50 protein-coding genes, 1 tRNA gene and 3 pseudogenes (1 of these 54 running past the window's edge) are annotated in these 57,209 nt (G+C 54.1%); 23 read left to right on the forward strand and 31 right to left on the reverse strand.

The features are described 5' to 3' along the window. Nucleotides 1-372 precede the first annotated feature (372 nt). From JX360_RS08425 to JX360_RS08435, 3 genes are all read right to left on the reverse strand, one after another. Nucleotides 373-2,493: a CHASE2 domain-containing protein gene (locus JX360_RS08425; RefSeq protein ID WP_244350213.1), complete on the reverse strand. Its 2,121-nt coding sequence runs from the start codon at nucleotides 2,491-2,493 to the stop codon at nucleotides 373-375. A gap of 67 nt (nucleotides 2,494-2,560) precedes the next feature. Further along, nucleotides 2,561-4,699 carry a polyribonucleotide nucleotidyltransferase gene (locus tag JX360_RS08430; RefSeq protein ID WP_244350214.1) on the reverse strand — a complete coding sequence of 713 codons (2,139 nt, stop codon included), beginning with the start codon at nucleotides 4,697-4,699 and terminating at the stop codon, nucleotides 2,561-2,563. A 50-nt stretch (nucleotides 4,700-4,749) separates the two neighbouring features. Next, a complete protein-coding gene (locus tag JX360_RS08435) occupies nucleotides 4,750-5,025 on the reverse strand; it encodes a MoaD/ThiS family protein (RefSeq protein WP_244350215.1) in 276 nt (91 codons plus the stop codon). An 86-nt stretch (nucleotides 5,026-5,111) separates the two neighbouring features. Between JX360_RS08435 and JX360_RS08440 the strand changes: the two genes are divergently transcribed. From JX360_RS08440 to JX360_RS08450, 3 genes are all read left to right on the forward strand, one after another. Beyond that, entirely contained in the window at nucleotides 5,112-6,212 is a 1,101-nt protein-coding gene (locus JX360_RS08440; RefSeq protein ID WP_244350216.1) for a DMT family transporter, read from the forward strand. A gap of 94 nt (nucleotides 6,213-6,306) precedes the next feature. Next, entirely contained in the window at nucleotides 6,307-7,170 is an 864-nt protein-coding gene (locus JX360_RS08445) for an arylamine N-acetyltransferase family protein (RefSeq protein ID WP_244350217.1), read from the forward strand. A gap of 97 nt (nucleotides 7,171-7,267) precedes the next feature. Next, entirely contained in the window at nucleotides 7,268-8,908 is a 1,641-nt protein-coding gene (locus tag JX360_RS08450) for a 2-isopropylmalate synthase (protein ID WP_244350218.1), read from the forward strand. Nucleotides 8,909-9,006: 98 nt separating this feature from the next. Here JX360_RS08450 and JX360_RS08455 read toward each other — a convergent pair whose 3' ends face one another. The 4 genes from JX360_RS08455 to apcA form a co-directional block, all read right to left on the reverse strand. Then, entirely contained in the window at nucleotides 9,007-10,062 is a 1,056-nt protein-coding gene (locus tag JX360_RS08455; protein ID WP_244350219.1) for an ABC transporter ATP-binding protein, read from the reverse strand. A 135-nt stretch (nucleotides 10,063-10,197) separates the two neighbouring features. Further along, nucleotides 10,198-10,401, reverse strand: a complete 204-nt coding sequence (locus JX360_RS08460; RefSeq protein ID WP_244350220.1) for a phycobilisome linker polypeptide — start codon at nucleotides 10,399-10,401, stop codon at nucleotides 10,198-10,200. 167 nt (nucleotides 10,402-10,568) lie between these two features. Further along, complete coding sequence (gene apcB / locus JX360_RS08465; protein WP_235278781.1) at nucleotides 10,569-11,054, reverse strand: allophycocyanin subunit beta; 486 nt, start codon at nucleotides 11,052-11,054, stop codon at nucleotides 10,569-10,571. A 63-nt stretch (nucleotides 11,055-11,117) separates the two neighbouring features. Beyond that, nucleotides 11,118-11,603, reverse strand: coding sequence for a globin family protein (apcA, locus tag JX360_RS08470; RefSeq protein WP_244350221.1), 486 nt, complete (start codon nucleotides 11,601-11,603; stop codon nucleotides 11,118-11,120). A 258-nt stretch (nucleotides 11,604-11,861) separates the two neighbouring features. Between apcA and hslO the strand changes: the two genes are divergently transcribed. Together hslO and JX360_RS08480 are read left to right on the forward strand one after the other, a co-directional pair. Further along, on the forward strand, nucleotides 11,862-12,821 hold the full coding sequence (gene hslO, locus JX360_RS08475) for an Hsp33 family molecular chaperone HslO (protein WP_244350222.1): 960 nt from the start codon (nucleotides 11,862-11,864) through the stop codon (nucleotides 12,819-12,821). Between the two features lie 80 nt (nucleotides 12,822-12,901). Next, nucleotides 12,902-13,912: a glycosyltransferase family 2 protein gene (locus JX360_RS08480; protein ID WP_244350223.1), complete on the forward strand. Its 1,011-nt coding sequence runs from the start codon at nucleotides 12,902-12,904 to the stop codon at nucleotides 13,910-13,912. 29 nt (nucleotides 13,913-13,941) lie between these two features. Here JX360_RS08480 and JX360_RS08485 read toward each other — a convergent pair whose 3' ends face one another. From JX360_RS08485 to JX360_RS17890, 3 genes and pseudogenes are all read right to left on the reverse strand, one after another. Continuing rightward, nucleotides 13,942-15,210 carry a YcjF family protein gene (locus JX360_RS08485; protein WP_244350224.1) on the reverse strand — a complete coding sequence of 423 codons (1,269 nt, stop codon included), beginning with the start codon at nucleotides 15,208-15,210 and terminating at the stop codon, nucleotides 13,942-13,944. A 106-nt stretch (nucleotides 15,211-15,316) separates the two neighbouring features. Continuing rightward, entirely contained in the window at nucleotides 15,317-17,395 is a 2,079-nt protein-coding gene (locus tag JX360_RS08490; RefSeq protein ID WP_244350225.1) for a putative bifunctional diguanylate cyclase/phosphodiesterase, read from the reverse strand. Nucleotides 17,396-17,638: 243 nt separating this feature from the next. Next, nucleotides 17,639-17,797: pseudogene (locus JX360_RS17890) on the reverse strand (RNA-guided endonuclease TnpB family protein); the annotation flags it as partial. A 794-nt stretch (nucleotides 17,798-18,591) separates the two neighbouring features. Between JX360_RS17890 and JX360_RS17895 the strand changes: the two are divergent. From JX360_RS17895 to JX360_RS08520, 7 genes and pseudogenes are all read left to right on the forward strand, one after another. Further along, nucleotides 18,592-18,717 (forward strand): annotated as a pseudogene (locus JX360_RS17895) (transposase); the annotation flags it as partial. Between the two features lie 41 nt (nucleotides 18,718-18,758). Continuing rightward, nucleotides 18,759-19,284, forward strand: a pseudogene (locus JX360_RS17900) (RNA-guided endonuclease TnpB family protein); the annotation flags it as partial. Between the two features lie 8 nt (nucleotides 19,285-19,292). Then, complete coding sequence (locus JX360_RS08500) at nucleotides 19,293-19,472, forward strand: hypothetical protein (RefSeq protein WP_244350227.1); 180 nt, start codon at nucleotides 19,293-19,295, stop codon at nucleotides 19,470-19,472. 140 nt (nucleotides 19,473-19,612) lie between these two features. Beyond that, nucleotides 19,613-20,938, forward strand: a complete 1,326-nt coding sequence (gene glyA / locus JX360_RS08505; RefSeq protein ID WP_244350228.1) for a serine hydroxymethyltransferase — start codon at nucleotides 19,613-19,615, stop codon at nucleotides 20,936-20,938. Between the two features lie 15 nt (nucleotides 20,939-20,953). Then, the gene (locus JX360_RS08510) at nucleotides 20,954-22,042 is read left to right on the forward strand and encodes a glycosyltransferase family 4 protein (RefSeq protein ID WP_244350229.1); all 1,089 of its coding nucleotides are present in this window, start codon (nucleotides 20,954-20,956) and stop codon (nucleotides 22,040-22,042) included. A gap of 105 nt (nucleotides 22,043-22,147) precedes the next feature. Beyond that, complete coding sequence (locus JX360_RS08515; RefSeq protein WP_244350230.1) at nucleotides 22,148-22,714, forward strand: hypothetical protein; 567 nt, start codon at nucleotides 22,148-22,150, stop codon at nucleotides 22,712-22,714. A 55-nt stretch (nucleotides 22,715-22,769) separates the two neighbouring features. After that, nucleotides 22,770-23,519 carry a phosphoribosyltransferase family protein gene (locus tag JX360_RS08520; protein WP_244350231.1) on the forward strand — a complete coding sequence of 250 codons (750 nt, stop codon included), beginning with the start codon at nucleotides 22,770-22,772 and terminating at the stop codon, nucleotides 23,517-23,519. Nucleotides 23,520-23,645: 126 nt separating this feature from the next. Here JX360_RS08520 and JX360_RS08525 read toward each other — a convergent pair whose 3' ends face one another. Beyond that, entirely contained in the window at nucleotides 23,646-24,074 is a 429-nt protein-coding gene (locus JX360_RS08525) for a hypothetical protein (protein WP_244350232.1), read from the reverse strand. Between the two features lie 145 nt (nucleotides 24,075-24,219). Further along, nucleotides 24,220-25,224 carry a GntR family transcriptional regulator gene (locus JX360_RS08530; protein ID WP_244350259.1) on the reverse strand — a complete coding sequence of 335 codons (1,005 nt, stop codon included), beginning with the start codon at nucleotides 25,222-25,224 and terminating at the stop codon, nucleotides 24,220-24,222. Nucleotides 25,225-25,501: 277 nt separating this feature from the next. Between JX360_RS08530 and JX360_RS08535 the strand changes: the two genes are divergently transcribed. After that, on the forward strand, nucleotides 25,502-26,410 hold the full coding sequence (locus JX360_RS08535) for a WD40 repeat domain-containing protein (protein WP_244350233.1): 909 nt from the start codon (nucleotides 25,502-25,504) through the stop codon (nucleotides 26,408-26,410). Here JX360_RS08535 and JX360_RS08540 read toward each other — a convergent pair. Then, nucleotides 26,407-28,560: an NAD(P)H-quinone oxidoreductase subunit 5 gene (locus JX360_RS08540; RefSeq protein ID WP_244350234.1), complete on the reverse strand. Its 2,154-nt coding sequence runs from the start codon at nucleotides 28,558-28,560 to the stop codon at nucleotides 26,407-26,409. The two genes, JX360_RS08535 and JX360_RS08540, sit on opposite strands and share 4 nt — an antisense overlap. Nucleotides 28,561-28,887: 327 nt before the next feature. On the opposite strand from JX360_RS08540, the gene JX360_RS08545 reads away from it, so the two are divergent. Further along, nucleotides 28,888-29,244, forward strand: a complete 357-nt coding sequence (locus JX360_RS08545) for a single-stranded DNA-binding protein (RefSeq protein WP_244350235.1) — start codon at nucleotides 28,888-28,890, stop codon at nucleotides 29,242-29,244. A 285-nt stretch (nucleotides 29,245-29,529) separates the two neighbouring features. Here JX360_RS08545 and JX360_RS08550 read toward each other — a convergent pair whose 3' ends face one another. Next, on the reverse strand, nucleotides 29,530-30,957 hold the full coding sequence (locus JX360_RS08550; RefSeq protein WP_244350236.1) for a 2-succinylbenzoate--CoA ligase: 1,428 nt from the start codon (nucleotides 30,955-30,957) through the stop codon (nucleotides 29,530-29,532). Next, nucleotides 30,944-31,225 (reverse strand): hypothetical protein, encoded by a 282-nt coding sequence (locus tag JX360_RS08555; RefSeq protein WP_244350237.1) that lies wholly within the window; start codon nucleotides 31,223-31,225, stop codon nucleotides 30,944-30,946. Before JX360_RS08555 ends, JX360_RS08550 begins: the two co-directional genes overlap by 14 nt. A gap of 174 nt (nucleotides 31,226-31,399) precedes the next feature. Here JX360_RS08555 and ald point away from each other — a divergent pair, with 174 nt between their 5' ends. After that, nucleotides 31,400-32,488 (forward strand): alanine dehydrogenase, encoded by a 1,089-nt coding sequence (ald, locus tag JX360_RS08560; protein WP_244350238.1) that lies wholly within the window; start codon nucleotides 31,400-31,402, stop codon nucleotides 32,486-32,488. A 317-nt stretch (nucleotides 32,489-32,805) separates the two neighbouring features. Next, nucleotides 32,806-35,103 (forward strand): 1,4-alpha-glucan branching protein GlgB, encoded by a 2,298-nt coding sequence (gene glgB / locus JX360_RS08565; RefSeq protein ID WP_244350239.1) that lies wholly within the window; start codon nucleotides 32,806-32,808, stop codon nucleotides 35,101-35,103. A gap of 11 nt (nucleotides 35,104-35,114) precedes the next feature. Here glgB and JX360_RS08570 read toward each other — a convergent pair whose 3' ends face one another. From JX360_RS08570 to JX360_RS17565, 6 genes are all read right to left on the reverse strand, one after another. Beyond that, nucleotides 35,115-35,603, reverse strand: coding sequence for a YqeG family HAD IIIA-type phosphatase (locus tag JX360_RS08570; protein ID WP_244350240.1), 489 nt, complete (start codon nucleotides 35,601-35,603; stop codon nucleotides 35,115-35,117). Nucleotides 35,604-35,614: 11 nt separating this feature from the next. After that, nucleotides 35,615-36,763 (reverse strand): endolytic transglycosylase MltG, encoded by a 1,149-nt coding sequence (gene mltG / locus JX360_RS08575; RefSeq protein WP_244350241.1) that lies wholly within the window; start codon nucleotides 36,761-36,763, stop codon nucleotides 35,615-35,617. Between the two features lie 126 nt (nucleotides 36,764-36,889). Further along, nucleotides 36,890-37,648 (reverse strand): UMP kinase, encoded by a 759-nt coding sequence (pyrH, locus tag JX360_RS08580; protein ID WP_244350242.1) that lies wholly within the window; start codon nucleotides 37,646-37,648, stop codon nucleotides 36,890-36,892. Between the two features lie 92 nt (nucleotides 37,649-37,740). Then, a complete protein-coding gene (locus tag JX360_RS08585) occupies nucleotides 37,741-37,887 on the reverse strand; it encodes a hypothetical protein (protein WP_235276684.1) in 147 nt (48 codons plus the stop codon). A gap of 116 nt (nucleotides 37,888-38,003) precedes the next feature. After that, nucleotides 38,004-38,333, reverse strand: coding sequence for a TMEM165/GDT1 family protein (locus JX360_RS08590; RefSeq protein ID WP_244350243.1), 330 nt, complete (start codon nucleotides 38,331-38,333; stop codon nucleotides 38,004-38,006). A 58-nt stretch (nucleotides 38,334-38,391) separates the two neighbouring features. After that, nucleotides 38,392-38,931, reverse strand: a complete 540-nt coding sequence (locus JX360_RS17565; RefSeq protein ID WP_279611360.1) for a TMEM165/GDT1 family protein — start codon at nucleotides 38,929-38,931, stop codon at nucleotides 38,392-38,394. A gap of 102 nt (nucleotides 38,932-39,033) precedes the next feature. Here JX360_RS17565 and JX360_RS08600 point away from each other — a divergent pair. From JX360_RS08600 to JX360_RS08610, 3 genes are all read left to right on the forward strand, one after another. Next, a tRNA-Ile gene (locus tag JX360_RS08600) sits at nucleotides 39,034-39,106 on the forward strand. Between the two features lie 224 nt (nucleotides 39,107-39,330). Continuing rightward, nucleotides 39,331-39,423, forward strand: coding sequence for a photosystem I reaction center subunit XII (gene psaM, locus JX360_RS08605; protein WP_244350244.1), 93 nt, complete (start codon nucleotides 39,331-39,333; stop codon nucleotides 39,421-39,423). Between the two features lie 383 nt (nucleotides 39,424-39,806). Then, nucleotides 39,807-40,322, forward strand: coding sequence for a slr1601 family putative cell division protein (locus JX360_RS08610; protein WP_244350245.1), 516 nt, complete (start codon nucleotides 39,807-39,809; stop codon nucleotides 40,320-40,322). A 15-nt stretch (nucleotides 40,323-40,337) separates the two neighbouring features. Here the strand turns inward: JX360_RS08610 and hemB are convergent, their stop codons facing one another. Both hemB and JX360_RS08620 read right to left on the reverse strand, forming a co-directional pair. Continuing rightward, nucleotides 40,338-41,321, reverse strand: a complete 984-nt coding sequence (gene hemB, locus JX360_RS08615) for a porphobilinogen synthase (RefSeq protein ID WP_244350246.1) — start codon at nucleotides 41,319-41,321, stop codon at nucleotides 40,338-40,340. Nucleotides 41,322-41,408: 87 nt separating this feature from the next. Then, the gene (locus JX360_RS08620; protein WP_244350247.1) at nucleotides 41,409-42,314 is read right to left on the reverse strand and encodes an alpha/beta hydrolase; all 906 of its coding nucleotides are present in this window, start codon (nucleotides 42,312-42,314) and stop codon (nucleotides 41,409-41,411) included. Nucleotides 42,315-42,717: 403 nt separating this feature from the next. On the opposite strand from JX360_RS08620, the gene JX360_RS08625 reads away from it, so the two are divergent. Then, the gene (locus JX360_RS08625; protein WP_011431538.1) at nucleotides 42,718-42,834 is read left to right on the forward strand and encodes a photosystem II reaction center protein I; all 117 of its coding nucleotides are present in this window, start codon (nucleotides 42,718-42,720) and stop codon (nucleotides 42,832-42,834) included. A 199-nt stretch (nucleotides 42,835-43,033) separates the two neighbouring features. Here the strand turns inward: JX360_RS08625 and JX360_RS08630 are convergent, their stop codons facing one another. Then, nucleotides 43,034-44,380 (reverse strand): 16S rRNA (cytosine(967)-C(5))-methyltransferase, encoded by a 1,347-nt coding sequence (locus JX360_RS08630; protein ID WP_244350261.1) that lies wholly within the window; start codon nucleotides 44,378-44,380, stop codon nucleotides 43,034-43,036. A 181-nt stretch (nucleotides 44,381-44,561) separates the two neighbouring features. Between JX360_RS08630 and hisA the strand changes: the two genes are divergently transcribed. After that, nucleotides 44,562-45,326, forward strand: coding sequence for a 1-(5-phosphoribosyl)-5-[(5-phosphoribosylamino)methylideneamino]imidazole-4-carboxamide isomerase (gene hisA / locus JX360_RS08635; RefSeq protein WP_244350262.1), 765 nt, complete (start codon nucleotides 44,562-44,564; stop codon nucleotides 45,324-45,326). A 134-nt stretch (nucleotides 45,327-45,460) separates the two neighbouring features. After that, nucleotides 45,461-46,660, forward strand: coding sequence for a M20 metallopeptidase family protein (locus tag JX360_RS08640; protein WP_244350248.1), 1,200 nt, complete (start codon nucleotides 45,461-45,463; stop codon nucleotides 46,658-46,660). Nucleotides 46,661-46,680: 20 nt separating this feature from the next. Here the strand turns inward: JX360_RS08640 and JX360_RS08645 are convergent, their stop codons facing one another. From JX360_RS08645 to JX360_RS08675, 7 genes are all read right to left on the reverse strand, one after another. After that, nucleotides 46,681-47,265, reverse strand: a complete 585-nt coding sequence (locus JX360_RS08645; protein ID WP_244350249.1) for a hypothetical protein — start codon at nucleotides 47,263-47,265, stop codon at nucleotides 46,681-46,683. Nucleotides 47,266-47,310: 45 nt separating this feature from the next. Next, entirely contained in the window at nucleotides 47,311-49,035 is a 1,725-nt protein-coding gene (locus JX360_RS08650; protein ID WP_244350250.1) for an ATP-binding protein, read from the reverse strand. Continuing rightward, entirely contained in the window at nucleotides 49,035-49,628 is a 594-nt protein-coding gene (locus JX360_RS08655) for a DUF8166 family protein (protein ID WP_244350251.1), read from the reverse strand. Before JX360_RS08655 ends, JX360_RS08650 begins: the two co-directional genes overlap by 1 nt. Next, on the reverse strand, nucleotides 49,625-50,818 hold the full coding sequence (locus tag JX360_RS08660; RefSeq protein ID WP_244350252.1) for a DNA double-strand break repair nuclease NurA: 1,194 nt from the start codon (nucleotides 50,816-50,818) through the stop codon (nucleotides 49,625-49,627). Before JX360_RS08660 ends, JX360_RS08655 begins: the two co-directional genes overlap by 4 nt. After that, nucleotides 50,808-54,404, reverse strand: a complete 3,597-nt coding sequence (locus JX360_RS08665) for an AAA family ATPase (protein ID WP_244350253.1) — start codon at nucleotides 54,402-54,404, stop codon at nucleotides 50,808-50,810. Before JX360_RS08665 ends, JX360_RS08660 begins: the two co-directional genes overlap by 11 nt. 1 nt (nucleotide 54,405) lies before the next feature. Beyond that, on the reverse strand, nucleotides 54,406-55,680 hold the full coding sequence (locus JX360_RS08670; RefSeq protein WP_244350254.1) for a metallophosphoesterase family protein: 1,275 nt from the start codon (nucleotides 55,678-55,680) through the stop codon (nucleotides 54,406-54,408). A gap of 165 nt (nucleotides 55,681-55,845) precedes the next feature. Next, nucleotides 55,846-56,745, reverse strand: coding sequence for a bestrophin family protein (locus tag JX360_RS08675; protein WP_244350255.1), 900 nt, complete (start codon nucleotides 56,743-56,745; stop codon nucleotides 55,846-55,848). A 436-nt stretch (nucleotides 56,746-57,181) separates the two neighbouring features. Here JX360_RS08675 and JX360_RS08680 point away from each other — a divergent pair, with 436 nt between their 5' ends. Beyond that, nucleotides 57,182-57,209: the 5' end (the start) of a helix-turn-helix domain-containing protein gene (locus tag JX360_RS08680; protein WP_244350256.1), read on the forward strand. 443 nt of this gene lie beyond the right edge of the window; only the first 28 of its 471 coding nucleotides appear in the window; its start codon is at nucleotides 57,182-57,184; its stop codon lies beyond the right edge, outside the window.

Below are 57,209 nucleotides of genomic sequence, written 5' to 3' on the forward strand. Positions count from 1 at the left end.
CGGACTGATGCGGAGCAGTTCGTTTGCCAGTTCGGTTGTCGCACAAACCGTCTGGTTAAACATCTCTGCTTTGACCGCATTGAGGTCAAGAAACTTGAGCTTGAGTGTGGTGGTGACCCGTTTCATGCAGACTATTGTATGTACTATTTCTGTTGCTGAATAAATTCAGCCTGTGCGCTTATATCCCCCGGTTGGAAACCGGGGGCTTTACGCTGCTTTTCGTAAGGATCTAGCGCAGTGGAAGTTCCGGCTTCTCTGATCTAACGAAATCCTGAGCAATAGCATTCTCTGTAAGTTCGCCCTGGTCAAAAACTGGGGCTTTTTGGTCGGATTGGTCAGATGTTGGTCATTGGCACTGGGTACAATGTCCGTTCAGAGGCTGGGCATTTCCCAGTGCAGCTCAACGTGGGTGTAGCCTTCTGGGGTATGGGTACGGTGCCAGGATCCCTTGGGCAGATAGCGGGCGATGGTGTTCATGGCTTTGCTGCCATAACCGCCACTGGGGCTGGGGGCATATTCTGCACCATCGTTGACCACCGCCAAGCAGCAGTGATGATCGGTTTGGGTCAATGACACGCTCACAAACGAGGCATCCCCTTTGGGCGGCTGCACATGGGCGATCACATTGCCGATGGCCTCCCGCAAAAACCGCAGGATATCTTCCCGCTGGTCAAACCACTCGCTGGTATTGGGTTCATTCAGGGGCTGCAGTTGCCGTTCTACCGAGAGAGTCAGACCGCCGCTTTGCACCAGTTCATCCAAGTAAGTCTCGATGCCCCGATGCAACCCTTCCCGCAAACTGGGGGAAATGTGCAACTTGGTAGCTAAGGTTCGCACATCATTGAGCTGATCTCGAATGCCACGTCCGATCCCTTCCAGTTGTTCCAGCAGGTGATCGTAAACGGCAGGACTGAGGACTTTTCCCTGCTGTTGTTGCCATTGCAAACTCTCCAAATCATCCATGACCACCTTCAGTTCTTGAAGCTCCCGATCGTGAATATCGGTGGCGACTCGGTAGAGCAATTTGCGGGCTTGATCAATGGCGGCTTCTTGTTCGGCGCGGCGCAGGCGATCCAATTCCTGCTGTTGAGCCAGTAGCCGCTCCTGGTTCTGCAAAATGATCAAAGTCAACAACAAGCTCACCCCCGTCAACCCACTGGCCAGAGCCGGAAGAGCCAGCGGCCAAATCCAGCGCCACAGCAAAAACTGCGCTACAGCCCAACCTTCGTAAACCAATAGCCCCAGTACAGGCCACAGAAGAAATCGCTGTCGTTTCCAGTCTTGACGACCCAGCCGCAAATGGGGGCGATAAAGCATCAGGAGCAAGCCCGTACCCCCTCCCATCAGCAGCACCACAAAGGCCGCCAAACCCGCAGGCACCGAGCGATACACTTCACCCGTGAGCAGGCTGGAGAGGATTTGCGCTTGCAGTTCTACTGCGGCAATCAGGGATCCATCCGCGGTTCGGACCGGAAAGGTTTCGGGATAGCCCCCCACAAAACCCACCAACACCACCTTGTCACGCAGCTGGGCCGCAATTTCTGCATCGAGGGGAGGGATCCCCTCTTGGCTGAGGCAGGCTTGGCTGGGGTTGACAATTTGTGAGGCCGATCCGGATCCCGCTTGGAGGATCACCGGCGGACAAACCTGTTCGATGGGGATGATCGGGATGCTGTGGTTGGCTCCCAGCGGGTTGAATTGCACCGGACCCAACCCCCGCTCTCGAAACCAGCGGCTAGCCCCCTCGGGGTCATATTTGGCAAAAGCGAGGCTCTCGACCGAGGCAAACATCTGCTCTTCTTGGCTATCTCGGCGCAGATACACCCCCCGCAGCTGGGCTTTGCGTAGGATCCCGGCCCCATCCACCTGATATTGCACTACCCCCTGGACATGTTCCGGCGGCACGAGGTACTCCAGCCGCAACGAGGAGAAGGGCAAGAAATGGTTGTAGATGCTGATCTCGGCACGGCGAAAACTCTCACTGCTACGGGTGGCCAAGACCAACCGATCCGGATAGCGCTGCACCACTTGCCGCAGCGGCGCATCCAAGTTTTCGTTACCCAGGTTTTGTGGCACCACAAAGCTACTGGGCAGGTTCAGAACCACCACTCTGGCCTCGGCTTCCTCCAGTAGGCGCAGGGTCAAGCCAGCATAGTTGGCCCGCTCCAAGAGAAAGTCGATGTTTTGGCTCCCATCCGTACCTTCCCCTTGAATGCGGCCATCAATACCCACGATCACCACATCCGCAGAGGGCTCCTGTGGGCCTCGCCAACCGTACAACCACTGTTGGACATCACTCTCCATGCGCACCAACAACGGGTGCTGCGCCGAAAGATTAAGCAAGGTCGCCCAACCTAAGCCCCAAGCCAAAGCCCAACCCAGTCTCCGCTGGGTTTCTCTTGAGGAAAGGGGAGTCTCAGGAACAGGGTCTTGAGTAGCAAAGGAGTGACTCACAGGGTCTGGCATTGAGTCGGACAGGGTCTCTTTTGCCATCTTGGCCCCTCACGTCGGTGGCCGAGGGGATCCCTGACCTCCAACTTGGCGGGGCGGAAGCGCAGCCTTAATGGTGATTGTTGCGCACCTGAGCCGCTTCTTCAGGACTGATACCGAGACGGGTGAGATTGATGCGGCCCTTGTGATCGATGCTGCGCACCTTCACCACCACCTCATCTTCCACAGCCAGCTCATCTTCCACCTTACCCACCCGATAGTCTGCCAGTTGCGAGATGTGGATCATGCCTTCTTTACCGGGCAAAAACTCCACAAAGGCGCCGATGGGAATGATGCGGGTTACCTTACCCAAGTACACTTGCCCCTCCTGCACGCGTCGCACCAGGTTCTCGATCATCGCCCGGGCTGCTTCTGCTTGACCGCCCACTGCCGAAGAAACTGTGACCGTGCCATCATCACTGATGTCTACTTTCGCCCCTGTCGCTTCGGTGATGCTACGTACCATCTTGCCACCGGGGCCGATGATCTTGCCGATATCTTCGGGATCCACCTTAAACGTGAGCAGACGAGGAGCAGTGCTGGCCAACTGGGGTCGGGGCGCAGAAATCGCCTCCATCATTTTGCTGAGGATAAACTCCCGTCCAGCTTTGGCCTGCTGAATTGCCTGCTCGACAATATCGACCGTAATGCCGGTAATTTTCATATCCATCTGCAGGGCAGTAATCCCCGCTTGGGTACCGGCCACCTTGAAGTCCATATCGCCGAGGAAGTCCTCAATGCCCTGAATATCAGTGAGGATGCGCACTTCATCCCCTTCTTTAATCAGGCCCATCGCCACACCACTGACCGGCGCTTTGATTGGTACCCCAGCATCCATCAGAGAAAGGGTAGAGCCACAGACGGATCCCATCGAGGTGGAGCCATTGGAGGAAAGCACCTCTGACACCACCCGCACCACGTAGGCAAACTTGTCTTTATCAGGAATCACAGGTACCAAAGCCCGCTCTGCCAACGCACCATGGCCAATTTCGCGCCGACCCGGAGAGCGGGAAGGCCGTGTTTCCCCCACTGAGAAGGCTGGGAAGTTGTAGTGGTGCATGTACCGTTTTTCGTCGCTGGGGTGGAGATCGTCCAGCTCTTGGGCATCACCAGGGGTACCGAGGGTGGTAATGGAGAGCACTTGCGTCAGACCCCGGTTAAACAGGGCACTACCATGCACTCTTGGAATCAACCCGACTCGGCAGGAAATCGGGCGAATTTCATCCAGCTTGCGGCCATCCACCCGCACCCCCTCCTGGATGATCTGCTGCCGCATCAACTTTTTGGTCAGGGCTTTGAACTGGACATCCAGCTCCTTCGGATTTTCCAGAAGATAGAGCCGCAAGGGATCCGTTTCCGGTTGGGCTTGGATCTGGGCTTCCAGCTTGGCTTTAATCTCATCCAATCGTTGATCGCGGCTGGTTTTGTCCAGGAATTGCTTCAAAATCGACTGGATTGCCTCTTGAGCCTGCTCCTTAACAAAAGCCACCAGGGCTTCATTTTCTGGAGGAGGCGGCAATTCTACGGGTTCTATCTTCAGATCTTGGAAGACTTGGTTTTGCGCCTTCAGCAGTTCTTGAATCGCTTCAAACCCAAATTCAATCGCCTCGATCACGTCTTTTTCCGGCAGTTGGTTGGCCCCGGCTTCCACCATGATCACGCCATCGGCACAGCCTGCCACCACCAAATCCAGATCCCCAGCTTCGATTTCGGCGTAGGTGGGGTTAATAATAAATTCATCTTTAAACAGCCCCACCCGCACAGCGGCAACAGGACCATTGAAGGGGATCCTTGCTCCCCGGATTGCCAGAGAAGCCCCCAAAATGCACAACACATCCGGTGGCACATTGTCATCCACCGATAGAGTAGTGGCCACCACCTGCACATCATCCCGCAGCCATTCCGGGAACAAAGGACGAATGGGACGGTCTATTAGCCGAGAGATCAGAGTAGCCCGTTCCGGTGGGCGACCTTCCCGCCGCAAATACCCGCCCGGGATCCGCCCGGCGGCGTAGAGACGCTCTTCGTAGTCCACCAACAACGGCATGAAGTCGATGCCAGGTCGTCCTGGCTGCCGGGTAGCCGTGACCAAAATGGAAGTTTCGCCCGAGGTCAACCAAACCCCACACCCTGCTTGCGGGGCCAACAAACCGATATTGATGTCAATTTCCCGTCCATAAAAGGAAATCGACTGGGTGTATTCTGCCATGTAACGTTTCGCCTTCTTTTTTTCTTGCCGCTATCGTAGCACTCTCCTCCTCAACCCCCACTGACTGGCGGGATCAACACCACTTCGTCTTCAGCAGATAGGGGGGTATCTGCAGGGACAAAATTTAAGTTGAGGCCAAACCGAGTTTGCGAACGCCAAGGGGCCAAGGTCGGGTAGCGCTGGATGAGCTGCTCACACACCTGCCCAATAGTGGTGCCAGGGATAACCTGTAGCCTCAGTTCGGCCTGACCGATCACCTCCTGATAGATGGCGAAGAGCTTCAGGGTGATGGGAAATTCTCGCTCCTCAGTAGTTTTTTCGTTCATCGGCTCAGCAACGGGTCTCGGGATGGAGGCTCTACAGCCCATCCTAAGCTCAAGATGTACAATCGGGGTATTTCCCTCTGACAAGCTTGGGAGGCACTCAAAGAGAGAGCTTCCTCTATGCAACACCTACCCTGCTTGGGAGAGATTGTGTGAGAAGCTACGCCGTTGTTTTGGTTTTAGTCGCTGCAGCTTGTTTTGGAGCCGCTACACCTGTGAGTAAGTGGCTGCTTGAGGATTTATCTCCTTTTCAGTTGGCTGGGATTCTCTACTCAGGGGCGGCAATTGGGGTGCTTCCGAGCCTCTGGAAAGAGTCTTCCCATCGCCCTCTATCTCAGGTGGATCGACAAAATGGCTGGCGGCTGGCTGCCGCTATTCTCTGTGGGGGAATTTTAGGGCCTGTTTTTCTGCTTTTGGGCTTACAACTGGCCTCTGCTGCTTCAGTGGCTCTTTGGCTAACTTTAGAGATGGCAACAACAGCGATTCTAGGTCATTTTCTATTTCGAGATCAGCTTGGAGGGTTCGGGTGGTTAGCAGCTGGGATGATGTTCTTCGCCTCAATTTTACTGTCTTGGGGAGAAGGTTTTGCTGGCATACAAGCTGGGCTATGGGTTGTCATGGCCTGCCTGTGTTGGGGGCTGGATAACCATTTAACGGCACTGATTGATGGGCTACGGCCTAGCCAGGTCACCTTTTGGAAAGGCGGGGTCGCCGGGTTCGTCAATCTGAGTATTGGGTGGGTTTTACAACCCTGGCAGGCAAGTGGATTAACGGTGATATCTGCCCTGGGAATCGGTATCTTCTCTTATGGCATTAGCCTTGTTTTATACATTACTGCTGCCCAAAACTTGGGAGCTACACGCAGCCAACTTCTCTTCTCTACTGCTCCTTATTTTGGAATTGGGCTTGCCACATTGTTTCTGGGAGAAAGTATTTCCCCTCAACAACTGATCTCGATGAGTCTATTCGCAATTTCCACAGGGCTTTTGTTTCAGGATCGACACCAACACGAACATGAACATTCAGCAATCGAGCATGAACATTGGCATCGTCATAACGACGGACATCACGAGCATGTTCATCCTGAACTGCCTGCCTCCGTGCATCATAGACACTGGCATCAGCACAGATCTCTGACCCACAGTCATACTCACATTCCTGACTTACACCATCGTCATAGCCATACCTAGTCGTAACTCAGTTGTATAAGCAACACCTCGGTGCATCGCTAGTGGAAGGACTGTTAAGGTCAACACAAGCGTTCTCAGCAGCTTCTAGGGTGATATGGATGCTCTCACTCCTTCCCAAGTCGCGGCCTACCTGGATCGGATTGGTTATACTGGCTCCCCCCAGCCCACCCTGCAAACCCTGCAACAGATCCATCTGGCCCACCTGCTGACGGTACCCTTCGAGAACCTAGACATTCATTGCGGTCGTCCAATTCGCCTCGAACGGGATCCCTTGTTTCAAAAAATCGTGCGGGAGCGGCGGGGCGGATTTTGTTTTGAGTTGAACAGCCTGCTGGCCGCTGCTTTAGCCGGCATGGGATATTCGGTGCAGCTTTTGTCGGGGCAGGTCAGTCGGGCGGATGGCAGTTTCGGCCCAGAATTTGATCATCTGGCAGTGCAAGTCACTCTGGATGGCCAAGCTTGGCTAGCCGATGTGGGCTACGGGGATTCCTTTCGGCAGCCTTTGCGACTAGGGGATCCCAAGATTCAAACCCAACAGCAGGGGCGCTACCGACTGGTTCCCTGGTCGGATCAGAAGGCTGCAGCCGCCGCGGATCCCTGGCCATCCACACCCTCTCCTCGCTACTGGCAGGTGCAACAGGAACAAGCAGATCAGACTTGGAAAACCCTGTTTCTGCTGGATCGGATCCCGCGCCAGTTGCAGGAGTTCGAGCCGATGTGCCACTTTCACCAAACTTCGCCGGAATCGATGTTTACCCGTTTGCGCCTCTGCACCCTAGCTACTCCCACAGGACGAATCACCCTCACCGCACGTGCCAATGGCTCCGCCTCTTTTAAGTGGATCGAGACCACCGCCAAGGGACGGCAGGAACGCATCCTTAAGGATGAGCAGGAGTATCATCAGCTCCTATCTCAAGCCTTCGGGATCCAGCTTCCTCCAAAGCAGAAACCGGATTAACCTCACTCACATTTGGCCCAGTTAGAAGCAACCCTAGGATGCCGAGACACGGCAATGTCACAATGAAGGATGATGTTTCGTTACCCCAGTTACGGTCATGGATGCTGCTGCGGTCTCTTCTTTTGATGGCCAAGCCCTCGATCATGTGTTGATTTTCGACACCACCCTGCGGGATGGTGAGCAGTGCCCGGGTGCTACCCTGAACACCGAAGAAAAACTGGCGATTGCCCGGCAACTGGCCCGACTGGGAGTGGACATCATCGAAGCGGGCTTTGCCTACGCCAGTCCTGGAGACTTCGAAGCCGTACAGAAGGTGGCCGAACAGGTGGGATCCGCCGATGGCCCCGTGATTTGCAGCTTGGCCCGCGCCCTCAAACCGGACATTGAAGCAGCTGCCGAGGCCCTCAAACCCGCTGCCAAACCCCGCATCCACACCTTTATCTCCACCTCCGACATTCACCTGCAATACCAGCTGCGCAAGAGCCGCGCCGAAGTGTTGCAGATTGCCGAAGAGATGGTGGCCTATGCCAAATCTTTTGTGGACGATGTGGAATTTTCCATGATGGATGCCACCCGCTCGGATCCCGAGTATCTCTACCAGGTGATCGAAGCGGCGATTCGGGCCGGAGCCAAAACGATCAATATCCCGGACACGGTTGGCTACGTCATGCCGGAGGAGTTTGGCCAATTGATCAAAGGGATCCGTGAAAACGTACCCAATATCAAGCAGGCGGTGCTTTCTGTTCATGGCCATGATGACTTGGGGGTTTCCGTCGCCAACTTCCTAGAGGCCATCAAGCAAGGAGTTCGCCAGGTAGAGGTAACGATCAATGGCATTGGCGAGCGGGCTGGCAACACCGCTCTGGAAGAATTGGTGATGGCTTTGCATGTGCGCCGCAGCTACTTCAACCCCTATTTCGGCTTGCCGGTTGACTCCGAAAAACCCCTCACCCACATCAAAACTCAAGAGATTTACCGCACCTCTCGCTTGGTTTCTAACCTAACAGGGATGTTGGTGCAGCCCAACAAAGCCATCGTCGGTTCCAATGCCTTTGCCCACGAGTCCGGGATCCATCAGGATGGCATGCTCAAAAACCGGCAAACCTACGAAATTATGGATGCCCAAACCATTGGCTTACAGTCCAGCACATTGGTCATGGGCAAGCACTCGGGCCGCAACGCCTTCCGCAATCGTCTACAAGAGTTGGGCTTTCACCTCTCGGAGCAAGACCTGAACAAAGCCTTCATCCGCTTTAAGGAACTGGCGGATAAGAAAAAAGAAATCTCCGATCTGGACTTGGAGGCGATCGTGAACGATGAAACCCGCCCCGTGCCAGAACTCTACCGCCTTGATCATGTGCAGGTGGTATGCGGAGATAAGCAGGCACCGACGGCTACGGTGCGCCTGATTACCCCGGATGGGCAAGAACTCATGGATGCAGCGGTGGGGACTGGCCCGGTGGATGCCGTGTACAAAGCCATCAACCGCATTGTCGATATACCCAATAAGTTGATCGAGTTCTCCGTTCAGTCGGTCACCGCCGGGATCGACGCGATTGGGGAAGTCACCATTCGCTTGCGCCACGAGGAACGGGTCTTTTCCGGCCATGCCGCCAATACCGACATTATTGTCGCCTCCGCCCAAGCTTACATGAATGCCCTCAATAAGCTCTACTTTGCCCTGCACGCAGCCCGCTCTACCCCTGAACAACGGGAGGCTGCCACCCAGAAAATCTGAGGTTGAGGTCAGATCTGTTCTAGGTAAGGCTGCCCATCAACTTTGTGCCCAACTGCTGGAAAGGGTTTGGGCTTTTTGCTCATGCACTGGGGTGGATCTCACCTATCCTGAGGACTGTCAGTCGGCGTCAGGATCCCTCCCTGAAACACCCGTCCAATCACCTCTTCAATCGGCAGATCCGTCACCGTCAGATCCAGCACCGGTAGCTCTGCCAAAAGCCGGGCTACCGTCTGGGTCAGGGTTTGCCGTTCCACCCAGAGACGCACTTCACACCCTTCCGTCAGCATCGGATCCCGGGCAGCTTGGACTTCCCCATAGGTTTGCAGTTGGGCCAGTGGACAGGCTTGGGCCAGCTCCAGCTTGACTTCCCGATAGGGGGCAAACCGCTCCAGCAACTCCTCAAGGCCGCCATCGTAAATCAGTTGCCCTGTGTTGATCACCAACACCCGCTCACACAAGGCTGTGATATCTGCCATGTAGTGACTGGTTAACAGGATGGTTGCCCCGTAGCGCCGGTTGTAGTCCCGTAAAAATTGCCGCACACTGGCCTGTGCATTGACATCCAACCCCAGCGTCGGCTCATCCAAAAATAAAATCTTCGGTCGGTGCAACAGAGCCGCCAGCAACTCTGCCTTCATCCGTTCTCCCAAGGAGAGCTTGCGCATCGGTTGCGTCAGTTTCCCCTCCAGACTTAGCAGCTGCGTCAGCTCCCCCACCCGCTCTTGAAAGTCCTTCTCCGGGATCTCATAAACCGCAGCATTGATCCGCAAGGAATCCATCGCCGGTAGATCCCAGAGCAACTGCTGTTTTTGCCCCATCACCAGGGTAATTTGCTGCAAGAAAGCGGGATCCCTTCGATAGGGCGTGTGACCCACCACCTGCAGGGTTCCCCCGGAAGGATGGATTAACCCCGTCAGCATTTTTAGGGTGGTTGTTTTGCCCGCGCCATTGGGCCCGAGAAACCCCACCACCTCCCCCGGCTGGATCTGAAAGCTCATCGATTGCACCGCCGGAATGTAGCGATAGGTGCGGCGAAAGAAATGTCGTAGAGTACCGATGATTCCGGGATCCTTGATGGCAACCGGGTAAACCTTGCTCAGCTCACGGGCAGTAATGATCGGCTCAGGCTGGAGGGGCAGTCCATGGGGCAACATGTCGGATCCTCACCCTCACGAAACAAGCAGACCCGCTACCCCAACCCCAAGGCGAAAGACCCTGAAGCTGGACATACCGGATCTGGAGAGGGCTATTGCCAGTATCTGAGGAGAAAATGCGAACGGATAGGGGAACTACAGCAGTCCTACATCCATGCCAGGCTTACCTGTGGCCAATTCCACCTTAATGATGCGGCCACCGGACTTTTGGATGCGTTGCTGTTCCCGGAACCAGCTATCGTAGGGCACCAACTTTGTGAAGAAGGTATTTTGCAGCTCCCGTTGGGTGCGAATCCGGGTTTGGCTGGGCACACAGGCCGTGATCTTAAACATGCGCATGATATGGGATCCCTGATCTACAACGAAATGGGCTATCTCGACCAGCAAAACAGGCGACCCACCTCAGAAAGCTCGCGTACCCTGATTAGCACACCAGATCCCTGCGGCAAATCGCCCGTCGTGCTCGTTGGACAATGGAACTCAAACCGATCCAACGACGCTAGCGTTTAGCTCAAGCCAGAGGAAATGTAGTCGAAGTACACACCCATCTCTTTGCCAGCATCAGCACCGACTAGAGCAGCGGTCACTTCTTTCATGGCTTGGATGGCTTGGATGGTGGCACCCACGGGCACGCCCAAAGAGTTGTAGGTTTCCTTCAACCCATTCAGCACCCGCTCGTCCAGGATAGAGGTATCCCCGGCCAGCATGGCATAGGTGGCATAGCGCAGGTAGTAATCCATATCGCGGATGCAAGCAGCATAGCGACGGGTGGTGTACATGTTGCCACCGGGACGGGTCAGATCGGAGTACAACAACGCCTTAGCAGCCGCATCCTTGACGATGGTGGAGGCATTGGCGGCGATGGTAGCAGCCGCCCGCACCCGCAACTCGCCCGTGGCGAAGAAGGACTTCAACTTGTCAATGGCAGAGTTGTCGAGATACTTGCCTTGGACGTCGTAGCTGTTGATCACAGCGGTAATCGCGTCTTGCATGATGAGCTTCCTAAATCCAAATCAGTGAACATTCAACAGTTGTGCAGTCAGAACAATGAGGGATTAGCCCATTGCTCCCACTACGAAGTCAAAGTAATAGCCAGCCTCGGCCGCATCTTCCGGAGACAACAGACCACTAGCCACCTGCTTCATTTGACGCACGCTCTCAGCCACCGCCGGGATCGGGGTGCCCAAAGAGTTGTACATTTCCCGCACACCCACCAAGCCAATCTCTTCGATCGGGGTGACATCACCAGCGATGATGCCGTAGGTAACCAGGCGCAGGTAGTAGTCCATATCCCGCAAGCAAGTCGCAGTCATCTCTTCGCCGTAAGCATTGCCACCAGGGGAGACAATATCAGGGCGCTTCTGGAAGAGTTGATCGGCAGCTTGCTTGACAATGCGCTCACGAGACTCGGTTAAGACTTGAGCGATGCGCAACCGCTTCTCACCGGAGGTGACAAAGGATTTGATCCGATCCAATTCCCCTGGGCTCAGGTAGCGGGCTTCCGCGTCCGCATTCACAATCGATTTCGTGACAACGCTCATGGATATCTATCCTCAAGTCGATTTTTTTAAAGAGTATGACGAACATACCCGGATGCTATTTTCGGGCATGGCTGCCATTCACCATCTCAGATCTTCACACTTCTTAAGATGTCTCCCAGAAAAGGAGTACTCCTGCCCCCTCCTGACTGCGCTAACTCCGGTAGTGCTGCGGGAGAGTGGTTACAATTCAAAATAGAAGGGAAGTGAGTCGCCAGGGGATCCCAGGCACTTGGCTTCAAGACGCGCGTTGAGGTTGTGATGACGGATGCCTCTGGATCAACTGGATCAAAGGGATCAAAAGTGGTTGCTGAGGGTCCGCCCCAATCTCTTCCGGATCATCTGATCCGAGCTACGGCGGCAGAAGGCAAAATTCGGGTGGTGGGGTTGGTTTCCACCCAAGCGGTCCAAGAGGCACGGGAGCGGCACAAGCTTTCTTATGTGGCGACGGTGGCCTTGGGTCGGGCCATGAGTGCAGGACTCTTGCTGGCGGCCAACCTGAAACGACGTCAGGCACGGATTAATCTGCAACTGAAGGGGGATGGCCCCCTCGGTAACATTTGGGTGGATGCCGGTTTGGATGGCACGGTGCGCGGTTATGTGGGCAATCCGGCGATTGAGTTGCCCCTCACCTCAGAGAGCAAGTTGGATGTGGGCCAGGCGATCGGGCGCTACGGCTACTTGCATGTGTTGCGGGATCTGGGGTATGGCCAGCCCTACACCAGCGCAGTGGAGTTGGTGTCTGGAGAAGTGGGGGATGATATCACCTACTATCTCTCCTCGTCGGAGCAAACCCCTTCGGCGGTACTTTTGGGTGTGAATCTTGATTCTCATCGGGTGCGGGCTGCCGGGGGTGTTTTGCTGCAGGTAATGCCGGGAGCGCCCGCCAGTCTGATCCCGGAGATGGAAACCCGCTTGGCCAAAGTGGAGGAATTCAGCCCGATGCTGGCCTCGGGGGGCGGGTTGCGGGAGCTGCTGCAAATTTGCTTGGGGGATTTGGATCTCAAAATTGTGCCGGAGATGCGCACCATCCGGTTTTACTGCAAGTGCAATTCTGACCGGGTGAAGGGGGCTTTGCGCATGTTGGGTCGGGACGAGCTGATGGATATGATCCACACCGATAAGGGGGCAGAGGCTGTCTGTCACTTCTGTAACGAGGTGTATCGTGTCTCAGAGGATGAGTTGCGTTCGATTGTGGCGGATATGTCGGCGACCGTATGATGGCACTTGTAATTTTGGTACTTGGGATGCGCTAATCCTATTGGCAGGGATCCCTTTTGTTGCCCTTCCTGTAGCCCCTGATGCTGGCTGAGTTCACCCATCCTGAGCTATCCATCGTCATCCCCTGCAAAAATGAGGCGGATAACCTTGAGCATTTGTTTGAGCGCCTCACCCAAACCTTGGATCCCTTGCAACTCAGTTACGAATTGGTTTGTGTGAACGACGGCAGCCAGGATAGTACCCTGGAAAAACTGCTTGCCTTTCACCAACGGGATCCCCGCATTAAGGTGATTAACCTCTCCCGTTGTTTTGGCAAAGAGATCGCCCTCACTGCAGGGATTGATTACACCTCGGGGAGAGCCGTCATTCCCATTGATGCCGACCTTCAGGATCCGCCGGAACTGATCCCGGAGATGCTGGAGCTATGGCGGCAGGGCTACCAAGTGGTGTACGCGGTGCGCCGCAGCCGGCAGGGGGAAAGCTGGTTCAAACAATTGACCGCCAACGGGTTTTACCATGTCATCGATCAGCTCAGTCAGGTGCGGATCCCACGCAACACCGGGGATTTTCGCCTGTTGGATCGACAGGTGGTGGAAGCAATCAAGCAACTGCGGGAGCGCACCCGCTTCATGAAAGGGATCTTTGCCTGGGTGGGCTATCGACAAACGGCTATTTTTTATGATCGTGCCCCGCGTTTTCGGGGTAAAACCCAATGGAACTATTGGCGCCTGTGGAATTTGGCGGTGGAGGGGATCACCTCCTTCAGTTCTTGGCCACTGCGGGTCTGGAGCTACTTGGGTTTGGGAATTTCACTGCTGGCTTTGCTCTATGGCCTCTTTTTGGTGGTGCGCACGCTTTTATTGGGATCCGATGTACCTGGGTATGCCTCTTTGGCAGTGATCATGCTGTTTCTGGGCGGGATCCAGTTGATCAGCCTGGGAATTATCGGAGAATACCTAGGTCGCATTTTTGAAGAGGTGAAAGGCCGTCCTTTGTATTTGGTACAAGGGGCATTTGGGTTTGAGGCCAGTCCCCATTACAACCAGCTTGGAGCCAACTCCGGTTCTACCTCCGGTGCGATCTCCAGGTAACTATTGAACTGCAGCTGAACTGCAGCCTTTCACTCCCAGTCCTCCTCCTCATCTCTTAACGTATTTCGTCTAGAAGCAGCATAGTCGCGGTACTGCTGCACAAAGAGATCTTTAATTTCCGATTCGGACAACGGGGTTCCTTTGATTTCAGCACGAGCAATCGCTTTCATCACCTCAATATAGGCAAGGCCCAGTGAGAGGGTGAGGGTGGCCGCCGTGGTGGATTGGAGGATCCCACCCATAGTTGTTCCAACGCCAGGGATAAACTTAAGCAGGTTAGAAACAATCGTGCGCCCTGTTACTGTCGTTATGGCAGTTCCAGCCAAAGCCCCGATCAGAGAGTAATAAAAGGAAGGAGAAGTTTTGTAGCCAAAGATAAAACTGATATTGGCGATCATGCCGATTTGTGCGGTTACCAACAAAGGCGCATCTGCAAAAGGGATTGGCACTGCCCCGATAAAGGCGGCGCTGGCTACATAACCGGAAACATACTTGGAGGCAGCCTGGGCTTTCAAATCCACCCGTAGCATTTGTTGTTGAATGAAGGCCAGACGGGCGACTTCCGGTAACAGCTCTAAGGTACAGCCAATCAGGTGCTCCAGGCCGTAGGCAGGAATCGTAATTTTCCGGGTAATTGCTTTGTCGCGGGCCAAGACTGGCACGATATAACGCACCGGCAGGTTTTGATGTTGCAAGTACTTTAAGAATTCACTCTCTTCAGAGCCTTCTAGGTATTGGGTTAAAACGAGAATCACCGGTACATCTTTAAGCTCCAATGAGCGTAACCAATCCCGTTCGGTTTCTTCCAAACGATTGGCTTCATGATGAATGCAATACCAAATAATATGAATGTGCTCTTCGGGATCCCGCAGGCGCAGTTCATCAATCAGTTGGGCAACTTCTAGACGAATACCCACATTTTGTTCCCCAGACAATTCCATGCCCGGTGTGTCATAAATGGTGATCGGGCAATCTTGTTTGCAATATTTGCGGATGTGGCGGGTTACAGGGCTGCCCACGCCGGTTCGAGCCAGTTCATCCTTAAAGACAGCGTTCACCAAGGTGCTTTTGCCCACCCCAGTTTTGCCGATCACCATCACATTGCAGTGACCCATTTCTGCTTCGGCTTCCAAGAGACTTTCGGTAAAGAGGTGGCTGGCCCAATCCCAAAATTGCTGAGGTTGCTCAGATTCAGCAGAGTGTCCTTTAACGCGGGCAACGGTGCGCTGGGTGAGATCGATCAATTTTTTTTGAATGCTTGGAATCAGGGATTGGCTCGAGCGGTCGTGTGAGGACATAAACTCAAAGTCCCAGGCTGGGATCCAGGCAAGGATAACACCAGTATGAATCTCTGATTGAGGGGTTTAGAACCCGCAGACCCAACCTCAAGCTACCCTGTCTCGATTAAGCCGCCAAGGCTTCTCTTCCCAACAGGGATCCCATTTCACCAGCCGCCAAGGGAGGATAAAACAGGGATCCCTGGCCCCTTTCACAGCCCATACGGTGCAGGTAGAGGGCTTGCTCGGAGGTTTCAATAGCGGGGGCCGTAACCGGCAAATTCAGGATCTCCGCCAAGCGCAGGGCTGCCAACAGGGCCTTGTCTGGCTCCCGTTGCTGAGGGCCAATCGCCTGTACCAGTGAAGCATCGAGACGGATCCCTTGCAAAGGCAGGTGACTGAGGCGTTGCAAACAGACATAGCCACTACCGAACCGCTCCAGCACCAGCGCCACACTCAACCGTTGCAATTGATGCAGCTGTTGTTCCACCAGAGAGCTGGCCTCCATCAACAGGGTGCCTGTTAACCCCAGGTACAACAGGGATCCAGGCAGTTGGCACTCCTGTAACCGACGTTGCAGGCGTTGGGCCAAATCCGGCTGGGCAAATTGTTGGGGAAGCAAGTTGAGGTGTAAGGGCAACTCGGACATCCAAGAATACTGGGCTCGCCACTGCTGCCACTGCTGCAGGGCAGCCTGAATCAGCCAATCTCCCAGGGGCACCGCCAACCCAGCCTCTTCGGCTACCCCGAGAAACTCGCGCCCACTTAGCCAACCCCGTTCTGGATGTTCCCAGTAGAGCAAGGCTTCCACTGCCTGCCAATCGCCTTTGGCCAGGTTTACCACCGGCTGATAACACACCCGCAATTGTCCCTGCTCTAGGGCGCGCCGCAGTTCCTCTTCCCATTGGGCTCTGGCCTTGGCATAGCGATGCAGCAGCGGATCGAAAACCTCATACCGACCTGGCCCCTGTTGTTTGGCCCGATACATGGCACTATCCGCCTGTTGCAGCAGCAGATCAGGATCCAATGCCTGGGATCCAGCCAAGGCAATGCCAATACTGGCGCTGATGGTTACATCGTGAGCCTGAATCTGGAACGGCACCTGCAGGGATTGGTGAATCCGTTCGGCGACCCGGGTGGCATCGCTCACCTGTTGGATCCCTTCTAGCAAAATGGCAAATTCATCGCCGCCAAAACGAGCCAGGGTGTCGATGGAGCGCACACAGGTTTCCAGCCGCCGGGCTGTACCCACCAGCAGTTCATCACCGGCATGATGACCAAGGCTGTCATTCACCGCCTTAAACCGGTTCAAATCGAGAAACAAGACGGCAAAGCGCTCTCCAGGGCTCCGCCGTGCCCGTTCCACCGCCCGTTGCAGCCGATCCATAAATAGGGCACGGTTGGGCAGTTCTGTCAGGGTATCGTGGAGAGCACTAAGCAACCTGTGGGGGGATGGTCGCACCGTCAGATCCCGCAGCACCAGGATCGTTCCCTTGGGCTGGCCAGATTCATCCCGCAAAGGGGCAATGCCATTGGCCACCGGGACTTCTTCTCCATCCCGTGCCAGCAGCAACACCGCTTCACCGGAGCCGATCATCACCTGGCCCCGTAACGCTTCCGCCCAGGGATCCGGTAGAGGTTGATGGGTACGGGCATCCACCATACGCACAATTTCCGAGGCAGGCTTACCCAGTGACTCCCCTCTGCGCCAGCCAATTAACGCTTCCGCCACTGGATTCATGAAAGTGACACGCCCCTGCAAATCGGTGGAGATCACCGCATCCCCCATACTGGTCAAGCTGGAGGCTAGGAACTGTTCCAGGCTTTTCAGTTTGTTCTCGGTTCGATGTTTGTACAAACAAAATTCGATCGCGGTTCGCAGCGCTTGCGCATCCCTAAGATCCGCCAGGAACAACCCTGGCTCAATGCCTTGCAGCCGCAACTGAGCTTGAGAGGGTAGCTTGGTCAGCTCGGAGTCAACCCTGGAGTCAAAGTAGATCAGCGGCAACCCCTGCGGCAGGATCCCGGTCACCCATCCCAGATCCAACAGAGCCAAATCAAATGATCCAGCCGCCAGTTGCACAGGCAGGGCATCCGCTGACTGGCTTACCCGTACCTGAAACCCTTGCGAGCGCAGCGCCGGACACAACCAAGAGGCTGTTTCCTGAGAAGACACCAATAGCAGTTGCTCTACTGCCATGGGCATACCCACTGCTTTATCCTACCTTCATGATATGAACCTGCCGAGCAAGGTTGCTAGCTCCCACCCGTTTAGAGTTGCAACCTAGAGTTGCGAACCGCTCAAAGCCAAGGTTACACGCTACCGCTAGAGTTGGGTCGTATTCTTTCCCGCATCTTGCCCTCTGTTTTCCCGTAGCCAGGAGTGCCAGGAACAGACTCACTCCGTGAAGTGCCCGACGCTGATGCTCTGCATACAGCGCGGGCTTCTCTAATCATCCACAACAGCCTCGGAGAGGGTGGACTTGCGCCTTCCTCCCTTTGGTCTTACATCGCGTCCTAGATCAGAAGCCCCACTTCCTGAGGCCAGAATCCGCAAGCCTTCATTGCTGATATTGATTGCTCCATTGATGTCCCTATCATGCTGTTGTGAGCCGCAACCCTACCCAGAGAACCAAGAAACTTGATTGCAGACTCAGAAATCACGAAATCACTTTGACGTTTTGAGGGAACTGAACCGACTGCCGATGGCGTAAGTCTGCCGTCGGCACATGATGCTTAGATTTGCAGTTGGGGTACTTCGCTCTCCCCTCAAAGAAGGGTTGGAACGCCCGCGACAGATTCAGTACCGACGGCTGCAAGCACTGCGAATAGCATTCCTTCCGCCATTCATGCTCAACCTTCAGCGCTGGGATCTGTTTTTTCATGATGAAAAATGCTTGGCTAGCAGGATGGACTGCTCATCGGCAGGATAGATGCCGACCTTGATTGCTTTCAACACGTTAAACCCGCTTGGTAGCCTCGTCACTTCAGTGCGAGGTGGAAAAGCGTTGGGGCGACTTTAGTCGCAGTCATCCGTGATGTGGGTCTTCAATCTATTCTTGAACCGTGGCAGCACGGACATTTTGAGGATGCTAGAGTGTTGTTATCATACTCCTCATCAACTCGAATGACTTTTGGTTGTCAGCAAAATCTTCTCTTGCTCAAGCCAAAGGAACGGGCGGTCATTGAGTATCTGTGCCAAGGATCCAACAAGGTCTATAACGTTGAGTGTCTCCAATGCTCTTGGTATTGACCACGGCATCAATAACTGGCTGACCTGCGTTAGTAATGTGGGAACCAGCTTCATTATTGATGGACGACACTTGAATCATCGTGACACATTCCCCCACCTCGGAACAGGTGGGGGTCAAGGAGCGGCGGAGGCTAGTCGTCATAACCCTGGGTGCTTTAAAGCTCACTTGCCGAAAAGACAGTGAGGGCCGTTTCAGCAAAAGCTCTGGACGGTCGCCTAGAAGCTGGGCTTGTCTATGTGATCTCTGGACTCTGGATAGTTCGAGATTGGCATAGGACACTCCCACCTCGGCTACGCCAGATGGGAGAGCTTCATGTCTAAGAATCAGTGGTACAACAAACGAGTCGCTGCGTTGACAGAAGGTCAACCTCAAGGCTTTTGGTCAAAACAACTGGCGGCAATCCCTGAGAAACGTAACTGTCAAATGCGGGATGCTATCAACAAGGCAGCAGTTTGTCCAAATTCCCACCGCCCGGTTGAAGCAGAGAGCATCTCAGCTTTGCCAGCCGTATGGCATCCGATTTGTTGAAACAGAGGAAGCGAATACTTCAGCAGCAAGTTTTCTGGACAAGGACGCTCTTCCCCAATACGGTGAAAAACCCGAAGGCTGGAAAGCGTCAGGACGGCGTGTCAAACGAGGACTCTATCGAACCGCAGGAAATGGGTATCTGAATGCGGATGGCAATGGAGCTGCCAATATACTCCGGAAAGTAGCGGCAACATTGGGGCTTGACCTCAGTGGAGTCAGTAGAGGCGCATCGTGCTCCGCATGACCCGGAGGGTCATTGACAACGCCGTTGCAAGTCCGATTCTGGGCTATTCAAGAATCCCCGTCACTTTAGTGTGGGGAGTGTCAAAATCAAAGCCAGTACAGCCTCGGCAGGTGGTGGGGGTTGGTACAGTGGGTGGGATCCCTGGGCAAGCGACCTATACTCTCTATGACCCTAGCTCCAGTCGGGTACAGTTTCGCTGGGTGGATTATCCAAAGGGAGGAGTCCATACGGGACAGGGATTTGCCAGCTCCAGTTAGTACCATCAGAGGGCTATGGGAGAGGGGCAGCCGTGCTACGATGACGTGGCAATTTGGATCAGCTTGGCCATTCAGCATTCGGAATCTAGATTCAGATCTGAGCGGAATCTGAGCTGTCTTTATTACCTCATTGGCGTCCTATGGTAGCTGCTCCTCAAAGTCTGCACACGCAACGAGATAGTCTGTCGATTCTGGCGGAAACGGATCCGCTGGTGTTTGGCCTGATTGGGCAAGAATTAAACCGGCAGCGGGATCACCTGGAGATGATCGCCAGTGAGAACTTTACCTCACCAGCGGTTTTGGCTGCCCAAGGCTCCGTCCTGACCAACAAATATGCTGAGGGCTTACCAGGGAAGCGCTACTACGGCGGCTGCGAGTTTGTGGATCAACTGGAGCAACTGGCGATTGATCGGGCCAAGCAACTGTTCGGGGCTGCTCATGCCAATGTCCAGCCTCACTCGGGGGCCCAGGCCAATTTCGCCGTATTCCTGGCCCTATTGCAGCCGGGAGACACGATTTTGGGCATGGATCTCTCCCATGGGGGTCACCTCACCCACGGATCTCCGGTGAATGTTTCCGGCAAGTGGTTCAATGTGGTGCATTACGGGGTGGATCCCGAAAGTGAGCGGATCGATTTTGAGCAGGTGCGTGCTCTGGCGCAACAACACCGCCCCAAGTTGATCATCTGCGGCTATTCTGCCTATCCCCGCATAATTGATTTTGCCGCCTTCCGGTCGATTGCCGATGAGGTGGGGGCCTATCTGTTGGCCGATATTGCCCATATTGCTGGCTTGGTAGCGACGGGACATCATCCCAACCCGATTCCCCTCTGCGATGTGGTGACCACAACAACCCACAAAACTCTGCGGGGGCCGCGCGGCGGTTTGATCCTGACCCGGGATCCGGAACTGGGCAAAAAATTTGATAAAGCTGTCTTTCCAGGCAGCCAAGGGGGACCGCTGGAGCATGTGATCGCGGCTAAAGCTGTAGCCTTTGGAGAGGCTTTACAACCCAGTTTTTCCAGCTACTCTGCCCAGGTGATCGCCAATGCTCAGGCGCTGGCCCAATCCCTGCAAAGCCGCGGTATTCGCTTGGTCTCTGGGGGAACTGACAACCATTTAATATTGTTAGATCTGCGCTCGGTTTCGGCAGCGCTAGAGAAGAGTGGTGCGGTGGATCCCTTGATGACGGGTAAGCGGGCGGATCGGCTGATGGATGAGATTCACATCACTGCCAACAAAAACACCATTCCGTTTGATCCGCAGTCTCCTTTTGTGGCCAGCGGTCTACGCTTGGGATCCCCTGCCTTGACCACCCGCGGTTTGGGGCCAGTAGAATTTGAGCAAATCGGGCAAATTATTGCTGATTGCCTGTTTCACCCTGAAGACGCTGACGTTTTGACAGCTTGTCGGCAGCAGGTGGCTCAGCTGTGTCGAAGGTTCCCTTTGTACCCACACTTGGAATAGTTTCTACGGCTTGCCATGCCCTATCTGGTCGCCTTTCTTGCTGCTGCCTGTGTTGTTTTGTGGGCGACTCCTGTGGTCAAAGCGGTTGGTATTCGCAGTGGCCAATTGGATTTACCGGATGAGCGCAAAATTCATCAGCAGCCGATGGTACGCCTGGGGGGTATCTCGATTTTTTCTGGGAATCTCGTCGCTCTGCTGCTGTTGTGGGGGTCTGGGGCCTTTGGCGGTCTGCGCACTGAGCAGGAGTATGAGATTTGGGGGGTGACGATTGGTGGGGTTCTGTTTTTCTTGATTGGGCTGGCGGATGATCTGTTTCATCTCTCGCCCTTCTCTCGCCTGCTCATGCAATTTTCCGTGGCTACTGCCGCTTGGGGAGTGGGCGTACGCATAGAATTTATCAGTCTGCCGGTCTTGGGCACTTGGTTTTTCCCCGCTTGGTTGAGCCTGCTGATTACCCTGCTCTGGCTGGTGGGGATGGCCAATGCCATCAATTTCATGGATGGGTTGGATGGGTTGGCGGCAGGGGTATCAGGGATTGCGGCGGTGGCGATGTTGATGGTGACGTTGCTTCTGGATCGACCGGCAGCAGCCATGCTTGCAGCGGCTTTGGCGGGAGCTTGTTTGGGTTTCCTGCGCTACAACTTCAACCCGGCCCAAATTTTTATGGGGGATGGCGGAGCTTATTTTTTGGGCTTTACCTTGGCTGGGATTGGAGTGATTGGGGTGGCCAAGGTGGTGACGACATTGGCGGTGGCTTTCCCGTTTTGTATTTTGGCGGTGCCCATTCTGGATATGTCCACGGTGATTTTCAAGCGGCTATCCAGGGGGCAATCTCCTTTCCATCCCGATAAGGGACATCTGCACCATCGCTTACTCAAGGCAGGGCTTTCGCAACGGCACTCGGTTTTGCTGATCTATGCCATGACGCTTTGGGTGGGATCCCTAGCCTTGGCTTTGGCGGGGTTACCGGCAGGAGGCACCTATTTGGGTGGAGCCTCTCTGGTGCTGGGGGGAGTGGCTTGGGGGGCCTGGCAACGGCATCTGCAAAGGAAGCGGCAAATCAGGGAGAAGGGATCCTTACCCCCTGGTGTGGATTCACAATAGGATCCAAAGTCTCATGAACCTTGTCTTGTTCTCACCCCAAGATCTGCCTAGACTGAAGCTATTCAAACCGAGTCTTGGCTGCTGGATCTGGGCAGCCCTGGGCCTATGCACCCGACACCTGAGTTGGCCAGTCTGCTGCGTCGCACAGCCGATCGCATTCAGTCCCAGCGATGGGGCTTTTGGGATACGGAATATCGCTGGCAGGACAGCACCCGTTGTAATTGTGGACTGCTGGTGCGGGAAGCCTTGGGCTGGGACGGGGATCAACTGAGTTTGCGCATTCATCGCGGTACTTGGCGGAGCATTGCCCAAACCGCTTATCGGACTGCTGCCCTCACCCTACGGGATCCCTTGCAGCAGGAGGTGCGCTGCTCAGTGACAGGCTTGAGGCTGGGGTATGTGTTTGAAAGAATGGCGGACTTGGGGTTTGATCGACCGGAAGATTTTGCAGCTTTGGAAGAGCTTAGCGACCCAGTTATCCTGGCCCGTCTGGCCCAGAAGGGGCTGGAGCAGATCCAGCGAAATAATGCGATGCACGTGGTGCTGTATATGCGGGAGCTGGCAGATTGGATCGATGAGCAACTGGAAGCCCAAGCTCAGCTGAGTCGGCTAACCCAGGCTCTGCACAAGGAAGAAACGATCTCAGCTCCGGTTCGAGTCCGTCTCAGTTGACGCGGATCCGGTTTCTCCCGCAAGATCAGGCTCAGCTTGCTTGAGTTTGCTCCTTATGCTCAGCCCTGCCTTTGGGGATCCCGTCCAGTCGCCTGAAAGTATTGTCAAAGCCTTGCAACGGGTGATTGCTGACTTTCATGGGCGACCCACCTACAGCGTCACCGGGAAGGGGGGGCGTTCTTTTCAGTTTTTTGCCACTTCGATTACCGACAATATTCCCCCCTTGCATCCTCACCTCTCGGCAGCTGTGTGTTTGCTCAGCCGCCTGCATTTAACCCAGGCGCATCAAGCCACTTTGGGGGTAGGGGAAGAGGATCGGGGCGCAATGATCATTTCGGATATTCTTCTGAGCTACAACTTGCCGCGCACTTTGGCTCGTTGGACCCCTACAGGCGCACCGGGGGAAATTGGGATCCCATTGGCCAACGAATATATTCCGGAAGGATCGATTCAGGTGTACTTGAATGGAGTGACCGCAAGGGATCGGGTGGTGCTGGTGGATGATCTGATCAGTACTGGCGGGACGATGGTGGCTTTGATCGAGTCGGTGCGCAAGGCAGGGGCAGAGATTTTAGAAGTCTTTACCATTGCCGAGAAAACAGAAAATCAGGGGCGACAGTATGTGTATGAGCAAACCGGGATCCAAGTGAAAACCTTGCTGGCTTCCGATATTGAACAAAAGCAAGAGGGAACCTTTTCGCGAGTCTTGCATTGCAACTTGGGAACCCTGAATGGGCAGCTCTTTGAGCAGATAGCAGCTCAGTTTCCACCAGATTTTTGCCGGCGGGGATCAGGGGAGGGATAAAGGAGGAGCTGGGTACCAAATCCTGATTCATCCAGCTAGGTACAGGTACTTGAGGACAAGAGGACAATAGGTCCTTCCCGCTTGATGTCCTTCCCGTGCTGTCAGGTTGGGTTCATTATTCAGGATTCAGGCTTGTAGAGCATTGCAGGGTCTGGCGCCATGGTAGAAGAGGGGACGGCGTGGAGAAGGCTCAGCATCAACAAAATAAGCATCAGCCGGAATAGCTTGACTCCAGTTGCGGAAGGGGTTCTGGGCTTTGGATTGGGTTGGAGCTGAGGGTTGAGAGCCGGTCATGTTCAAGAGGCGTTTGGGCATAACAGGAATTTCGGGGCCCAACCGTGACCAGACCTCACAGCGGTCGGAATGCGCTACCACAATACTGATGAGGGATCCATAGTCCATATCATAGCGACAGCTGTCGATGGCCTCCTTCAATCGACGAAAGGAGCGATTAAATCCATAAAAATGGTTCTGGAAGCGAATGGACTCCAAAAAACCATCTGTCGAGACCGCTACATGGTCATGATCGGTGGAGGCGTAGTCGAGGATCACCATATACGAGCCAGTGAGTAAGTAGAGAGACTGAGAGAGGGTGAATCAAAACGAGATGGCCAATGCCGTATTTCCACTTAAGCACGACAGGCTGAGTCGGTCATCCGCAAAACAGCGTGGAGGCAATAATGTTTAATGAAATCTTCTGCTATTCCACCTCCTGAGCCGGGATCCGCCCCAACTCCCGCCGCAGTTCCTCTAGGGCCGCCTCGCCAATATGGGGATCGGCACATACTAGGGTGGGCACACGGATCAGATCAGCTCGGGCTTGGCGTAATAGGGCCCGCAGAGTGGAGTAGCTGGCAACATCGCAAATCAGGGTATGAGCGCGGCGTAGGATAGAACCCACCCGCTCCGTATCAGAAATAACAGCTGTTAGCACCAGCAGCTCCTCCCCCCGTAGGCTATGCACAATCACCTCTGCGACCTCCAACAGGGCAGTGCTGATGCTGACCAAGCCCAGACAAGCCTGAGGGGGCAGTTGGCGAACCAAATCAATTTCCTTGGCGTAGTCAGACACATCTACAGGCAAAACACGGGCACCGCGCGGTTGGGCTATTGCTTCTACAGCGCTGAGGAAGTAGCGAATGGTCACTACTGTGCTGGAGTGGAGCTGTTCCAAAACTGTGGCCAAATCTTCCAAGGGCACCAACTGCACTCGGATGCCCAAAGCCTGCTGAATTTGCTGAGTCATCAGTTCGCCTGTGCCCAAATCTCGACCCGGTACACATACCAAGACCTGGGCACTACAGCGCAAGCGCCAATCGATTTCGGCCTGTAGCAGATCCCGCACCTGTTCTAAGGAGAACCCTTGCTGTTGGAGATGGTCAATGCCTTGACGGATTTCTTGCAGGGCTTGTTTGGATTTGTCTAGGTCTTGACTAAGGAGGCGAGAAGTATTGGCGACCTGATGGGCTGATCCACTGACATAGATCCCGGAAGCAGCCCGGGTTTCTACTAAGCCCATTTCTTCCAGTTGGTGATAGACCTTGTTAATGGTGTTGCGGTGCAGGCCCGTTTGCATGGCCAATTGACGGGTGCTGGGCAGGCGACAACCGGGGGGGAACTGCCCACAGGCGATGGCAAAACAAAGCAGGTTAAACAACTGTACAGAGCCAGGGATCTCGCTGTCCGGCTGAATGGAAATGCGCATCATTGCCCTGTCCTTGACCTACAGACATTTAGACATTTTTAGGATTTTTTTGGGGTAATAATGACAAAAACACTGCCGTAGCAAACCCGCATTCACTTTAGGGGTGCGGAGCCTTAAAGGACTGTAATGACCTGATTGTAAAAGTTTAGCGGTAAGAGTATCTGAACAACTACTGGACAAAATCCAGGGTGCTACCGTGGATCCCGGATGTTGCTGTGGACAACCCCAGCTTCCGACTGCCCAATGATGGCGATAAAACCTTGCATTCTCTCCGCCCATGACCTCCTATCCTTTGGCGTGGAACCCCATTCAAACCCAAACTCTGTTGGGCCACAGCGGCGCCATTTCCGTGTTGACAGTGGCTGGGGAGCTATTAATTAGCGGCAGTACGGATCGCACTGTGCGGATCTGGCATTGGGGATCCGGTGAATTGCGGCATTGTCTGCGGGGACATGGGGGGCCGATTCGCGGCTTGGGCCTGACCCGCTGGCAGGGACGGGAGCTATTGGTGAGTGGGTGTCGCTTTGGCGAGATCTGCTTCTGGGATCCCCATACGGGTGAAGGGGTAGGGCAACTGGAAACGGGGCTGGAGTCTATACAGGCGCTGGTGGTGAGCAGCGATGGATCCCGGTTGGTGGTGGCTGGGGGATCGGATGGGGTGCTTCAGGTGTGGGATCTGCAGAGCCAACAACCCTATCTCCAGCTGCACGGACATGCGGATCGCATTCACTCCCTTTATCTCAGCCAGGGAGGGGCCTTTCTCGCCAGTGTCAGCGACGACGAAACCGTCTGGGTCTGGGATCTGGTGGCTGGAGAAGGGATTCGGCGGATCCCGTCCATTGGCCCTCTGAATGCGGTCGCCCTTACTCCGGATGGCCGGCAACTGGCAGGGGGAGGGGTGGATTATGCCTTGAAACGCTGGGATCCCCTGACCGGAAAGCTGCTGGGCGTTCACCCCGAACACGACAACTGGATTAGGGCGGTCGCCATCGACCCCACCGGGCGGTGGTTAGCGACTGGAGGAGATGACTACAGCATTTGGCTACATTATCTGCCCCACTGTGCTCCTGTAAGGGTGTACCGGGATCCCGTTGCCTGCATTAGCGCCCTCACCTTTAGCTGCGATGGCCGTACCTTGATCAGTGGCAACCGATCCGGTGGCATCCGCCTCTGGTCAGTGAATTAGAATCCTACCCCCGACAGCACCACCATCACCACCACTGCCGCAAAGATGATCAAAGCGTAAAACTGCGCCTTACCACTTTCTAGGTATTTCATTACCTCCCCGCTCACCATTGTCACCAAGCCCGTTAGGTTGACCATGCCATCAACAATCCGGCTATCCACCTCCAGTGCTTCGCGGGCAACAAAGCGGGTGCCCTGCACAAAGACGCGGTTGTAGAGGTCATCGATATACCACTTGTTCAAAGAGAAGTAGTAAAGGGGCTGCAAACTCTGGGGGAAGGTGCCGGGATCAATACGCTTGGAGAAATAAATCAAGCTGGCCAGGGTAATGCCAAGCAAGCCAATGCCAACGGAGCTCCCCGCCATGATCAAAAACTCTGACCAATTAAAATGCCCCGCCAATACCTCTGCCCATTCTTCGGCCACAATTGGCAAAATCGAGCCAGCTTCCGCCAAATGTTCACTGGGCGGATGAATGAAGGCTTCAAAGTAATTGGCAAAAGGGGTACCCACCAAGCCAATCAGCACGGAAGGAACCGCTAGAGCTACGAGGGGAAACGTCATTGACCGAGGAGACTCATGCGGCTCAGAAGCGTGGGGGTGCTCATGGTGGAGGTCTTCCTCAGCTTCCGGATGGCTGCTGGGCTGGGGCTTTTCTTGAATGTTCATCGCACCGGGGCCAAAGGCCGGTTTACCCGCAAAAGCATAGGCAAAAGCAGGAACTGGACGACCCTCGCTGACGGCCACTTCCTTTTGCAAGGTGATGTTGGTGCCGCGAAACTCTCCTTCAAAGGTCAGAAAATACATGCGAAACATGTAGAAAGCGGTGATCCCAGCCGTTAGAAAGCCTACTCCCCACAGAGCAGGATTGTGCTCGAAAACGGATCCCAAGATTTCATCCTTCGACCAAAAGCCGGCAAAAGGCGGGATCCCGCAAATCGCTAGGGTACCAATCAAAAAGGTGAAGGCAGTAACCGGCATATACTTGCGCAGTCCCCCCATGAGGCGCATGTCCTGAGCCAAAGCTGGGTTGTGCCCCACCACCGCTTCCATCCCATGAATGACCGAACCTGAGCCCAAAAAGAGCATCGCCTTGAAATAAGCATGGGTCATGAGGTGGAACAGACCCGCCCCATACGCCCCGCATCCCATCGCCATGATCATGTAGCCCAACTGGGAAATGGTGGAGTAAGCCAAGCCTTTCTTGATGTCGTTTTGAGTAATGGCGATGCTGGCTCCCAAAAAGGCGGTTCCGGCCCCTGTCCAGGCAATGATGTCCATCACCAGCGGGATCCCTGCAAACACCGGGAACATCCGCGCTACCAAAAACACACCCGCAGCCACCATGGTTGCAGCATGGATCAAAGCGGAGATCGGCGTCGGGCCCTCCATGGCATCCGGCAGCCACACATGCAACGGGAACTGGGCCGACTTGGCCACAGGGCCTAGAAACACCAACACCGCAAACAGAGCGATCAGTCCAGTGCTGACGGAGCCAGAGGCCAACATCTCCTGCAGGTTGCGGCCAATTTCGTTGAACTCGAAGGTGCCGGAGATCCAGTAGAGGCCCAGCATGCCGAGCAAGAAGCCAAAGTCACCCACACGGTTGACCACAAACGCTTTTTGAGCTGCTTCCGCTGCCGCCTGCCGCTCGTGCCAGAAGCCGATGAGCAGGTAAGAGCACATCCCCACCAGCTCCCAAAAGATGTAAATCTGCACCAAATTGGGACTGACCACCAAGCCCAACATGGAGGAACTAAACAGGCTCAGGTAGGCATAGAAACGCACATAGCCCGCATCGTGAGCCATGTAGCCATCGGAGTAGATCTGCACCAAAAAGGCCACTGTGGTCACCACCACCAGCATCATCGCCGTCAGGTGATCCACCACAAAGCCCATTTCCACCGAGAAGGATCCCGCCTGCGCCCAGGTAATGGTTTTCAGAACGGTTTCGTGCCCCTGCACTTGGGTAACCAGAATAGCAAAGGCATGAACCATCGCCGTCCCAATCAAAAACACGCTCAAGAAAGCCGCCAGGGAACGGTTGGCCCTTATCCAAGAGTTGAACATCAGGATGCCTAAGCCCAGCAGGAAGGCTGCCACTAGGGGGTAAACCGGGATCAACCAGGCGTATGCGTAGATAAGTTCCATAGGAAATGCTTCTGAATGCGTCCTCTCGCAGTGAATGAACCCGTTCTGCTAGCCCTGTGGCTGGGAAAGGTAAACGTATCCGGCGGGCTGGCGGTTGTTCGACTCCTTTTGTCATTGTAAACTTTTGCGACAGGATTGGAGCCGGTATTCCGAGCCTCAAATCCATCACAACAGAGATTTTTCCCTGAGATCAACCGGGATCCCCGCAGTGTAACCCGCAGAGATCCTAAAAATTCCCGTAAATCTAGGGTATGAGCGAGCCTGGATGACAGGGATCCCCTGCAAACGCTACAACAAAAGCTGTACCGCGGTCTGGAGAAGATGCCCATGAGCCTGAACCTGGTCACCCTTGTGGGTCGAGCCGGTATGGATCCTGAGGTGCGCTACTTCGAGTCGGGCAAGGTGGTGTGTACCTTCAGCCTGGCGGTGAACCGTATGCGCAAAAACGAGGACAAGCCCGATTGGTTCAACCTGGAACTGTGGGGGCGCACTGCGGAGGTGGCCGGGGAATACGTGCGCAAGGGTAGCCTGATCGGGGTGACAGGGAGCCTCAAGTTTGACCGTTGGAAGGATAAATCCACCGGGGAAGACCGCCAAAAACCGATCATCGCCGTGGATCGGCTGGAATTGCTGGGATCCCGTCAAGACCGCGACTCCAACCTACCCTCGGAAGAACCTTTCTGAAATGGGGATCCCGTGAGGGATCCGAATCTGCCATTCTCATCGGTTGTGACATACTCCCGACGCTCATGCTTCGATAGAGCGCGAGCTTCTCTCCGAGCCGTAGCCCTTCGAGCTTTTTTGAGTGAGGCGTTGACCCTCTGGGTCATGCGGAGCACGTTGCCCAACCTCACTTTTTTGATCAATATCAATATCCTAGCAATATCCTAGAGTTTGTATCGCGTGGCATTTCTGCTTTGCATTCTGGGCAGGAGTGCCAGCGATCTGACAACTCTTTCGGGACACGGTTCAGTCGTATTTGTCGCCGCTCACTTTGGCGGATAACCGGGGTTCGGGAGTTTTGAAGTTGGCGGAAACAGGGATCCCTAAGGCTTGCATAGCCCACTGTTGCAGATGAGGGCGGTTCACTTTGCCCTGGGGTGTTCGTGGGATCCCATCGCAGCACAGCCATTGTTTTGGCCGTTTGTACCCGCTCAGTTGTGCGCTCAAATGTCGATTGAGTTGATGCTTGAGATCCCCGGGATCGCTTGGGATCCCGGGGGCTGGGACGATGATGGCGACCACCTGCTGCCCCCATTCGGCATCTGGTAGCCCCAGCACACACACATCCTCCACCCATCCCGTAGCCCGGATCTCCCCTTCCACTTCCGCCGCCAGAACCTTCTCGCCCCCCGTCAGGATCAAATCATCCGCCCGCCCCAGCCAATGGAGGGATCCCTGTTCATCGAAGTAGCCCCAGTCTCCTGGGATCCAGCCTTGCTCTCGGTTCCAAAGATGAGGGTAGTATCCCAGTGCCAGCGACTCCGCCCACAGGTGAATCGGGCCAACCGGATCCCTAGCGGTCCGCTGAATTTGCAACTTGGCATGGGGTAAGGGGCGCCCCAGACTGTCATCACCACCCCAAAACGCCTCCGGGAAAGAGGTACACACCTGGGAAGCGGTTTCCGTCATGCCATAGGTGAGAGCGACCGGAATCTGCTGTTGGCGGGCTTGTTCTCTCAAGCTGGGCCAAGTGGGGCCACCCCCTACCAAAACGGCGCGAAACTGTCGCAGCACCTCCAATACAGCCGGATGAGCCTGGAGCAATAGCCGTTGTAACTGAGTCGGCACCAGAGATAAAAAACTTCCCGGCAAAGGCGTTTCCCATCGCTCTGCACCTGCCAGAGACTTCCAATTCCAAAGCACCCACTGCCCCCCGCTCAACCACGAGCGCACCGCCTGCATCAAACCGCTGACATGGTAAAGCGGCAAGACACAATAGCTGTGGACAGGCCCGACGGCAAAATGCTGTTGATGAGCTTTGGCGGAGGCCGCGAGGGTAGCCCAGGAATGGATAGCCCACTTCAGATGTCCGCTGGATCCACCGGTGGGGATGCAAATGGGTGGGAAATCTGGTGTAGATAAAGCCTTGAGAAGCTCCCGAAGGGGTTGATTGACCGAGGCGGATGGGTGAGGCTGCAACTGCCCCCGCCGCCAAGACCAACCGCATCCCATCTGCTGCAAGGCTTGACCCCATTCCCGCTCCCCCCAGGTGGGGTTTCCCAAAAAGAGCGGGATCCCTAAACGTTGACAGGTTAGGAGCGTGGCCCACACCCGAATGGGATCCGATTCCGCCAGCAACAAAGGGACTTTCCCATCCGCCAAGGGCCGCAACTGCGCCTCTAGCAGGAACAGGCGCTCGGTCAGGAAGCGGGATCCCCGCTCAAGAATCAGCACCGGGTTCTCCCTCATGCACCGGCAGCTCGATCATCAGATCCACCCGTGTTGCCACAAGGGCGATGGCTTGTAAGACAGCCCCCATTTGTTCCTTCATACTGGCCGATTCCTGCTCCAAAACCTGCACCCGTTCCGCCAGCCCACCAGCTAGATGGTCCTGGATCAACGCTGATAACGTCGCTTCGGGAGAGGAATCCCCGCGCTCCTGCTGCAATTGGAGCAACTGCTCGTAGACATCCTGAGGCAAGGCAAGGGGGATCATGTTCATCGGGTTTCGGCGGTACTCCAGCCTGGGTTACTTGCGAGGATCCCTTGCGTTCTAGAGAGAATCTTGGTGTGTAGGCGCTCTGACACTCTCAGTAATCCTAGCTTATCTACAGCCCTTTAATGCTCTGTGAAGGGGATGTCACACTGGAAAGACTAGAGCTAAGCAGGGATCCTTATGCGAATCGGTGTGCCCAAGGAGATCAAAGAGCAAGAGTTCCGAGTTGGCTTAACTCCGGCTGCGGTGCGGGCACTGACGGAACAAGGGCATCAGGTCTGGGTCGAAACCCAAGCAGGCCAAGGGGCAGGCTTTGCCGACGAGGATTACCAAAAAGCTGGGGCCAAACTGGTAACCACCCCGCAGGAGATCTACCAGCAGGAGATGGTGGTGAAGGTGAAAGAGCCTTTGCCTGCCGAGTATCCTTTGCTGCATCCGGATTTAATCCTGTTTACCTATTTGCATTTGGCCGCTAGCCGGGAGCTCACTCTAGCCTTGCTCAAATCAGGAGCCACCTGCATTGCCTATGAAACGGTGGAATTAACAGATGGCTCCCTGCCCTTGTTGATGCCCATGAGCGTGATTGCCGGGCGGCTATCGGTGCAGTTTGGCGCCCATTACCTGACCCGACAACAGGGGGGACGGGGCGTGCTCCTGGGTGGGATCCCTGGGGTATCGCCGGGACGGGTGGTGATCTTGGGCGGCGGTACGGTGGGGACAGAAGCCGCCAAAATGGCCGTGGGTTTGGGGGCACGGGTGCAAATTCTGGATATCAATCTGCATCGCCTGAACGAGTTGGAGCTGATTTTTGGATCCCGGGTTGAGCTGATCTACAGCACCACCCAGAGCGTGGAAGATTGCGTCAAAGATGCCGATTTGCTGGTGGGAGCGGTGTTGGTGCCGGGGAGCCGTGCCCCCGTTTTGGTGAAAGAAGACCTGGTGGCCCAAATGCGGCCTCGTTCGTTGATTGTGGATGTCGCGGTGGATCAGGGGGGCTGTATTGCCACAACCCGGGTGACCACCCACGCCCAGCCGGTTTACGAAGCTTTTGGAGTACTACACTATGGTGTGGCCAATATGCCGGGAGCCGTTCCCTGGACTTCAACCCAAGCCCTGGTCAATGCCACCCTGCCCTATACCCTCAAATTGGCCCGCTTCGGTTTACCAGCAGCTCTGGAACAGGATCCGGCATTGGCCAAAGGGCTGAATGTCAAAGCCGGAAAGCTGATTCATCCGGCGGTACAGGCCACCTTCCCCGATTTGAGCTGAGATCTGTGAAATCTTGAGATCCTTGGGAGATCTTATAGGTTTAGGAAGTACTGTCCTATCGTCCTAGAGACGATCGCTTTGATACTGTGAGGGTTGGGCCAGGGCGAATGAGTTCGATGCAGACTGCCAGCTAACAACCCCAAATGCACACCGACCACGTATTAGTCTTAACAGAGTAGCCAAGGTTCAAGAAAAGAATCTGAGTTGTATGGAATGCGCCAACTAGAGGGTAATTGAGTGACGCTCAAACACCTAAACCCGCAAACGGGAACTCCGCCGCCGTTAAACTGGAAGCAGTTGTCTGTTGAGGGTTCCCGATGGCATTTCTCCTGTCTGCCGAACAAGTGGGTCAATTTGTCTCTAACCAATGGCAGGATCCCTATGCCGTCTTAGGGCCACACCAAATTGAAAATGAAGAGACCAGTGAGTCCTTTTGGCTGGTGCGTGCTCTTATCCCCAATGCCAAGCAGGTTTGGCTGGTGGAACGTGCCACTGAGCAGGCCCATCCCATGCAGCCGCTGCACCCAGAAACCCTGTTTGAATTGCGCCTTAAACCTGGGATCCCCTTACCGGACTATTTTCTCAGGGCCCAACGGGTCTGGGATCCCGAGGGGTACCAGTTGGAAGAATGGGAGGATCCCTACCGGTTTCCCCTGGAGCAAGTGGATCATGTGGGGGAGGTGGATCGCTACCTGTTTGGCGAAGGGAACCACCACCGCATCTACGACAAACTAGGCGCCCATGCCATTTCGGTAGCAGGAGTCGCGGGGGTTCACTTTGCTGTTTGGGCCCCTAATGCTCGCAATGTCAGTGTTATTGGCGATTTCAACCATTGGGATGGCCGCCAACACCAGATGAAAATGCTGGGGGAAAGCGGCATTTGGGCGGTCTTTATTCCCGGTGTGTCGGTGGGGGCGATTTACAAGTACGAAGTGAAAACCGCCTGGGGGGATATCTACGAAAAATCGGATCCCTATGGATTCCAACAGGAGGTACGACCCAAGACGGGTTCCATTGTTACCGATCTCAACACCTATACCTGGGGGGATCAAGCCTGGCTGGAAAAACGCGCTGCAACCGAGCCCCTCCGCTCCCCTGTCTCCGTCTATGAGGTTCATTTGGGATCCTGGATGCATGGCTCAACCGAGGATCCCCCTGCTTCCGGGCAAAGTGTACCCGTGGATCAAAAGCCGAATACTCGCTTCCTGACCTATCGAGAATTGGCGGACAAGCTCATCCCTTACGTCAAAGAACTGGGCTTTACCCACATCGAGCTTTTGCCAGTGGCAGAGCACCCCTTCGATGGCTCCTGGGGGTATCAAGTGATCGGTCACTATGCTGCCACCTCCCGTTATGGCTCCCCGCAGGACTTTATGTATTTTGTTGATCAAGCTCACCAAGCCGGGATCGGGGTGATCATTGATTGGGTTCCTGGACATTTTCCCAAAGATGGGCATGGGCTGGCCTTTTTCGACGGCACTCATTTATATGAGTATGGCGATTCTCGCAAAGGGGAACACAAAGGTTGGGGCACGTTGGTGTTTAACTACGGCCGCAATGAAGTGCGCAACTATCTGGTGGCCAATGCCCTCTTTTGGTTCGAAAAATATCACATCGACGGGATCCGAGTCGATGCAGTCGCTTCCATGCTTTATCTGGATTACGACCGTAAAGAGTGGATCCCCAATCCCTACGGTGGACGGGAACATATCGAAGCCATCGACTTTTTCCGCCAACTCAATACTCTGATTTTCCAATACAATCCTGGAGCGCTTTCTATTGCGGAAGAATCCACCGCTTGGCCGATGGTAACCTGGCCAGCTCATGTGGGTGGCTTGGGCTTCAACTTAAAGTGGAATATGGGCTGGATGCATGACATGCTGGATTATTTCCACATGGATCCCTGGTTCCGTCAGTTTCATCCCAACTTGGTTACCTTTAGCCTCATGTACGCCTTTAGCGAGAACTACATGCTGGCTTTTTCTCACGATGAGGTGGTCCACGGCAAGAGCCACATGCTGGGCAAAATGCCTGGGGATCATTGGCACAAATTTGCCAGTTTGCGGGCTTTGTACGGCTACATGTTCACCCACCCTGGCAAGAAAACCCTATTTATGAGCATGGAATTTGGCCAGTGGAACGAATGGAATGTTTGGGCCGATTTGGATTGGGAGCTATTGCAGTTTGAACCTCATGCCAAGTTGCGCAACTACGTGGCCAGTTTGAATCACCTGTTGCGTTCTGAACCTGCCCTCTACACCCAAGACATCAAACCGGAGGGGTTCCGCTGGATTGACTGTAGTGATCATCGTGGCATTGTCTCCTTCATCCGTTACGGGGAGGATCCCAGGGAGTGGGTGGTGGTGGTGTGTAATTTCACGCCCGTGGTTTGGCCCAACTACCGCATTGGCGTGCCGAGCCGAGGCTTTTACCGGGAAGTCTTCAACAGCGATGCGGTTGAGTTTTGGGGTAGCGGCGTCGGCAATCTCGGAGGCAAATGGACCGATGACTGGGCTTATCACGGCCTGCCCTATTCTCTAGATCTTTGTCTGCCGCAACTTTCCACCTTGGTGCTGAAGTGGCGACCGCCGGATCCAGTTCAAGCTCAAGAGTAGGTTTGAGTCTCTTACGAGCGGGGATCCAAAATGGCAGCGGGTTTCTCTTCCACCACTCCCGCCAAGAGGGAATTGACCAGTACCGTCACCAACCCCAGGCGATTCCCTGCCAAAATATCCGTCAACAAGCGATCCCCAACCATGGCCACCGCCTCCACTGGCAAGCCCATCTGGGTGACTGCCCGCCGCAAAGCCCGTCGTGACGGTTTCCCAGCTCGGTGAATGTGGGGCAGATCCAAGCTTTCGCCAATTTGTCGAATCCGATTGCGGTTGATGTTGTTGCTCACCAGCCAAATTTGAAAGTGTGGGCGCAACTGGTCGAGCCAAGCCACCACAGCCGCATCCACCTCCGTTTGTTGCAGAGGAACCAGTGTGCCGTCCACATCGAGGATGACACCCTGCACTCCCCATGCCAACAACGTCTCCGCCTGTAGCCGCAAGACCGTGCCTGCCACCACCAAATCCGGCTGAAGGAGCTTAAACCAGGGTTTGTGTACCATCTCATGCTCGGTTAAGGACTTGTTGCCGTTCCCGGTGAGGCTTGCTCCGCTTGCCGCTCCCGGATGATTTGCAGTTGAGCCGCCTCATGCTCCGCTAGCGTTTTGCTGAAAACATGGGTGCCATCATAACGAGCGACAAAATAGAGGAAATCCGTCTGCTCAGGTTCCAAAACGGCTGCTAGGCTAGCCAACCCAGGACTGGCAATCGGGCCAGGCGGCAACCCGGGGTTGAGATAGGTGTTGTAGGGAGAGGGGGTGCGCACTTCTGCCAAGGTGAGACGACGATCCGGTGTTTGACGGATATTGAGAGCATATTCCACCGTTGGATCTGCCCCCAACGGGATCCCTTGTCTAAGCCGGTTCAAAAAGACCCCTGCAATCAAGGCTCGCTCTTCCGGCACCACGGCCTCCCGCTCCACAATGCTGGCTAAGGTCACCCACTCGTGCAAGGACAAGGGGGTGGAGTGTTGTTGAAACAAAGGCAAAGCCACTGAAACAAATCGCTGCAACATGGCATTCACCACTGTCTGAGCTTTTTCATGCTCTGGCAGGGGTCCCTCCACTTGCTCCACTGGAAACAGGTAGGTATCTGGGAACAAATACCCCTCTAGAGAATTTAAGTCTTGGGGCAGCCAATCCAGGGGTGGAATCACCTGAGCCATGGCAATGAAGGTATCAGCTGCAAACCAGTTCCGCTGAGCCAAAGCTGCTGCCATCTGATCGATCCGCCAGCCTTCTGGAATCGTCAGACGAGTCTGTAAAACGTTCCCTTGGCGCAACTGCTGAGCTACCGCCATCATGTCTTGGTTGGGATCCAGCAAGTAGGTACCTGCCTGAAAGACCCAATCCCGTGCCAGGGTTCGGCTCCAGAGTGCCCAAGCTAGATCGGAGCGAATCACACCCGCCTGGTAGAGCTTTTGGCCGATGGAGCGGCTACTGCTCCCCGGCTCAATTACCACCTGAATTGGTTCTGACCCACCCACGGGTTGTAGCCAACGTTGCCACTGCCAATAGGCCAAACCAGCAGCCAGCGCCAGCAGCAGCACAATACTTTGAAGACAACGCCTAGCCCAGCGACGAGTGCTGAAGTGGGGAGACACAGCCGAGGGTTTGGGCCTGTGAGTATCCTGTTGAGACGGAAGCTGCAGATCTTCTGCCATCAGTTACTCCTCCATCAATCATTTGAGCACACCCCTCTGTCAGGCTACTCTGCAATCCAGCAGAATGCTCGTCGGAGTACGGCGAACCCGGCCCAATTTTAGCCTCAGCCTCAGTCCGATTTGGGATCAGCTCTCCTGAGCCACCGTGACGGGGATCCCCTTGTTCTCTCCAGAAGGCTGCCCGATCACTGTCCCGATCGGTTCTCCCTTTACCACGCGATAGATATTGCCAGGAGTGGTTAGGTCAAAGACAACAATAGGCAGTTGATTCTCTTTGCACAGGGCAATGGCAGTACTGTCCATCACCCGCAGATCATGGGTCAGCACATCCTGATAACTAAGAGTCTCGTAGCGACGAGCCTGCGGATGGGTTTTGGGATCGGCATCGTAAACCCCATCCACCTTCGTAGCCTTAAAGATCACCTCTGCATCAATTTCAGCCGCCCGCAAAGCCGCAGTGGTATCGGTGGTGAAAAAGGGATTGCCAGAACCTGCCCCAAAAATCACCACCCGCCCCTTTTCCAAATGACGGATGGCGCGACGACGAATATAAGGTTCTGCCACCTCCTGCATGGCAATAGCGGTCTGAACGCGGGTGGGGATCCCGGCTCGCTCGATGGCATCCTGTAAGGTGAGGGCATTGATCACCGTGGCCAACATGCCTACATAGTCGGCAGAAGCCTGATCCATACCTTGCGCAGCAGCCTCTTTACGTCCCCGCCAGATGTTACCGCCCCCCACGACGATCGCCACCTGTACACTGGCTCGCACCACTGAGGCCACTTCACTGGCAATCGATTGCAAAATCTCGGGGTCAATTCCATAGGAACGTTCCCCCATCAGGGCTTCACCGCTCAGCTTCAGTAAAATCCGTCGATATTTCATGTTCACCCGCTCCAGCCAACCCCTGCATACAATAGCAGGTTTGTTGAGCTAGCCCTGTTCAGAGTAGGGTCTGACCCAAGAATCCCAGCAGACTAAGGTTCTTCGGTGGCGCTGGCATCATTGTCTCGGGGGGCAGAACGGAAGCGGCGGCCATTGCGAGCGCGACTCTTTTGAAATTGTCTAGCATATTCGCGGTTCCGCTCGGCTTTTTCTCGCTTCAGGTTGCGTTTTTTGGCCATGCTGGTTTTCCTGACCGGCTATCCGGTATGAAGGTAAAGGTGTGGGGCGCTAGGTACGAAAATCAAGCGTTTCCAATCCTAGCACGCTTTGGCTGCCCAGTTCTGAATCCCTGCACTCAACCAGCTATCGGCAGGGATCCCCACAGCAGCGTTAGCCCAATCAGCACAAAACCCAGGCCAGCCATCGTTTTAATCCAGCGAGGCGGGAACAACCGTGCAACCCAAGCCCCGGCCCATACCCCGATCAGGCTGGTGCTGATCAAGGCGGCGGCAGCTCCGCAAAAGATCACCCCAGGGTTTTGAGTGCGCGCACTGAGTAAAAGGGTGGCCAGTTGGGTCTTATCCCCCATTTCTGCCAATAGAATCGAGCCAAAACTCACCAGAGCAACCCGCCAGGCTGTTTGGCTGAAGAAAGATGAAATCTGGCGATCGTCCTTATCGCTCAACACCTTCTTTATCTTCCCCCGCTTTGTCTGGTTCGTTTACGTGGGTTCCCCAAAACCACTAGCTCTCGGGGAGGGTATCTCCCTGCCACTCCTGCCAGAGCACATAACTCCCAATCACCAGGAAGCCTGCACCGGCTAACCATTGTAGCCAGTCTGATGGAATGACCTGCCCCAAACCACCCCCCAACAGAACACTGAGCAAACTGGCCGTCACCAAAGCACTGGCGGAGCCGAAAAAGATTGCCCAGGGGGATCTGGATTGCGCACTCATCAACAACGTTGCCAGTTGGGTCTTATCCCCCATTTCTGCCACGAACACCGTCAAAAAGGTCATGAACCAAAGTTGCGGTCTGGCTCCCTCTACAGAGCTATCGGCAGCTGCAACCTCAGTCGGTATGGATGCGCTCTCAAAAGCAATCTCAGGGGAAGGCACTGTACCCAAACCTACTGCCGCTAGCGCAGATGCGGATCCCGGATGCCAATCCCATTCCAGATACTGCTGCCCAAAGGCCAAAAAACCTAGGCAAATGACCAAAGAGACCAAAGTTAGTCCCAGTCCCAAAACCAGCTGACCTTCCCAAGAACGCGGCGACGTCATGTTGTTTGCCGTTTGTAACCACTGACATGCAGCTTAGCCTGTCTGTTGCTCCCCCTTCATATCCTCCAAGCCACGAGGAGGGCGCTAAAGTAGAGATGCTTAGGGGCGTTGGCCGAGCGGTTTAGGCAGCAAACTCATAATTTGCCTTACACAGGTTCGATCCCTGTACGCCCCATCCTGAAAATCGCTCTCCATCAGCCTCTCCGCCTGGATTTGCTCAGATGGACGCCTGAGCCATCTGCTCCCTCTAAACGGGATCCAGGCAAGGGTGAGGGTGAAACAGGCTCACTGTAAAGAATTTTGAGCTTTTCCTTTCGATTCGAAAGCATCTCCTGAGGCCAGGGTAAAGTGAGGGGGTTCGCCTTTGCGGAACGGAATTCCATCGTTAGGGAGTTGGCTATGACGGACTCACAAGTCTTCACCATTCTGGCTGTTGCTTTGGTTCCTGCAGTGATGGCCCTGCTTTTGGGAGCCGGTTTGGCCCGCAGTTAAGCAGGTCCTCGGGATTGATGGGTTGAGTGAAGCGGCTTCGATGTCCTCTTTCGATGCCTCAAGATTCTTGTCCCCATCGCCCTCCAAGGCGGATTTCGTCTCGGGATTATTCCAAGTTCCTCTGGCCCACCCCGATGTGGGCTTTTTTGTTGGAGGAAAGAAGGGTTCCCCAAAATTGTTTTGTGTCAGAGCCTGACACTTTTGGAAAAATCGGCTTCAATAGGCCCTAGCTGCGCTTTCTGGCAGCAGAGGTGACTTCTCATCCCCTTACCTCCTTCCCTTCACCTGTGACACCCAAGTCTTCTTCCCGGACTCCTGCTCGTCGCGTACCTGTACGTGTAGACTCGGTTGTCGGGCCTCACCTGGGTCTGAATGTTGCTTCTGTGCCCGTTAGATCTTCCTCTCAGGGTCGAGAGGCTCTTGTCCATGCCCGAAGAAGGGAACATCTGCGACCAGCGGGATCCCCTGCCTCCTATCAGGCTTCCACGGTTCGGGCGGTTCCTGTTCGCACCCGGCGCTCTCGTTCTTCTCAATCCCCCCAGGAACCGCAGGCATGGGAAGTCGCTTGCCGGATTGGGGTAAATGTACTCTTCGCTACTGCGGCCATCAGTGGCTTGTATCGACTCTTACCTGTGCAGCTGGCTCAATACCATCGTCTCCAGGTTCTAGAGCAGCAAATTGAAGTCTTGGGAACGCGGGTTTCTCGGCTGCAGGATGGTGTGGATCGGGGGATGGATCCCTTGCAGCAGGAGGCTTTGATCAAGGAACGCCTTAATAAAGTGCCCGCCAACCAGATTCAGGTGCGCCTAGTGGATCCCAACTCCTTAGTGGCTAGTGAGGATGAAGAAGCCAGCCAAACCTGGATTGGCCAATCCACAGAACCCTTGTCTAACCCTTAGGAATTTCTCCGCAGTTCAAGCCTTCAGGATCAGAGCCACCTCTTTGGCAAAGTAGGTGAGGATGATGTCTGCCCCAGCCCGTTTCATGGCCAGCAGCGATTCCAACATCACTTTCTTGCCGTCGATCCAGCCCTTTTGCTCAGCAGCTTTGATCATGGCGTACTCACCACTGACGTTGTAGGCAGCTACCGGAAGATCGGTCGATTCCTTAATCCGGTAAATGATGTCTAGATAGGCTAGGGCCGGTTTGACCATCAGCATATCTGCTCCTTCTGCTTCGTCGAGTTCGGCTTCTTTGATTGCTTCTCGGGCATTAGCGGGATCCATCTGGTAGGTTTTCTTATCGCCCGATTTGGGGGCGGAGCCAAGGGCGTCCCGGAAAGGGCCATAAAAGGCAGAGGCATACTTGGCGGAGTAGGCCAGGATCGCGACGTCCGTATACCCCTGGTCATCCAAGGCTTGGCGGATGGCGCCGATGCGACCGTCCATCATGTCGGAAGGGGCCACAATGTCGGTTCCGGCTTCCGCTTGCGAGAGAGCTTGTTTGACCAAGATTTCTACCGTCTCATCGTTCAAGATCACCCCATCCCGCACAATGCCATCGTGCCCATCGCTGTTGTAGGGATCCAAGGCCACATCCGTTACGACTAAGATCTCCGGGATCTCCTGCTTAATCCGCCGCACACAGCGCTGGATCAAGCCTTCGGGGTTGAAACATTCTCGCCCCGTCGGATCTTTTTTCTCTTCCGGCACCACCGGGAACAGGGCTACCGCTGGGATCCCCAATTGGGCTGCCTCTTCCACCTCTTTGAGCAGTAAATCTAGGCTGTAGCGATAGCAGCCGGGCATGGACTCCACTTCCTGCCGCTGGTTCTCCCCTTCCAAAACAAACAACGGGTAAATCAAATCCTGTACCCGCAGCTGGGTTTCCTGAACCAACTGGCGAAGGGCTTCGGTACGCCGCAGCCGACGGGGACGGTAGATCAGGTCTTGGCTCATGGGGGCAGGCGGTTGGAAAGAGCGTTTCTATTCTGCCATGGGGTTTGTCGGTCTCTTCCCCAGCTCGCAACAGGATGCAACATCGGGTTAAGCCAGAAAGTGCTGAGTTAGCCACTGCCCCAGCGTCTGCTTCACTGCCTCTGCTTGGCAATCGTGCAGAAGGTCATGGCGGGAATTGGGAAAATTTTGCACTTGCACATGGGGTACATGGTGAGCAAACTCCAAGGCCCCGGCGGGGTTCACCACACTATCTCCGGAAGTGTAGAGCAGCAATATTGGCATTGTCAGTTGATGGGCTTGGGCAATACACCGTTGCCCGCTGCGGATTAGTTCAGCAGTAAATCGGGCCCGCGTTACCCCACAAACATAGGGATCCGCTGCAAAGGCTGCCTGTTGTTCGGGCAGAGAGGTCACCCGCGCCGGTTCGTAGAGGCCTGTCAGCGCCAGTTGGGGAGCCATCCAATCCAGCAGTTGCAAGAGGTGCTGAGTGAAGGGGGTGAAGTAATGGTCGATGCGAAAGGCGGGAGAGAGAAGTATCAATCCTTGCACCTGTTCGGGATGGGCAAGGGCATATTCGGTTACCCAATTGGCCCCGGAACTGTAGCCACACCAAATTTGCGGGATCCCATCTTGGGGCCACACCTGCCGGGAAATCCATTCCAAATCCGCCTGATACTGGCTGAAGCGGTCGATCCAACAGCGGATCCCCCCGGAACGACCAAACCCACGCATATCGGGAGCCAAGACCTCCCACCCTTGAGCGGCCCAATCGGTGGCCCATTCCACAAATCCACCCCCATGATCCCCTTTGCCGTGCAGGAGCAACAGTCGCCCACGGGCTGCTGGCTGAGGCCAGTGGTGCAGAAAAACCGGGATCCCGTCCGATAAAAGCAACTGACACGGTTGATCCGTCACTTTCGCAAAGGCTTGGGTTGGATCTTGAGTCGGCGCCAAGGGCAACACTCGGCTCACTTCCGGCACGTCAAAAGGCATGATCAAATCCAAGACAAAAATCAAGACAACCAATCAAGACAACAAGGCGTCAGCACAACGCCACGCTCCCCATGCTCACACATGCGTTCCCACGGCGCAGCTTAGGTGACGTAATCTTCCTCTACCAGACTAAACATTTCTTAACAGCTTTCCCGAGGGTTTCTTCTCTTGACTGGGATTCCGCTTTGGGCTTGCTGCGCAGGGCTTGCGGGCTTTGTCCCTGATAGTCTGTGGGGTAAAGGGTTCTGAACTAGGGGATCCGGCGGCCCTGCGGGGTATGATGTTGTGAAGAAGTTTTGCGGAACCTCAGGTTTGACGGGATCCCGTTCCTGTGCTGTTCCGCCTCTGCTTTACCATTGCTTTATCACTTCATTCATTCAGTCAGAAACGGGTTACTGAGACTATGCTGTTACTCAAAATCTCTGTTTACGCTGTCGTGATCTTTTTTGTTGGGCTTTTTGTGTTCGGTTTCTTGAGCAACGATCCGGCTCGTAACCCCAACCGTCGGGATATGGAGTGAGGGATCCCGTTGGCTACCCAACTCTGTTGTTGCCCCGCAACGCTTCTGCGACCGCGTCAGCGGGACGGAGTCCTTTTTTGCATTTGTTGCATACAGTTTATATACAGTCGCATTAACCATTTATTGATTTCATAGTTTTCCGGGGTGCCGTTCGCGTCAGTGGGACGGAGTCTCTGTCCTGTGCACCCTTTTTCAAGCTTTAATCCTGGCGGCGTAGCCGTTGGCAAAAGAACCCATCCCGATCCTGTCGATGGGGCCAAATCTGTACGGGATCCCCTTCTGCAGCCCAGTTGGGTTGGGTTTGCAGAAACGTCTCGATCACCCGCTCATTTTCGGCTGGGTGGAGTGTACAGGTGGCGTAGAGCAACAGTCCTCCCGGTTTGACCCAGCGAGCGGCCACTGCCAACAATTGCGTTTGCAGCTGAGCCAGGGTTTCGATTTCGTCTGGAGTTTGTCGCCAGCGGGCATCCGCATGTCGGTGTAGGGTGCCCAATCCTGAGCAAGGGGCATCCACCAAAACGCGGTCGGCGCTCTCCCAGTCCGGTAGGGGGGGAGGTGGGTGGGCAACAGCGGCTAGCTCCACCACATCAATAACCTGAGAGCGAATGGCGGTCAGGCCCAAACGAGCCACATTTTCCTGAAGGCGCTGGAGGCGGTGAACATGGCGATCCAGGCCCCAAACCTCCCCTTGATCCTGCATTCGCTCGGCAATATGCGTGGTTTTGCCGCCAGGAGCAGCACAGCAATCGATCACCCGTTCTCCCGGCTGGGGATCCAACCAATGCACCACCTGCTGGGCACTGGCATCCTGCACGGTCCACCAGCCTTCTGCAAAACCCGGCAGCTTGGAGAGTTCTCCCGCATGTCCACTCAGGCGTAGAGCTTCCGGTAAATCCGGGAGCGGCTGATTCGGGATCCCAGCCTCGGACAAGGCCCTGCTAACCTCACTCACATTCGCCCGTAGACGGTTGACCCGCAAGTCCAGGTGCGGCGGTTGATTAAACCATGCACACAATTGCTCCGTTTCCAGCGGTCCCAAACGCTCCCACCACAGGCTCACCAACCAATCGGGAAAGCTGTGCAAAATCCCCAGGGCCTGGATCGGGTCTGTGGGCTGGGTATCTCGTAAAGGCTGGAGGGGATCCTTTGCTGGTCCTGTAAGCACCTGCCGTTGATAGGTTCGCAAAATGCCGTTCACCACCCCCGTCAGGGATCCCAGTCCCATCTGGCGGGCCAATTCCACACTGCTGTGAATAGCGGCACTGGGGGGGATCTGATCCAAAAAAGCCAGTTGGTACAGGCCGATGTGCACAATCAGCCGCAAATCAGGGGGTTGTTTGTGGGCAGGACGCTGGGAAAATCGCTCCAGCAACGCATCCAAGGTGCGGCGGCGACGGGTAATACCGTATACCAGTTCTGTAGCCAGATGTCGCTCCGCTGGGATGAGATCTGAACCTTGTAACAGATGCCCCAGCACCCGATCCGCATAGGCATTTTGCCGCTCAATCTTCTGCAAAGCCAGCAGGGCCAACTGACGGGCATTCATGGGCAACACAGCTTTTCCCGACTATATTCCACCTTCAAGTGAGGTTTGCAACTAGGGGGATCCTTAGTCGCCCGAAAGACCATATTCTATCCCCCTTTGAAAAGGGATCCCTCAAGCGATACTGGAAAAGCCAACCTAGAGGGATCCTGTTATGCCAGAGGCTGCACCCAAACCTGTGTTCCTGGAGGTCATCCCGGCTATCGATTTGCTCGCAGGCCAAGCGGTACGGCTTTATCAGGGAGACTATGCCCAAGCGGAGCAGGTGGCTGCCGATCCGGTGGAACAAGCCAAAGCTTGGGCGGCACAAGGGGCAACCCGTCTGCATGTGGTGGACTTAGATGGCGCCAAACGTGGGGATCCCGTCAACCTGTCCATCATCAAGCGCATTGTTCACCAAGTCCCGATCCCAGTCCAAGTGGGAGGCGGGATCCGCTCGATCGAACGAGCCCAGCAGCTCATCGATTTGGGGGTGGATCGAGTGATCGTTGGCACTTTGGCCGCAGAAGAACCAACCCTTTTGGCCGCCATGACCAAGGCTCTGCCCGGTCGCATTTGGGTGGGGATTGATGCCCGCCAAGGCCAAGTGGCAACCCGTGGCTGGGTCAGGACAACCCCCTTGTTGGCCACCGATTTGGTCCGGCAAGTTGGCGAACAGGGAGCCGCTGGCATTATCTACACCGATATTCATCGGGACGGCACCCTAGCTGGCCCCAATGTGGAACAGTTGCGAGCCATTCTCTCTATCTCTGCTTTGCCGGTGATTGCCTCCGGCGGGATCAGCTCCCTGACGGACTTGCTGGCTTTGCTCAGCTTACCGGGTTTGGCGGGGGCAATTCTGGGTAAAGCCCTTTATTCAGGAGCCATTCAACTCAAGGAAGCCCTGCGCGCTGTGGGACCAGGCCGTTGGCAGGATATTCCCCCTGAAAACGGATCCCAGTGGGCCTAGCGAGAGAGACTTGCAAAATTTGCCCCCCGGAATGTGTTCAATCGCTCAGCCGCCTTGAGCAAACCTTTGCCATACTGATAAAACTTGCATGAAGCATTTATTAAAAAGAGTTACGAACCTTGTCTAGATCATCTATGGCTTTGCCTACGCTTCGCCCTGCCGTACAGGCCCTGCAACCGGAATTGGTGACTTGGCGTCGCCACATTCATAAGTATCCGGAGTTGGGCTTTCGGGAAGAGCAAACTGCCGCCTATATTAGCCAGCGCCTGAAAAGTTGGGGGATCCCTCACCAAACGGGTATTGCCCACACCGGTATTTTGGCCACCATCACAGGGGAACAGCCGGGGCCAACCCTGGCGCTACGGGCGGATATGGATGCCCTCCCCATCCAAGAGGCTAACGAAGTGGAGTACCGTTCCTGTTTACCCAACACCATGCACGCCTGCGGACACGACGGCCACACTGCCATTGCCATGGGCACCGCCAAGCTGCTGCAACAAAACCGTCAACGCCTCAAGGGCACGATCAAGGTGATCTTTCAACCCGCTGAAGAAGGCCCTGGCGGGGCTAAGCCGATGCTGGAAGCTGGGGTATTGAAAAACCCGGATGTGGAAGGGATCCTCGGCCTACACCTGTGGAACAATCGTCCTTTGGGCAGCATTGGCGTGAAAAGTGGCCCCTCAATGGCCTTTGCGGATCGCTTCCAAATAGAAATCCTTGGGCGGGGGGGACATGCCGCCCTTCCCCATCAGACGGTGGATGCCATTGTGGTCGGAGCCCAGATTGTTTCTGCTTTGCAGACGATTGTTTCTCGCAATGTGGATCCGATGTTGCCAGCGGTGGTGACAGTAGGCCGTTTCCGGGCAGGAGATGCCTTTAATGTCGTTGCCCCTAGTGCCGAAATCTGGGGTACGGTGCGCAGCTTTCACCCCGATGTGGCGGATTTGATTCCCCGGCGTATCGAAGAGATCGTGGCCGGTATCTGCAAAGCCTATGGGGCTACCTACGACTTTCAGTTTGAGCGCCGCTATCCTGCCGTTCTCAACGACCCGGCTATGGCGGAATTGGTGGAGAAATCAGCTCGTCAGGTCTTTGGGCCAGATGCCATGATCATCCCTGAAATGACCATGGGGGGAGAGGATGTCTCCTTCTTCATGAATGAGGTGCCGGGTTGCTACTTTTTTGTCGGCTCTGCCAATTCTGAGAAGGGCCTAGACTACCCCCATCATCATCCGCGCTTTGACTTCGATGAAGCCGCCCTCGGTATTGGAGTAGAGCTGTTCCTGCGCTGCATCGAGAACTACACAGGACAGACCTTGAATGAGATGAATTAGGTGATTGCCCTGAATACCGGCTAGGGGCCGAGCAAATCGGCGGCTCCACTGCCAGGAATCAGTAAGCGCTCCACCGGTTCAGGAGTAGGGCGGGTGGGAGCCGGATCAACATCGCTGGGAATATACAACGCGGTCGGGTTGGGATCCCCGCCAAAGGCCAGCAAAATGGCCTCCAAAAGGGCTTGCCGCTGTTGCCGGGTCAGAGACTGCACCACCGCTTTATCTTGGGCATAGGGATTGACGGTCAGCCGGTCAGCACCAGGGTAGCGCTGGGCAATGATCGGCTCGTTGGCATCAAAGTAATCGGCTATCGTCAGCTGCCAATCGAACCGATCCGTAGGGGAACGGCCCGCCACCTGCAGGTGATACACCATCATCCGCCGCACCAAGGTATCCTCTTCGGGTGGAGGGCCCGTGCCATCTGGAGAGGCTGGGGTATAAGTATTCTCCAGGGGAAAATCCGGCAAAAGGCTGTACACCTGCCGAGCTGCCTCTGGGATCAAGCGCAACTGGGCCTGTACCGGCCAAGCTCCCCAAGCCAAGCTAAGAAGGATCCCCAAGGTGATGCTCGCAAAGGGAAGTCGCCGCTGTTTCACTTGTTTCATCCGGAAGGATCTCTGAATCATCTCTAAAGATCCTACCTTCCCCCCCTAATCGATACTCAAGCCTTCCACCCTCTGAGCTTGAGCACGCGGCTTCAAAGGGGCTGATTGAGCCAGCCGCTCCCGTTCACGGTGGGCCTGAAAGTGGTTTTGCCAGAGGCCGAGAATATCCAAAGTTTCCCCACCATGCTGCGTGTAGCGTTGCCGCACTTTACACAAAACAGGAGTATTCACACACACACCAGAGACAATGACCTGACCTTTGCTCAAGGCCGGTAATTCTTGCATTAAATCTCGCCCGGCAGCCTCGACGCTGTGGCGCAGATTTTCCTGGTCGGCAGGGTTGACAATTCGCATCAAAAATTGGCTCATGCACTGGGACAGAATATCAGAATCGAGTTTGCCAGGACGCTGAGTGATTAACCCTACCCCCAAACCAAATTTGCGTCCTTCGCTTAGGATCGTCCGCAACACCTGTTTACATCGAGAGGGATCATGAGCAGGGGCAAAGCGATGGGCTTCTTCTAACAAGATAAAGACAGGATAGGGTAAATAGTTTTCATCAGCAGGGTCGATCTTGCCTTTGTGGGTATTCATGCGGGCATGGTTGGCTTGACGCAAAATAGCGGCAGCGATCACCTGTTGTTCTTCCTGGCTGATCTCGTTCATTTGCAAAATGGTGACTTGCCCTGGTTCAAACAAGTCCTTGGGAGCCAAATGCTCCAGATTACTAAAATAAGGGGAGCGATCAATTTGCTCCAATTTCCACTCCAAAGCTGCTGCTGAGGATCCCTGGGATCCATCTTCTGAGGAATCCGCTTCGTTCACGGCATCAATGAGATCCTGGACTGTCCAGCGCACTGGATTGAAATGGGTCGTGTTGCGAAAGGCTTTTTCCAAAAACGATTTCTGACGATCTGACATTTCCGGCAATAAAGTCAAAATATCGAAGAAATTGAGGGAGGAAATGCGAATTTTAATCTCTTGTGGCGAAAGCACTTTCACTTTGGGCCGATACCCGTCTTCCCCCAAAAAGCGAGGATGAGACTGCATCTCCGCCAGGGTGTTGTATTCCCCGTGAGGATCGAAAATCAAGACGGCTGCCCGGTTCTTAGGTAACAACAATTCCTCGATCAACACCCCCGCCGTGTAGGACTTGCCGGATCCCGTCCCGGCCAAAATGGCCAGATGGGTACTGACCATCTCCTTCACGTCCAGAACTACCGGCACAGCTCCCTCATCCCGCAACAGCAAACTGCCCAAATGGGCCCCCCCAATCGCCATCTCATCCCGCTTGTTCAAGACCGATTTCAGGAGCTGATCAGGAGCTAGAAAAACCTTGGCACCCGGATCCGGGGCACGACGGGGATTGATAAAGCCCATGGCCCGATGGAAATAACCGATCACTTCAACGGTGACGGCATAGATTTCTGGGTTGGGGTGGGTAAAGCCCACTAAGGCCACAATCGCACTTGGGTCAATTTCGGTATCGGCAAAAATGCGGTCGGGAATATGATCCAACAGTTGTACTTGGCCAATTTTTCCCAGGATTTGTAACAACCGCGATTGGGGATCCCGAACTTCATAATAGACAAACTCACCCACCTTCACCGCTTGGGTATTGGAGGTGATGAAGACGTATTGATTGGAAGTTTCTCCTGGTCCTTTAACGGTGCCAATCACCTCTGGAGCGTTATTGACTACAGAAAGGGCAGTCTCTTGGTAATGCCCATTGCTGGACTGTTCAGGGATCCCTGTAGATTTTTTTGACATTAGCGCATCGCTCCCATGGTCATTTTCCAGGACAGTTCTTTGCTGAGGATCTGTAGAGCCCGTTGTTGAGCGGGATCCCCAAACATAGGGGTAATATCATTCAACACTTGATAGATCAGATGATCGGCAAAGTTGCCACCACTACTTAACAGCAAACCGTAATAGGAAAATTGAGTTTGTCCTTGCGGATCCTGATGAAAGCGTAAGACTTCCTCTTGGCTCATGCGAAAAACAGGTGTATTGACAGGCACAACCACACGCGGGATCCCTTGGTTTCCATAGCCATGCTGTCCATCCAATGCTCCGATTAAAACCACCGAAAGCAAGGTGCGCACCTCGTTTTGCAAATCAGGGGAGAAATAGGGGTTCGGCTCACTGGATAAACGTGGTCCTGAGTTAAGGAACATCGGGTTTACAAGCTGCGTGTTGTAGACCAAGCCTACAGCCCAGTGCCGTTGCTCACTTTCTAGCTTGACAAAACTCCCAAAGCCATAGTCATCAGGTGCTGGAGGATTTTTCACTTCCAAAACATCATCCACCTGTACCACATAGTCGCAGTGATTATTAGAGCGAACCACTTTGCCCAATCTCATCGGATTCGCCTCCGTTGCAGTTTACTCACAGTTTTGCGAGACAGCCTCAGGTTGAGTTTCTCACGGGCTGCCCAATCTTGCATCAGACGCAAAAACAGGTTGCGATCTTCACTGCGAATCAGAGCTGTTTGGTCGGCGGTTTCGATAACATAAGGGTAACCTCGGCCAATCACCACTTCACAGCGAACAATATCCACCAACCAGTCCAGCAAGCCCGCTTCATAAACCCAAACGGGAATCTCCAGGCGAGCCGGGAAGTTATCGCTAGTCCGTAGGTAAACAAACCCAATCTGTTCTCGCATTTCTTGGTAGCGATTGAGGATCCCCTCTTGCGGATTGAGGCTACCCCCACGGGCACAGATAAAAAAGGGCGTGCGATCCCCCCAATCCAGCCAGGGGCTAAGCAATTGAGCATCATGAAGTTGTGGGGCCTCGGGCAAATCAAAGCAGTGTTTCAGCAATGAAACCAGATCTGAAGTATAGGTCGTGTCAATGTAACCCACCAAAGGGATCCGGTTTTGTTGGCTGGCACGCAGCACCGGTAAAAGGCACTGCACGTAAAAGTCTTGGGTTTCCGGCTCAAACACTTCCGCAAACGTGGCTACTAAGGCCCCATCCAAAAAGGCCACTTTCCGGGATCCCTGCTTGGATTGCTGAATATACTCATGTAACCTTTCGGTTTCCATTTGAAAGCGACGTTGATTGACAACTCGTTCTTTTGGCTCCCCGCTGCTGGTTGCTCCCAAATCCGTTGGAGTCAGCACATCCACTTGAATATCTTTTTCATAACTGCCTGCAGCGCAGTGATAATTTTCGTACCAGCCAATCTGCACCAAAGCAATGGGAATAGAAAGATCCTTACTGGGGTAGATCTGGGATCCATCTACTGCAAAGGTAGGAATATCTCGAATGACCGACTTAACCCATTCACAGCTTTCTTCGTAGTTGGCCCACTCGTGGGCAAAAGGCACCTTCCAACTTGGATACAGATCCCATTCAGCCGTAGGTAGAGCCCCTGGGAATGCCCATGTGGCTGTCTTTTCTGCGATCTCTAATCCCGACCATTTACACAATTGCTCCATGGCCTGCTTGTACAATTCTCGTCGTTCCGACAGACCAGTATCAAACGCGGTAAAAGCTTCCCGCTTTTGATCCAGAACGGCGAGGATCCGATCGGCTCTAAGCACCATGGGAGGGATCCCTCCTTCTTGCAATCGGGTCAAAGTTTCTTTCTACCCGGATGATATTCTCCGTCACCTGTTCAAAAGTATCGTCATGGCTAATAACAAATAATTGTTGGAAGGAACGCAAATTAGTAATCGCCTCTGCCAGTCGCTGTCGTCGCTGTGCATCCATATTCGTGGTGGGCTCATCAAAGAAGGCAATATCCAGTTGTCCTAAGACCTTTAATAAAGCCAGTCGTACAGCCAAGGCTGCACACATTTGCTCTCCTCCAGAAAGGCTGGCAAAACGTCGTTTGGTGCTGCTGCCCTCTTGCACTCGAATTTCGTAGTCTGGTTCCCAAGTTAGGCTGACATTGGGACGATTCAGAATTTCTCGAAACAGTTGATCGGCAGTATGGTTAACTTGTTGTAAGTAATGTTGAGTAATTTGTGGGCCAGCTTTTTTATAAACCTCTCGACTAAATTTGATAAACCGATGTAGCCGCTCCTTTTCAGCCCGTTCTGCGTCTACTTCCTTAAGACTATCTCTCACTTGCTCTAGCTGTCGGATCTTTTCCTGTATCTTGCTAAGTTGAGAGGTAAGACTTTCCAGATGGGCTTTGGCTTCTGCTTCTTTTACTCTTGCCGCTTGTAGTAGCGCTTTATGGCTTTCGTAGTCTTCTGGTTGAAATTGGGAAATTAGTGGATCCCGTTGCGCCTGAAGCTGGGCCATTTGAGTTTGGAGGGTGTGCCATTGTCTTTTCAGATTCTCAAGCGCTTTTTCTCGCTCGGGCAGCAGTCGAGCAATCGGTTCAGCTTGAAGATAGCTTTCGTGGCTGGAGCGATAGTGATCCCGCTGTTGTTGCAGGGATCCAATCTCCTGCTCTAGATGTTCACTTGCCAAAAGAGATTTTTGCAGCTGTTCGAGTTCTAGCTGAATCTGTTGCCGTTGCTGTAGATAATCGGCTTGGCTGCGTAAATAGTCAGCCTCGGCCTTAAGTTCTAGCCGTAAACGTTCTGCTTGCCCACGGGGATCCCCTAAAGCTCTCAGGGATTCCCTAAGCTGTTCCAATTGAGTGCGGGTTTCTTCTGCCGTTCCCCACTCCTGTTCCCATTGATTGATCTGGGCTTGCTTTTGTTGACCTTGGCTCTGAATTTGGTTTAATTCTACTTGAGCTATCTGCAACTCCTGTTGTCGCTGAGCCAAACTTTTCGCTGTCTCTAGCGAAGTAATGACCTTTTCATAACCACTGCGACAGGTTTTCTGCTCTTCTTTGAGAGAGAAGATTTTTTCTTCAATGTCCTCTAGAAGTTGCAGTTGTTGATCCAAGTCTTGAATATCTGCAAGAATAGGTTCCATCTGTTTGGTAATCTGTTGCCACCTTTGTTCAATTGGGGCTTTCCTTTCGAGTTCCTTTTTCAGTCGTTTGAGTTGTCCTCGAGGATCCCCTTGTTTTTGTAGCTTTTCGCCCAATTCCTGCTGTTGACGAATAAAGGTAGGCTCCGCCTCAAGACTCCAATGAATATCCTCGATTTGGCTTTGCAGTTCTGTCTGCGCTTGCAGGAGCTGTTGTCTGTGGGACTCCAACTCAGGAATTTGCCTTGTCAGACCTAGCAGAGGTTGTATCGTCTTTAGTTCCTGCTGTAAATCTAAAAATTGCTGATGCAGTTGGGCTTCGGCTATCTGAGGGGTGAGATCTTGCAAAATATGCTGGATGGATTGAAGGAGGTCTTGACTGAGGGCCGAAGACTGGCTAAGTATATCCGGGATCCGTTTCCAAAGTCCTTCCCATTCTGGGTTTTGTCTCCGCTGTAACTCCAGATCTTGAAGCAGTGATTGAATGGTTTGCTGCTGATGTTGGAAACGATTTTTTCCTTGCTCCAATAAGATCCGCAGTTCTTGGTGAAATTGTTGAGCGGCTGCTATACGACTGAGTTGGATTTGAAGGCGTTCTTGTTGAGCTTCCAATTCAGGGATCCTGGCAACTTGCTGCAAATAACCTCGTCTTTGCCGAAGTGTATCCTCTAGCTGTTGGAGTTGTTGCTGAAGATGCACTTGCTCTGTTTCCTTTTGCTTTAGCTCCAGACGCATTGATTGGAAAGGTGTTAGTTTCTTTTCGATTTCCAGCAATTGTTTCTCCAGGGATTCTTGCTGTTCTATAAGAGGGTTTAGGCTGTGAATTTCTTCCTCAATGTGTTGAAAGGCAAGCAGCTGTTGTTTATATTCAGCTTCCTGAATTTGCAAGTGATGTAGTTCCTGAAGTCTTTTCTCCCGTTGGCTGCCCAAGCGATTCCGGGTTTGCTGATCAACTTCTGCCTGAGCAATCTGAATTTCCAGATCCTGGTACCGAGTATAGGCAGGTTGATGCTGATGACAAATGGCTGATGCTTTTTCGGCCTCCTCTAACCGCCTCTGAAGAAGTTGGCACCGCTCCGATTGAGTTGCCCATTCTCCTCGCAGTCGTTCTAATTCCATTTGCCATTCCAACAGCCTATTCAGGTGTTGGGTTAAACGAACCTGCTCAGCCTCCAAATTCTGTTGAGTCTGTAGTTTGGGGCTTAGGTCTTTGAGTTCCTGTCTCCATTCCTGTAACTGCCTGAGTTTCTCTTCTAGTCTGGCTAGTTCTGTATCGATGGCCTGTTGCTGGGAGAGTAAGTGATCCCGCTGCTTGAGCCAAACAAACCGCTGCTGTTGCTGCTTTTCCAAATCCCGCAATTGGGCTTCTGCTGCTAAAAACAGTTGGGATCCCTGAAGGCATTGATCCCGTTGCGCCTGGGCTTTCCGGGCTTCTTGAAGGAGAGTTTCAGCTTGTTTCTGACTCGCTTTTAGTAAGGCTTCCTGCTGTTCTCCTTCCCGCAGTTGTTGGTCTATGATTTGAATTTGACTGAGTAGGCTCTCTAATCTTTCGAGTTGGACTTGGGCTTGTTGAATAATCTGGGTTTGCTGCTGAAGCTCTTCTTGCCAATAGGACAAATCACGTGCTAACTTTATCTGTTCTTCTTGAAGGGGATCCCAATCCTGAATTTGCTGATTAAACAGCTCTATTTGGTGCTTAATGTCTTGAATCTGCGCTTCACTGTGTTTTTCCACTGCAAGCAAGTCTTTTGCCACTGTCTGATACTCTTCGACTTTCAAGATTCGGTCGAATACGTCTTTTCGATCTCGACCGGTTTTCAGAAAATCTGCCGTAAATGTTCCTTGTGGTACACCAATCGTAGTTGCGAACAAACGAGCCAGATCAGTGCCTGGGGGCACTCCCAAGTGCTGCCGTAACCAAGGCAATACATCCACCTTGCGCTCATAATCCAGTCGTTGGTTCAGTTGAGGGTCAAACAGCCGATATCCCTGAGTGACACTGCGACGAACCATGTAGGTACGCTGATCCGCTTGGGAGACAAACTGCACCGTTACAACCGCATCACTAGCCCCAACTCGAATCATTTCTTCTTGACTGTAGGGGGAATAATCAAATAAAGCCCAAGCAATTGCCTCTAGAATACTGGTTTTCCCGGCCCCATTTTCTCCACAAATGGCATTGGTGCCTGGTTCAAATTCAAAGGCTGTATCCACATGAGACTTAAAGTTTTGCAATGCCAAAGAGAGGATGCGCATATTAGTCTTCCTCCCCCAGAAAAGCACTGCTCAAATAGGCGTAAATCTCTGATTCCTCTTGACCATCCAACACCTTTTCTTTGAGATCTAGCAACAGGCGAGCCAGCTCAACACTGCGCTTACGATAGTGGGAATGGCCACTCAGCAGATCGGTATAGATCTTCTCCTCAATTTGAAGCCGTTGACCTTCTTCTTCCAAGGTTATGGCGGCGGATCCCAGTTCTACAGGGGTTGCCTCGAAGCGAAACAATAAAATCAAGGCTCCAGTTACCTGTTTCAGTTGTCTCTGCAGGGCACGGACATCCAGGTCGTGTTGGGTAAAGCCCACCTGCCCCACCAGGCGAACTTCCACAATTGGCTCAGGCTCCTCTGCGGGCAAACGGGATCCTTCTGCCAAGGCCAGTAGGGCAGCAGTGACCTGTTCTGGGGTTTCTTTCCCCTTCACCTCCAGACGTAGCCTTTGACAGGGCCGCTGATAGTAGTCCCGCACCAATTCCGCTTGCGGTTCTCCAGATCCCCATGTGACTCGGTAGGCACCCCGCTCAAAGTCCCATTCGGCGGTGCTGTTGGCCTCTAGGGATCCCGGATTGAACACCCAGCCCCCCTCAGAGTAGCTTTTGTGAATGTGCCCCAAAGCCAGGTACCCTACCCCTGCTTCCCGCAGCGGCAACAACTCCTTATAGCGCAAAGCCCCCTGATACCGTGCGATTTGCCCTTCCAAGCCGTGATGAAACATGAGGATCACCTGTTCTGGGCCGGGGGGCAGCTGACGAATCGCCGCTGCCAACTGCTCGATTGACTTGGGGGCTGCCGACCCATACCACTGGGATCCAATCACTCTCACCCCACAGGGCAAATCCAAATAAGATCCTCTACGGGCTTGCTCTGACCAAGGCTGCAAATGGATCCCCTCTTCCTCTTCACTGGGCTCTAGCAAAATCAGTTCCCCATGATCTGCTAAGTAGCGCAGCCAGCTGGTTTTCACGCCAAAAGGTCGATTGTCATGGTTGCCTTCGATGGCCAGCACTGGGATCCCTGCCTGTTTTAGGGCCCTTAGTACAATCTGAGCCTGATTAAGTACCCCTGGCTGAATTTGGCGATGCTCAAACAGATCTCCGGCGATGACCACAAAATCGACTGGATTCTGAATCGCATGGCGATGCACCACATCCCGAAAAGCCAAAAAGAAATCCTTACTTCGTTCCGGGCTATCATAACGGTCATAACCCAGGTGAACATCAGCCAGATGCAGAAAGGTGCAGGTTGATCGGGCCATGACAACAAATCCCATCCGATCCTGAGCAAATTGCCCACAGTTTAGCAGACGGGATCCCGCTGCCCACCCAGATATAGGGATCCTGTCCCCGAATCCAGGGCTTTGCTTGTTTCTTTCCCCCTACCGGTAGACACTGCTCATTGACTTCTAGGGAGGGTCTTCTGACTACGTTAACCTGTTCGAATGAATTAAATCTGCGATGTTGTGCTGCATTTTTCTGCAAATCGCATCCAGTGGCAAATTATTGGGATCCCGGCCAAAGGGATTCTCGATTTCAATGCCAATCTCTTCGATGCCAAAGAGCATAAAACTCACCAACCCTGTAATCAGTCCCGTCATCCAGCCCAAATTCTGAACCATCTGAAACGGCAAGGACAAGGAATAGAGCAACAACAACTGCTTCAAATGGAGTGCATAAGCCAATGGCATCGGTGTCATCAAAATCCGTTCGCAAGCTCCCAAGGCATCTACCATGTTGTTGAGCCGTTCCACCATGATCGTTAGCTGATACACCTCGACCCGCCGGGTTTCATACTGTTGTTGCAAATAATCCCCAATCCAGAAGGCGATCTGCAAAGGGGGATGATTTAGGTCTTTGAGACGCTGCAGTTGTTGTGGGCTGACCAAAGATTGAATTTCTTCTGGCAGGAATTCTTGGCGCAGGTGCTGCTTCATGGCCACGGCAAAGGCGGGCAATAGATACAGGGTTCTGATCTTCTCTTCTCGATCACCGGGCTGCTGTTCCTCAATTGCCACCCAAATCAGCCGCGCTAAATTTCGCACATTATTCACCAGGGATCCCCAGGCTTTGCGACCCTCCCAAAACCGTTCGTAGGCGGTGTTGGTACGAAACACCAACATCAAACTCAAAACGACGTTCGGCACAAACACCACCACCGCCGGCAGCTCCAGCGGCAACCCCAACTCGTGAAGGATTGAGATCAACACCCCAAACAACCCACAAATGAGGGTGCGGGGCAGCACCGCCGGCACCACCGATCCTTTGAGTTGTAGAGCCAGTCGGAACCAACGCAACACTTCCCAAGACCTGGGTTGACTGACCATAGCGCAGCATCCACAAGCTTGCCTCTCAATCCTACAGCCCTAATCCTCCCGCTCTGGAATACCCGGCCAGATCCCTTGGGCAGCACAACTCCGAGATCACGAACTTCTGAAAGGTTAGGACATGAAACAAAGACAGCTTCTTTCAGAGGTTTTTCAGATCACCATTCGGCAAACGTCAAGGGATCCCCACAAAAACTTCAGAAGCAACTTCCAGAAACTAAAGCACCCATGATACACTCACTTTCAAGCATGAGTTCTAACTCCATTCTGCGCGAGCTCAGGGTCTCTCTTGACTCGCCAGGGCAGGGATATCCATTGCCTTGAGGGGAGTCTTCTGCTTGCTCCATGAGTCTCTGTACTTGAGTTTGTTCCCTCTGCGGGTCTTTAGCTTGTTTACCGTTTACCCATTCACAAGTTGATCCCACGGTATCTCACCATGGCTGGAGTTCTTAAGTTAGACATTC

It is taken from the genome of Thermostichus vulcanus str. 'Rupite' (genome assembly GCF_022848905.1).
Taxonomy (GTDB): domain Bacteria; phylum Cyanobacteriota; class Cyanobacteriia; order Thermostichales; family Thermostichaceae; genus Thermostichus; species Thermostichus vulcanus_A.

What these genes read in the sequence shown, in the direction of transcription:
- JX360_RS08425 (WP_244350213.1), bottom strand. Translation starts at nt 2,493, where the DNA reads ATGGCAAAAGAGACCCTGTCCGACTCAATGCCAGACCCTGTGAGTCAC.
- JX360_RS08430 (WP_244350214.1), bottom strand. Translation starts at nt 4,699, where the DNA reads ATGGCAGAATACACCCAGTCGATTTCCTTTTATGGACGGGAAATTGAC.
- JX360_RS08435 (WP_244350215.1), bottom strand. Translation starts at nt 5,025, where the DNA reads ATGAACGAAAAAACTACTGAGGAGCGAGAATTTCCCATCACCCTGAAG.
- JX360_RS08445 (WP_244350217.1), top strand. Translation starts at nt 6,307, where the DNA reads ATGGATGCTCTCACTCCTTCCCAAGTCGCGGCCTACCTGGATCGGATT.
- JX360_RS08450 (WP_244350218.1), top strand. Translation starts at nt 7,268, where the DNA reads ATGGATGCTGCTGCGGTCTCTTCTTTTGATGGCCAAGCCCTCGATCAT.
- JX360_RS08455 (WP_244350219.1), bottom strand. Translation starts at nt 10,062, where the DNA reads ATGTTGCCCCATGGACTGCCCCTCCAGCCTGAGCCGATCATTACTGCC.
- JX360_RS08460 (WP_244350220.1), bottom strand. Translation starts at nt 10,401, where the DNA reads ATGCGCATGTTTAAGATCACGGCCTGTGTGCCCAGCCAAACCCGGATT.
- apcB (WP_235278781.1), bottom strand. Translation starts at nt 11,054, where the DNA reads ATGCAAGACGCGATTACCGCTGTGATCAACAGCTACGACGTCCAAGGC.
- apcA (WP_244350221.1), bottom strand. Translation starts at nt 11,603, where the DNA reads ATGAGCGTTGTCACGAAATCGATTGTGAATGCGGACGCGGAAGCCCGC.
- hslO (WP_244350222.1), top strand. Translation starts at nt 11,862, where the DNA reads ATGACGGATGCCTCTGGATCAACTGGATCAAAGGGATCAAAAGTGGTT.
- JX360_RS08480 (WP_244350223.1), top strand. Translation starts at nt 12,902, where the DNA reads ATGCTGGCTGAGTTCACCCATCCTGAGCTATCCATCGTCATCCCCTGC.
- JX360_RS08485 (WP_244350224.1), bottom strand. Translation starts at nt 15,210, where the DNA reads ATGTCCTCACACGACCGCTCGAGCCAATCCCTGATTCCAAGCATTCAA.
- JX360_RS08490 (WP_244350225.1), bottom strand. Translation starts at nt 17,395, where the DNA reads ATGCCCATGGCAGTAGAGCAACTGCTATTGGTGTCTTCTCAGGAAACA.
- glyA (WP_244350228.1), top strand. Translation starts at nt 19,613, where the DNA reads ATGGTAGCTGCTCCTCAAAGTCTGCACACGCAACGAGATAGTCTGTCG.
- JX360_RS08510 (WP_244350229.1), top strand. Translation starts at nt 20,954, where the DNA reads ATGCCCTATCTGGTCGCCTTTCTTGCTGCTGCCTGTGTTGTTTTGTGG.
- JX360_RS08515 (WP_244350230.1), top strand. Translation starts at nt 22,148, where the DNA reads ATGCACCCGACACCTGAGTTGGCCAGTCTGCTGCGTCGCACAGCCGAT.
- JX360_RS08520 (WP_244350231.1), top strand. Translation starts at nt 22,770, where the DNA reads ATGCTCAGCCCTGCCTTTGGGGATCCCGTCCAGTCGCCTGAAAGTATT.
- JX360_RS08525 (WP_244350232.1), bottom strand. Translation starts at nt 24,074, where the DNA reads ATGGTGATCCTCGACTACGCCTCCACCGATCATGACCATGTAGCGGTC.
- JX360_RS08530 (WP_244350259.1), bottom strand. Translation starts at nt 25,224, where the DNA reads ATGCGCATTTCCATTCAGCCGGACAGCGAGATCCCTGGCTCTGTACAG.
- JX360_RS08535 (WP_244350233.1), top strand. Translation starts at nt 25,502, where the DNA reads ATGACCTCCTATCCTTTGGCGTGGAACCCCATTCAAACCCAAACTCTG.
- JX360_RS08540 (WP_244350234.1), bottom strand. Translation starts at nt 28,560, where the DNA reads ATGGAACTTATCTACGCATACGCCTGGTTGATCCCGGTTTACCCCCTA.
- JX360_RS08545 (WP_244350235.1), top strand. Translation starts at nt 28,888, where the DNA reads ATGAGCCTGAACCTGGTCACCCTTGTGGGTCGAGCCGGTATGGATCCT.
- JX360_RS08555 (WP_244350237.1), bottom strand. Translation starts at nt 31,225, where the DNA reads ATGAACATGATCCCCCTTGCCTTGCCTCAGGATGTCTACGAGCAGTTG.
- ald (WP_244350238.1), top strand. Translation starts at nt 31,400, where the DNA reads ATGCGAATCGGTGTGCCCAAGGAGATCAAAGAGCAAGAGTTCCGAGTT.
- glgB (WP_244350239.1), top strand. Translation starts at nt 32,806, where the DNA reads ATGGCATTTCTCCTGTCTGCCGAACAAGTGGGTCAATTTGTCTCTAAC.
- JX360_RS08570 (WP_244350240.1), bottom strand. Translation starts at nt 35,603, where the DNA reads ATGGTACACAAACCCTGGTTTAAGCTCCTTCAGCCGGATTTGGTGGTG.
- mltG (WP_244350241.1), bottom strand. Translation starts at nt 36,763, where the DNA reads ATGGCAGAAGATCTGCAGCTTCCGTCTCAACAGGATACTCACAGGCCC.
- pyrH (WP_244350242.1), bottom strand. Translation starts at nt 37,648, where the DNA reads ATGAAATATCGACGGATTTTACTGAAGCTGAGCGGTGAAGCCCTGATG.
- JX360_RS08585 (WP_235276684.1), bottom strand. Translation starts at nt 37,887, where the DNA reads ATGGCCAAAAAACGCAACCTGAAGCGAGAAAAAGCCGAGCGGAACCGC.
- JX360_RS17565 (WP_279611360.1), bottom strand. Translation starts at nt 38,931, where the DNA reads ATGACGTCGCCGCGTTCTTGGGAAGGTCAGCTGGTTTTGGGACTGGGA.
- psaM (WP_244350244.1), top strand. Translation starts at nt 39,331, where the DNA reads ATGACGGACTCACAAGTCTTCACCATTCTGGCTGTTGCTTTGGTTCCT.
- hemB (WP_244350246.1), bottom strand. Translation starts at nt 41,321, where the DNA reads ATGAGCCAAGACCTGATCTACCGTCCCCGTCGGCTGCGGCGTACCGAA.
- JX360_RS08620 (WP_244350247.1), bottom strand. Translation starts at nt 42,314, where the DNA reads ATGCCTTTTGACGTGCCGGAAGTGAGCCGAGTGTTGCCCTTGGCGCCG.
- JX360_RS08625 (WP_011431538.1), top strand. Translation starts at nt 42,718, where the DNA reads ATGCTGTTACTCAAAATCTCTGTTTACGCTGTCGTGATCTTTTTTGTT.
- JX360_RS08630 (WP_244350261.1), bottom strand. Translation starts at nt 44,380, where the DNA reads ATGAATGCCCGTCAGTTGGCCCTGCTGGCTTTGCAGAAGATTGAGCGG.
- JX360_RS08640 (WP_244350248.1), top strand. Translation starts at nt 45,461, where the DNA reads ATGGCTTTGCCTACGCTTCGCCCTGCCGTACAGGCCCTGCAACCGGAA.
- JX360_RS08645 (WP_244350249.1), bottom strand. Translation starts at nt 47,265, where the DNA reads ATGAAACAAGTGAAACAGCGGCGACTTCCCTTTGCGAGCATCACCTTG.
- JX360_RS08650 (WP_244350250.1), bottom strand. Translation starts at nt 49,035, where the DNA reads ATGTCAAAAAAATCTACAGGGATCCCTGAACAGTCCAGCAATGGGCAT.
- JX360_RS08655 (WP_244350251.1), bottom strand. Translation starts at nt 49,628, where the DNA reads ATGAGATTGGGCAAAGTGGTTCGCTCTAATAATCACTGCGACTATGTG.
- JX360_RS08660 (WP_244350252.1), bottom strand. Translation starts at nt 50,818, where the DNA reads ATGGTGCTTAGAGCCGATCGGATCCTCGCCGTTCTGGATCAAAAGCGG.
- JX360_RS08665 (WP_244350253.1), bottom strand. Translation starts at nt 54,404, where the DNA reads ATGCGCATCCTCTCTTTGGCATTGCAAAACTTTAAGTCTCATGTGGAT.
- JX360_RS08670 (WP_244350254.1), bottom strand. Translation starts at nt 55,680, where the DNA reads ATGGCCCGATCAACCTGCACCTTTCTGCATCTGGCTGATGTTCACCTG.
- JX360_RS08675 (WP_244350255.1), bottom strand. Translation starts at nt 56,745, where the DNA reads ATGGTCAGTCAACCCAGGTCTTGGGAAGTGTTGCGTTGGTTCCGACTG.